The sequence below is a fragment of the Microbacterium oleivorans NBRC 103075 genome, assembly GCF_001552475.1.
Classification (GTDB): Bacteria; Actinomycetota; Actinomycetes; order Actinomycetales; family Microbacteriaceae; genus Microbacterium; species Microbacterium oleivorans.
Map to the genome: position 1 here is coordinate 1 of NZ_BCRG01000006.1, position 57,671 is coordinate 57,671.

General features: G+C 69.2%; 50 protein-coding genes (1 of these 50 running past the window's edge). 34 read left to right on the forward strand and 16 right to left on the reverse strand.

The features are described 5' to 3' along the window. The 4 genes from MO1_RS07670 to MO1_RS07685 form a co-directional block, all read left to right on the forward strand. Nucleotides 1–290, forward strand: a 290-nt coding sequence (locus tag MO1_RS07670; protein WP_157526388.1) for an SH3 domain-containing protein, incomplete at its 5' end; no start/stop codon positions are given. 103 nt (nt 291–393) lie between these two features. After that, on the forward strand, nt 394–1,290 hold the full coding sequence (locus tag MO1_RS07675; protein ID WP_235186130.1) for an ABC transporter permease: 897 nt from the start codon (nt 394–396) through the stop codon (nt 1,288–1,290). Then, a complete protein-coding gene (locus tag MO1_RS07680) occupies nt 1,290–2,030 on the forward strand; it encodes an ABC transporter ATP-binding protein (protein ID WP_036312718.1) in 741 nt (246 codons plus the stop codon). The genes MO1_RS07675 and MO1_RS07680 overlap by 1 nt, the downstream gene beginning before the upstream one ends. A gap of 27 nt (nt 2,031–2,057) precedes the next feature. Then, entirely contained in the window at nt 2,058–4,712 is a 2,655-nt protein-coding gene (locus MO1_RS07685) for a bifunctional glycosyltransferase/CDP-glycerol:glycerophosphate glycerophosphotransferase (protein WP_167542028.1), read from the forward strand. A 21-nt stretch (nt 4,713–4,733) separates the two neighbouring features. Here MO1_RS07685 and MO1_RS07690 read toward each other — a convergent pair whose 3' ends face one another. Next, entirely contained in the window at nt 4,734–6,131 is a 1,398-nt protein-coding gene (locus MO1_RS07690) for a bifunctional cytidylyltransferase/SDR family oxidoreductase (RefSeq protein ID WP_036312714.1), read from the reverse strand. 140 nt (nt 6,132–6,271) lie between these two features. Between MO1_RS07690 and MO1_RS07695 the strand changes: the two genes are divergently transcribed. Both MO1_RS07695 and MO1_RS07700 read left to right on the forward strand, forming a co-directional pair. Beyond that, nucleotides 6,272–7,726 (forward strand): glycosyltransferase family 2 protein, encoded by a 1,455-nt coding sequence (locus MO1_RS07695; protein ID WP_036312712.1) that lies wholly within the window; start codon nt 6,272–6,274, stop codon nt 7,724–7,726. A gap of 65 nt (nt 7,727–7,791) precedes the next feature. After that, entirely contained in the window at nt 7,792–8,907 is a 1,116-nt protein-coding gene (locus MO1_RS07700) for an acyltransferase family protein (RefSeq protein WP_052009487.1), read from the forward strand. Nucleotides 8,908–8,918: 11 nt separating this feature from the next. Here MO1_RS07700 and MO1_RS07705 read toward each other — a convergent pair whose 3' ends face one another. The 4 genes from MO1_RS07705 to MO1_RS07720 all read right to left on the reverse strand — a co-directional run bounded on the left by MO1_RS07705 (nt 8,919) and on the right by MO1_RS07720 (nt 16,800). Beyond that, nucleotides 8,919–11,216, reverse strand: a complete 2,298-nt coding sequence (locus MO1_RS07705; RefSeq protein WP_255209241.1) for a CDP-glycerol glycerophosphotransferase family protein — start codon at nt 11,214–11,216, stop codon at nt 8,919–8,921. Between the two features lie 112 nt (nt 11,217–11,328). Next, complete coding sequence (locus tag MO1_RS07710; RefSeq protein ID WP_060915706.1) at nt 11,329–13,971, reverse strand: bifunctional glycosyltransferase/CDP-glycerol:glycerophosphate glycerophosphotransferase; 2,643 nt, start codon at nt 13,969–13,971, stop codon at nt 11,329–11,331. A 157-nt stretch (nt 13,972–14,128) separates the two neighbouring features. Then, complete coding sequence (locus MO1_RS07715) at nt 14,129–15,403, reverse strand: O-antigen ligase family protein (protein WP_060915707.1); 1,275 nt, start codon at nt 15,401–15,403, stop codon at nt 14,129–14,131. Next, nucleotides 15,400–16,800 (reverse strand): O-antigen ligase family protein, encoded by a 1,401-nt coding sequence (locus MO1_RS07720; protein WP_036312706.1) that lies wholly within the window; start codon nt 16,798–16,800, stop codon nt 15,400–15,402. The genes MO1_RS07715 and MO1_RS07720 overlap by 4 nt, the downstream gene beginning before the upstream one ends. A 59-nt stretch (nt 16,801–16,859) precedes the next feature. Between MO1_RS07720 and manA the strand changes: the two genes are divergently transcribed. The 4 genes from manA to MO1_RS07740 all read left to right on the forward strand — a co-directional run bounded on the left by manA (nt 16,860) and on the right by MO1_RS07740 (nt 22,777). Beyond that, complete coding sequence (gene manA / locus MO1_RS07725) at nt 16,860–18,002, forward strand: mannose-6-phosphate isomerase, class I (protein ID WP_060915708.1); 1,143 nt, start codon at nt 16,860–16,862, stop codon at nt 18,000–18,002. 140 nt (nt 18,003–18,142) lie between these two features. Continuing rightward, complete coding sequence (locus tag MO1_RS07730) at nt 18,143–18,463, forward strand: WhiB family transcriptional regulator (RefSeq protein ID WP_076709487.1); 321 nt, start codon at nt 18,143–18,145, stop codon at nt 18,461–18,463. Nucleotides 18,464–18,530: 67 nt separating this feature from the next. Next, nucleotides 18,531–21,392, forward strand: a complete 2,862-nt coding sequence (locus tag MO1_RS07735; protein ID WP_060915709.1) for a glycosyltransferase family 2 protein — start codon at nt 18,531–18,533, stop codon at nt 21,390–21,392. Continuing rightward, entirely contained in the window at nt 21,389–22,777 is a 1,389-nt protein-coding gene (locus tag MO1_RS07740) for a DUF5719 family protein (protein WP_060915710.1), read from the forward strand. Before MO1_RS07735 ends, MO1_RS07740 begins: the two co-directional genes overlap by 4 nt. 9 nt (nt 22,778–22,786) lie before the next feature. Here the strand turns inward: MO1_RS07740 and MO1_RS07745 are convergent, their stop codons facing one another. Both MO1_RS07745 and MO1_RS07750 read right to left on the reverse strand, forming a co-directional pair. Further along, nucleotides 22,787–23,209 carry a metallopeptidase family protein gene (locus MO1_RS07745; protein ID WP_174520565.1) on the reverse strand — a complete coding sequence of 141 codons (423 nt, stop codon included), beginning with the start codon at nt 23,207–23,209 and terminating at the stop codon, nt 22,787–22,789. Between the two features lie 29 nt (nt 23,210–23,238). After that, a complete protein-coding gene (locus MO1_RS07750) occupies nt 23,239–23,856 on the reverse strand; it encodes a TetR/AcrR family transcriptional regulator (protein WP_060915711.1) in 618 nt (205 codons plus the stop codon). 52 nt (nt 23,857–23,908) lie between these two features. On the opposite strand from MO1_RS07750, the gene MO1_RS07755 reads away from it, so the two are divergent. The 12 genes from MO1_RS07755 to hpf all read left to right on the forward strand — a co-directional run bounded on the left by MO1_RS07755 (nt 23,909) and on the right by hpf (nt 36,151). Next, complete coding sequence (locus tag MO1_RS07755; RefSeq protein WP_060915751.1) at nt 23,909–24,517, forward strand: biotin transporter BioY; 609 nt, start codon at nt 23,909–23,911, stop codon at nt 24,515–24,517. Then, nucleotides 24,514–25,203, forward strand: a complete 690-nt coding sequence (locus MO1_RS07760; RefSeq protein ID WP_060915712.1) for an energy-coupling factor ABC transporter ATP-binding protein — start codon at nt 24,514–24,516, stop codon at nt 25,201–25,203. Before MO1_RS07755 ends, MO1_RS07760 begins: the two co-directional genes overlap by 4 nt. Continuing rightward, nucleotides 25,197–25,790, forward strand: coding sequence for an energy-coupling factor transporter transmembrane component T (locus tag MO1_RS07765; protein WP_060915713.1), 594 nt, complete (start codon nt 25,197–25,199; stop codon nt 25,788–25,790). The genes MO1_RS07760 and MO1_RS07765 overlap by 7 nt, the downstream gene beginning before the upstream one ends. A 51-nt stretch (nt 25,791–25,841) precedes the next feature. Next, nucleotides 25,842–26,048, forward strand: coding sequence for a DUF3499 family protein (locus tag MO1_RS07770; RefSeq protein WP_036313226.1), 207 nt, complete (start codon nt 25,842–25,844; stop codon nt 26,046–26,048). A 22-nt stretch (nt 26,049–26,070) separates the two neighbouring features. After that, a complete protein-coding gene (gene ahcY, locus MO1_RS07775; protein WP_060915714.1) occupies nt 26,071–27,528 on the forward strand; it encodes an adenosylhomocysteinase in 1,458 nt (485 codons plus the stop codon). 61 nt (nt 27,529–27,589) lie between these two features. Further along, nucleotides 27,590–28,024, forward strand: coding sequence for a Fur family transcriptional regulator (locus MO1_RS07780; RefSeq protein ID WP_060915715.1), 435 nt, complete (start codon nt 27,590–27,592; stop codon nt 28,022–28,024). Between the two features lie 44 nt (nt 28,025–28,068). After that, complete coding sequence (gene katG / locus MO1_RS07785) at nt 28,069–30,408, forward strand: catalase/peroxidase HPI (protein ID WP_060915716.1); 2,340 nt, start codon at nt 28,069–28,071, stop codon at nt 30,406–30,408. A 147-nt stretch (nt 30,409–30,555) separates the two neighbouring features. After that, nucleotides 30,556–31,236, forward strand: a complete 681-nt coding sequence (mtrA, locus tag MO1_RS07790) for an MtrAB system response regulator MtrA (protein ID WP_036312687.1) — start codon at nt 30,556–30,558, stop codon at nt 31,234–31,236. A gap of 19 nt (nt 31,237–31,255) precedes the next feature. Further along, on the forward strand, nt 31,256–32,935 hold the full coding sequence (gene mtrB / locus MO1_RS07795) for an MtrAB system histidine kinase MtrB (RefSeq protein WP_060915717.1): 1,680 nt from the start codon (nt 31,256–31,258) through the stop codon (nt 32,933–32,935). Next, a complete protein-coding gene (locus MO1_RS07800) occupies nt 32,932–34,605 on the forward strand; it encodes an LpqB family beta-propeller domain-containing protein (RefSeq protein WP_060915718.1) in 1,674 nt (557 codons plus the stop codon). Before mtrB ends, MO1_RS07800 begins: the two co-directional genes overlap by 4 nt. Before the next feature lie 94 nt (nt 34,606–34,699). After that, nucleotides 34,700–35,374 carry a ComF family protein gene (locus MO1_RS07805; protein WP_036312681.1) on the forward strand — a complete coding sequence of 225 codons (675 nt, stop codon included), beginning with the start codon at nt 34,700–34,702 and terminating at the stop codon, nt 35,372–35,374. Nucleotides 35,375–35,491: 117 nt separating this feature from the next. Next, the gene (gene hpf / locus MO1_RS07810; protein WP_060915719.1) at nt 35,492–36,151 is read left to right on the forward strand and encodes a ribosome hibernation-promoting factor, HPF/YfiA family; all 660 of its coding nucleotides are present in this window, start codon (nt 35,492–35,494) and stop codon (nt 36,149–36,151) included. A 64-nt stretch (nt 36,152–36,215) separates the two neighbouring features. Here hpf and MO1_RS07815 read toward each other — a convergent pair whose 3' ends face one another. Together MO1_RS07815 and MO1_RS07820 are read right to left on the reverse strand one after the other, a co-directional pair. After that, complete coding sequence (locus tag MO1_RS07815; protein ID WP_060915720.1) at nt 36,216–37,046, reverse strand: serine hydrolase domain-containing protein; 831 nt, start codon at nt 37,044–37,046, stop codon at nt 36,216–36,218. Then, nucleotides 37,046–38,374: a hypothetical protein gene (locus MO1_RS07820; RefSeq protein ID WP_036312676.1), complete on the reverse strand. Its 1,329-nt coding sequence runs from the start codon at nt 38,372–38,374 to the stop codon at nt 37,046–37,048. Before MO1_RS07820 ends, MO1_RS07815 begins: the two co-directional genes overlap by 1 nt. A gap of 177 nt (nt 38,375–38,551) precedes the next feature. Between MO1_RS07820 and secA the strand changes: the two genes are divergently transcribed. Both secA and MO1_RS07830 read left to right on the forward strand, forming a co-directional pair. Further along, nucleotides 38,552–41,335 carry a preprotein translocase subunit SecA gene (gene secA, locus MO1_RS07825; protein WP_036312674.1) on the forward strand — a complete coding sequence of 928 codons (2,784 nt, stop codon included), beginning with the start codon at nt 38,552–38,554 and terminating at the stop codon, nt 41,333–41,335. Nucleotides 41,336–41,408: 73 nt separating this feature from the next. Then, nucleotides 41,409–42,632 carry a pyridoxal phosphate-dependent aminotransferase gene (locus tag MO1_RS07830; RefSeq protein ID WP_060915721.1) on the forward strand — a complete coding sequence of 408 codons (1,224 nt, stop codon included), beginning with the start codon at nt 41,409–41,411 and terminating at the stop codon, nt 42,630–42,632. A 6-nt stretch (nt 42,633–42,638) separates the two neighbouring features. Here the strand turns inward: MO1_RS07830 and MO1_RS07835 are convergent, their stop codons facing one another. Beyond that, nucleotides 42,639–43,076: an Rv3235 family protein gene (locus MO1_RS07835; RefSeq protein ID WP_036312670.1), complete on the reverse strand. Its 438-nt coding sequence runs from the start codon at nt 43,074–43,076 to the stop codon at nt 42,639–42,641. A 140-nt stretch (nt 43,077–43,216) separates the two neighbouring features. Here MO1_RS07835 and MO1_RS07840 point away from each other — a divergent pair, with 140 nt between their 5' ends. Next, complete coding sequence (locus MO1_RS07840) at nt 43,217–43,810, forward strand: hypothetical protein (protein ID WP_036313223.1); 594 nt, start codon at nt 43,217–43,219, stop codon at nt 43,808–43,810. A gap of 14 nt (nt 43,811–43,824) precedes the next feature. On the opposite strand, the gene MO1_RS07845 is transcribed toward MO1_RS07840, so the two are convergent. After that, a complete protein-coding gene (locus MO1_RS07845) occupies nt 43,825–44,073 on the reverse strand; it encodes a helix-turn-helix domain-containing protein (protein ID WP_036312669.1) in 249 nt (82 codons plus the stop codon). A gap of 121 nt (nt 44,074–44,194) precedes the next feature. Between MO1_RS07845 and MO1_RS07850 the strand changes: the two genes are divergently transcribed. From MO1_RS07850 to MO1_RS07860, 3 genes are read left to right on the forward strand one after another with little or no spacing between them, the layout of a single operon-like run. Further along, entirely contained in the window at nt 44,195–44,824 is a 630-nt protein-coding gene (locus MO1_RS07850; RefSeq protein WP_036313221.1) for an SAF domain-containing protein, read from the forward strand. Next, nucleotides 44,821–46,059 carry a CpaE/TadZ family protein gene (locus tag MO1_RS07855; protein WP_060915722.1) on the forward strand — a complete coding sequence of 413 codons (1,239 nt, stop codon included), beginning with the start codon at nt 44,821–44,823 and terminating at the stop codon, nt 46,057–46,059. Before MO1_RS07850 ends, MO1_RS07855 begins: the two co-directional genes overlap by 4 nt. Nucleotides 46,060–46,106: 47 nt before the next feature. Then, a complete protein-coding gene (locus MO1_RS07860) occupies nt 46,107–47,600 on the forward strand; it encodes a sensor histidine kinase (protein ID WP_036312665.1) in 1,494 nt (497 codons plus the stop codon). An 18-nt stretch (nt 47,601–47,618) separates the two neighbouring features. Here the strand turns inward: MO1_RS07860 and MO1_RS07865 are convergent, their stop codons facing one another. Continuing rightward, nucleotides 47,619–47,867, reverse strand: a complete 249-nt coding sequence (locus MO1_RS07865; protein WP_036312663.1) for a WhiB family transcriptional regulator — start codon at nt 47,865–47,867, stop codon at nt 47,619–47,621. 209 nt (nt 47,868–48,076) lie between these two features. On the opposite strand from MO1_RS07865, the gene MO1_RS07870 reads away from it, so the two are divergent. Further along, nucleotides 48,077–48,484, forward strand: coding sequence for a hypothetical protein (locus MO1_RS07870; RefSeq protein WP_060915723.1), 408 nt, complete (start codon nt 48,077–48,079; stop codon nt 48,482–48,484). Here the strand turns inward: MO1_RS07870 and bcp are convergent, their stop codons facing one another. From bcp to aroA, 3 genes are read right to left on the reverse strand one after another with little or no spacing between them, the layout of a single operon-like run. Further along, a complete protein-coding gene (gene bcp, locus MO1_RS07875) occupies nt 48,485–48,949 on the reverse strand; it encodes a thioredoxin-dependent thiol peroxidase (protein ID WP_060915724.1) in 465 nt (154 codons plus the stop codon). A 22-nt stretch (nt 48,950–48,971) separates the two neighbouring features. After that, nucleotides 48,972–50,012, reverse strand: coding sequence for a ribosome small subunit-dependent GTPase A (gene rsgA / locus MO1_RS07880; RefSeq protein ID WP_060915725.1), 1,041 nt, complete (start codon nt 50,010–50,012; stop codon nt 48,972–48,974). Beyond that, entirely contained in the window at nt 50,009–51,322 is a 1,314-nt protein-coding gene (gene aroA / locus MO1_RS07885; protein WP_036312656.1) for a 3-phosphoshikimate 1-carboxyvinyltransferase, read from the reverse strand. The genes rsgA and aroA overlap by 4 nt, the downstream gene beginning before the upstream one ends. A 117-nt stretch (nt 51,323–51,439) precedes the next feature. On the opposite strand from aroA, the gene MO1_RS07890 reads away from it, so the two are divergent. From MO1_RS07890 to MO1_RS07910, 5 genes are all read left to right on the forward strand, one after another. Continuing rightward, the gene (locus MO1_RS07890; protein ID WP_052009485.1) at nt 51,440–52,000 is read left to right on the forward strand and encodes a hypothetical protein; all 561 of its coding nucleotides are present in this window, start codon (nt 51,440–51,442) and stop codon (nt 51,998–52,000) included. A 16-nt stretch (nt 52,001–52,016) separates the two neighbouring features. Further along, complete coding sequence (locus MO1_RS07895; protein ID WP_036312654.1) at nt 52,017–52,736, forward strand: response regulator; 720 nt, start codon at nt 52,017–52,019, stop codon at nt 52,734–52,736. After that, complete coding sequence (locus MO1_RS07900) at nt 52,733–53,617, forward strand: sensor histidine kinase (protein ID WP_036312652.1); 885 nt, start codon at nt 52,733–52,735, stop codon at nt 53,615–53,617. Before MO1_RS07895 ends, MO1_RS07900 begins: the two co-directional genes overlap by 4 nt. 92 nt (nt 53,618–53,709) lie before the next feature. Further along, nucleotides 53,710–54,363, forward strand: coding sequence for a sigma-70 family RNA polymerase sigma factor (locus tag MO1_RS07905; RefSeq protein ID WP_036312650.1), 654 nt, complete (start codon nt 53,710–53,712; stop codon nt 54,361–54,363). Beyond that, the gene (locus MO1_RS07910; RefSeq protein ID WP_036312648.1) at nt 54,360–54,605 is read left to right on the forward strand and encodes a zf-HC2 domain-containing protein; all 246 of its coding nucleotides are present in this window, start codon (nt 54,360–54,362) and stop codon (nt 54,603–54,605) included. The genes MO1_RS07905 and MO1_RS07910 overlap by 4 nt, the downstream gene beginning before the upstream one ends. A gap of 74 nt (nt 54,606–54,679) precedes the next feature. Here MO1_RS07910 and MO1_RS07915 read toward each other — a convergent pair whose 3' ends face one another. Further along, nucleotides 54,680–57,671, reverse strand: partial view of a multifunctional oxoglutarate decarboxylase/oxoglutarate dehydrogenase thiamine pyrophosphate-binding subunit/dihydrolipoyllysine-residue succinyltransferase subunit gene (locus MO1_RS07915; RefSeq protein ID WP_174520566.1) — the 3' portion only. It continues 716 nt past the right edge of the window; 2,992 of the gene's 3,708 nt are visible here — the last part of the coding sequence; its start codon lies off the right edge, out of view; it ends in the stop codon at nt 54,680–54,682.

Consider the following 57,671-nt stretch of genomic DNA (forward strand, 5'->3'; position numbering starts at 1 on the left):
GTGCGAAGGTCACCATCGTCGACTCGTTCTCGGGGTGGCGTGCGGTGACGTCGGGTACGGCGACGGGGTGGGTTCCGGCGGCATCCCTCACCACCGCCACGCCGGCCAAGACGACCACCAAGACCACGACGACGGCCGTCAACCTCCGGAGCGCGGCTTCGACCTCGAGCACCAAGATCACGACGTTGGCCGCCGGGACCAAGCTGACCGTCGTGTCGTCTCAGGGAATCTGGTTCAAAGTCACCGTCGGAACCCGCACCGGCTGGGTACACGGCGACTACCTGAAGTGACGGTGAGTCTCACCGGAAAGGTCGAGGTCGCCGTCCATTAGGATTGCGGGTGGCCTACCCGGTGGCGAAGACCCGGTGGCATCACGACACCGCGAGGAACTTTGTGACCCAGATCGATTACAGCGCCTTTGATACACCGGGGCGCGGCCGAGGCATCCTCGACGTATTCCGGTACCACTACCTGTTGCGCCTGCTCATCGGCAAGAGCACGTCTCTGCGGTACCGCAACTCGGTCCTCGGATGGTTCTGGTCCTACGTCCGGCCCACCGTCCAGTTCCTCGTCTACTACCTCGTCGTGGGTCAGATCCTCGGCCTGCACAGCAAGGTTCCCGCCTTCCCGCTGTACCTGTTCAGCGGGCTGGTCCTCGTCAACCTCTTCAACGACACCATGTCGGCGGCGACGAGTTCCATCGTCAGCAACAAGGCCCTCGTGCGGAAGATCTACTTGCCGCGGGAGCTCTTCCCGCTGGCGGCGATCATCGGGACGTTCACGCACTTCCTTCCTCAGCTCGCGGTGCTCATCGTGGTGAGCCTGCTCTTCGGGTGGCTGCCGTCGTTCGCGTCGGTCGGCCTCGCCCTTCTCGGCATCCTGCTCGTCGTGGCGTTCGTCATGGGCCTGGGCCTCTTCTTCTCCGCGATCAACGTCCGCTTCCGCGACGCCAGCAACATCGTCGACATCATCCGCACGATCGCGACGTGGTCCGTCCCCATCCTCTACACGTGGGAGATGGTCAAGAAGGTCACCACGACCCACCACGTGCCGTGGCTGTTCGACATCTACATGTCGAACCCGCTCGCGGTGGGAGTAGAGCTGTACCACCACGCCTTCTGGGGCTCGCTTCCGGTCGTCAACGACGCCGACCCGCGCCCGATCAACCTCGACTGGCCGCCTCAGTTCGAGTGGCACGTCGTCGCGGCGATCGGCGTCATCATCTTCTCGCTGGTCATCGGCCAGTTCGTCTTCCGGCGCTTCGAGCGCAGCTTCGCACAGGACCTGTGATGTCGACTTCAGTACAGACTCAGCCCCGCATCATCGTCGACCGTGTGTCGAAGTGGTTCAGCAAGCGCAGCACGCGTTCGATGAAGGATGCCTTCATTGCCGCCGTGCGCCGCCAGCCTGTGCGCTCCACGCAGTTCCATGCCCTGAAAGACGTGTCGTTCACGATCGGTGAGGGCGAGTCGGTCGCCGTCATGGGATTGAACGGGTCGGGTAAATCCACGACCCTCAAACTCGTCTCGGGCGTGCTCGAGCCGGATTCGGGACGCGTCCTGACGCGGGGGAAGGTCGCCGGTCTCATCGAGGTCGGGGCGGGGTTCCACCCCGACCTGACCGGACGCGAGAACGTCTTTCTGAACGCCGCCATCCTCGGCATGAGCGAGAAGGAGACGAAGGAGCGTTTCGACGAGATCGTCGCCTTCAGCGAGATCGGTGACTTCATCGATCAGGAGGTCAAGCACTACTCCTCCGGCATGTTCATGCGCCTGGCGTTCAGCGTCGCGATCCACGTCGAACTCGACGTGCTGCTGGTGGACGAGGTCCTCTCCGTCGGTGATGCGCCGTTCCGGGCCAAGTGCAACGCCAAGCTGAAGGAGCTCGCCGCGGCGGGCGTGACGATGATGGTCGTCAGCCACAGCAAGGGCCAGGTCAAGGAGCTCTGCACGCGCGGAATCGTGCTGCGCAAGGGTGACGTCATCTTCGACGGTCCCATCGCCGAAGCCCTCGAGATCCTTGAGTCCTGAGATCGTTCCGTCGAGGGAGGGCAGATGATGGCTACCATCTCCGTCGTGTCTCCCATGTACAACGTGGGCCGGTATCTCGACGAGTACTTCGACTCCCTGCTGCGCCAGACGTGCGGGTTCGATCGTCTCGAGGTGCTGCTGGTCGACGACGGGTCCCTCGACGACACAGCTGAGCGGGCTATGGCCTTCGCGGCCCGGCATCCGAATGTCACCTACCTCCGTAAGGAGAACGGCGGTCAGGCCTCAGCGCGCAACCTCGGCCTCGAGCACGCGACAGGGGAGTGGGTCACCTTCCCCGACCCCGACGACGTGCTCTCCCCGAACTACTTCGCCGACGTCCTCGAGCAGATCGAGTCGCCGGAGGCGGCGGGCGCGGCAATGTTCACCGCGCGGATGCTGCTCTGGCACGAAGCACGCTCGTCGAACCAGATCACCGACACCCACGCGCTCGCCTGGCGCTTCGCCGGGGGCACGCGCCTCGTCGACCTGACTGACGAGCCCCACATCGTGCAGGCGCACGTGACCACCGGATTCCTCCGCAGGGACGTCCTGATCGACAGCGGCATCCGGTTCCGCGAGGAGTTGCGGGTCCGTTTCGAAGACGGCAATCTCGTGACGCGGTACCTCATGCAGTTCGACGAGCCCGTCGTCGGGCTCGTCTCGACGAGTGAGTACCTGTATCGTCAGCGGGCGGACGCCTCCTCCACCATCCAGGCAGGTGTCGCCGATCCGCGGAAGTACACCGACACCGTGCGGTACGGCTACCTCGATGTCGTCGACGCCGCGAAGGGTCCGCTCCCACGGTGGGCGCAGAACCTGATGGTCTACGACCTGCTGTGGCTCTTCCGGAGCTCGCAGACCCCCGCCGTCCGGCGCGCACGATTCCCGGTGTCGATGCACGACGAGGTGGCTGACTTGCTTCCGCAGTGGCTCGCGCACATCGACGAGGAGACGCTGACGGAATGGTCCGTCATGCACGTGCCGAGCTGGATGACCGAAGCGCTCGTCCTCCTCAAGCGGGGCTCGGGACACACGGATCTCCACTTCGGAAGCATCGATGCCAAGCGCGGCCTCGTTTCGGTGGTCTACCGCTATCGGGGTGAGCGCCCTTCGGAGGTCGTCCGCGTGCGCGGCTCGGTCGTCGAACCGCGCTACGTCGCCGACGTCGGCCTGGAGTACCTCGGCCGCCGCATCGTATGGCAGCGCTACCTGTGGCTACCTGTCGAAACCGGCTTCACGGTCGAACTCGGCGGCGTGCAGGCTCACATCGACCTCCGCGCGAACGCGGGGCGATCCGAGGACGTGGATACCGGGGTGCTCTCGACACGCGCGGTCGCGGCTGCCGCACGTGCCGAACCGCAGGCGACCCTGCGAGGGCTCCGGCGTGTGCGCCGTCGCGGTGGGCTCATGCTCCGCGAGGCGAAGGCGATCCTGCGCGAGCGCCCGAGCGTGCTGGCGGCCGTACGACGGGCGGACATCGCGTGGCGGTCGATGTCGCGCGGACTGTCTCGCGAGTTCGCCGGCGCCTGGGTGTTCATCGACCGCGACGTCGACGCGAATGACAGCGCCGAGATCCTCTACCGCTGGGTGCAGCGGGAACGGCCCGAGATCAACTCGTGGTTCGTCCTCAGACGGGAGTCCTCGGACTGGCCCCGGCTCGAGGCGGAGGGGTTCCGCCTCGTGGCTTACGGCACTGCACGATTCGCCGCACTCATGATGGCGGCCGAGCACGTGGCATCCAGTCACGCCGACAGGTTCATCACCGATCCTCTCCCGAAGCGCTTCGGACGCAAACCCTGGAACTTCACGTTCCTCCAGCACGGCGTCATCAAGGGCGACATCTCGGGCTGGCTGAATCCCAAGCGCATCTCGACGTTCGTCACGTCGACGGAGGACGAATACGACTACATTTCGGGTCCCTCGCCCTTCCGGTTCGGCCCGAAAGAAGTGCGGTTGACGGGCTTGCCCCGGTTTGACGCCCTGCTCGCTCAGGATGCCGCCGTCTCTGACGACGACCGCGACATCGTCCTCGTCATGCCGACCTGGCGCGACTACCTCGTCGGTGCGATGGTCTCCTCGTCGCGGGATCGGGCGGGTCTCGACGACTTCCTCGAGACCCGGTACGCGCGGGCTCTCCGCGACTTCTTGATCGACCCCGCGCTCCAGGACGCCGTCACGCGCCGGGGGATGCGGGTGGTCTTCATGCCGCATCCCAATATGCGCGTCTACCTCGATCGTTTCGATCTTCCGAGCACGGTGCAGGTCGTCTCTTACGACGATGTCGACGTCCGCGAGATGATCGCTCGCGCACGGGTACTCGTGACCGACTACTCCTCGGTCGCCTTCAACATGGCCTACGTGCAGCGCCCCGTGGTCTATTTCCAGTTCGACCGCGACGACTACTACACGGGACACACGGAACGGCCCGGGTACTTCGCGTACGAGACGCACGGCTTCGGTCCGATCGTCGAGACCGCGGCGGAAGCCGCGCAGTCGGTCGAGGATGCCCTGAGTGGTCATGTCGACGCGCAGTTCCGGGCGAGGATGGAACGGACCTTCCCCGTCCGCGACGGCCAGAACTCCCGTCGTGTCTTCGAGGCCATGGTCGAGTCCCGCACAATGCGCTCGCTCAGCGAACGCTCGACGGCCGCGCCGCCGGACCGATGGGCGGACCTGGCCTGACCTGGGGTCGGGTCTGACGGCTCAGCGGAGGTTCTTCATCTCCGACACCTGGACCGTCACGATCTGGCCGGTGAGCTCCGATCCGAGGATGCCGACGGTCACCTTCGCGACGTCTTCGGCGTCCAGGAGGGATCCCTCGGGCTCGGACCCGAACGCGGCGGTCCGCATCGGGGTCGCCGTGCGCTGCGGGTTGATGCAGTTGATGCGCACGCCGTCTTCCGCCCATTCCTCCGCCAGGGCCTGCGTGAGGTTGACGACACCGGCCTTGGTGGCCGAGTAAGCGGCGTAGCCGGAGCGTCCCCGCGTGTACGAGCTGGAGGTGAAGAGGACGACCTGACCGCCGTGACGGGCGAGGTGCGGGTAGGCCTCGCGGGCGATGACGGCGGGAGCCAGCAGGTTCGTCTCGATCGTGTGCTCGAGGTCTTCCTGCGAGGTCTCGACGAGTGGCCCGATGCGGAGGACGCCCGCCGTCACGATGACGGCATCGATCCGCGACATCTTCTGCGCGGCCTCCGTCAAGGCGTCGCCCACCTGGAACGCGGAGCGGACATCCGTGCCGGTCGAGGTGCGGCTGAACTCCATGACGTTCGCGCCCTGCGCGCGGGCCAGTTCGACGATGCTCGCGCCGATCCCGTAGCTGCCACCGAACACGACGATTCCTGCACCGCTCAAGTCGGGGAGTTCGCGGACGAGCCGTTCCATCGACAGGCTCGCCGACTGGAGCTGGAAGAGCTTGTCGGCGATGTGGACATCGATGGGCTCGGTCACCTTCATGTTCTCCGGCGTGCCCTCGACGACGAAGATCGGGACTTCGGGGAGGTACGTGAAGACGACGCCGCAGTCGTCCGTCGCGCGGAACGCCGGGTCGCCCTCGGCGAGCTCGTACGCCCGTCGGATGGTGGCGAGGCGGAACGCCTGGGGGGTCTGGCCGCGACGGAGGCGCGACCGGTCCGGGATGCCGGTGATGAGACTCGCCTCGTCGACCTCGATGATCGTGTCGGCAGAGGGGATGGCGGTGTCGACGGCGTCGTACGTGTCGAGCGCCTGCACGCAGTCGCGGATGATGCGCGCGTCGATGAAGGGGCGGACCGCGTCGTGGAAGAGGATCTTGGTGTCATCGCCGTCGAGGACGGAGATCGCGAGCTTCGTCGTGTCATTGCGCGTCGCCCCGCCGGGGAGGATGCGACTCAGCTTGCCGAAGCGGCCGCTCTCGATGAGATGGTCCAGCTCGCTGATCGACTCGGCGTTCATCATGACGATGATCTCGTCGATGTCCTCGCTCGCTTCGAGCGCTTCGAGCGTGTGCTCGACGATCGCTTTCCCCGCGATCTTGAGCAGTTGTTTGGGGATGCCGAGGCCCACGCGGACCCCGATGCCGCCGGCCAGGACGACGGCGACGGTTCGGCTCAGAGTGGGCATGGTGCTCCTCGGGTGGGGACGGTTCATCCTATCCGGAGCCCTCGCGACGGCCCGTTCGGCGCCCCGCGCGGCGGCCCGGCCGCGGGGGGCGGAAAGTCCGCGTCGTAAGCTAACGGGATGCGGCGACAGGGGAGGGTCTCGTGCTGAGCATCACGGCGGTCATCCCGCTCTACAGCGTCGAGCCGTACCTTCCGGACCTGCTGCGGTCGTTGGAGGCGCAGGCTCCCGGGCGCTACGACCTCGACCTTGTGTTCATCGACGACGGCTCGCCGGACGCGTCGGGCGACATCGTCGAACGCTGGCTGTCGTCTTCCCGGTTCCCCGGCCAGCTGATCCGGCAGGACAACGCCGGGGTGAGCGCTGCGCGCAATCGCGGGATGGACGCCGCCTCCGGCGATTGGGTGACGTTCCCCGATTCCGACGACCTCTTGGCCGACGACTACTTCGCCGCCGTCGCGCGGTTCCTCGGCGATCACGCGGATCGCATCGACGTCGCGTCCACCCGCCTCCTCCGACTCCGCGAGCCCCGGCCCGAGCCAGAGGATGTTCACGCCCTGAGCTTCCGCTTCGCCGGAGGCGACCGGGTCGTGCCGATGGTCGAGTACCCCGACTTCTTCCAGCTCAACGTCGCTTCGGCGTTCTTCCGACTCGCGGACCTCCGGCGCGCGGGCGCCCGGTTCCGGACCGGCCTCCACGCCTCGGAGGACGCCCTCTTCGTCGCGGAGTACCTGCTCGGTGTCGCCTCGCCGAGGCTCGGGCTCGTGGCATCCGCTTCGTACATCTATCGGCGTCGTGCGGCCCGTGACTCGGCGGTCGATGCGTTCCGCACCGATCCGCGGGCGTACTACGAGAGGTTCATCGACGGCTACGAGCCGTTGATGAGCGGATGCGGCGACCGCGGCGTCCCCGAGTGGCTCCAGTCGATGTTCCTGTACGAATGCCAGTGGCTGCTCCCCGTCCAGCTGACGCCCGACGGGCGTGCCGAGGTGCTCGACGAGGCGCAGCGTGAGACGACCCTGCGCGCGCTCGGCGGCTGCGCACAGCACGTCAGCGAGGCTCGGCTCTTCGAGTACGACGCCACCGCGCTGCCACTTGAGAGCCGCCTGCTCCTGCAGGTGCTCGCGAACCGCCCCCTCCCGCCTTGGGTGGGTTCGTACGCGACGCCCGGCCGCGGGGCCGTCCGCCTGATGACCCCCGTGGCCGCGGGCGCGGACGTGCGCCTCGTCGGCGCGGACGGTGAGACCCTGGTCCCCTCCGACGCCCGGTTCACCACGCCCGACTACTTCGGTCAGGACGTACTCCAGGTGCACCACGCCGAGGTCGACCGGATGCCGCGGAGCGTCGAGGTGGACGGTCGACCTCGCCCGATCGTCCGCCGCCGCGGTGCGGAGCAGATCGCGGAGACGACCGACCGGCACCGGCGTCGCGTCACAGGGTCGTGGGGGATCCCCGGCCGCCAGCGCGACGTCCGGGTGTGGAAGCCCGTGGCGGGGCCCGACGCAGCCCTCGGCCCTCGGGTCCGTGGCCTGATGCGAGTGGCCCTCCGGCTGGTGAAGCGCCTCGTCCGCGCGGGGCTGGTTCGCCGCGCTCGGTGACGAAGTCGCCGCCGACCCGGTCGTCGCTCAGGCTCACTGCCGGTGAGCAGCTAACATGACCACTCGTGCTTCCTGTTGCCCCGGCTGTCGACGTCGCCCCTCGCCCGCGCCTTCAACTGCTCGATCTTCTGCGGTTCGGCGCGGCCCTCGCCGTCGTCATGTACCACTACACGGCTCGCCGCCACACCCAGTGGGAAGCACCCACGATCGAGACGTTCCCCTTCGTCTCCCAGTTCAGCGCCTATGGCTTCATGGGAGTGCAGCTGTTCTTCCTCATCAGCGGCTTCGTCATCCTGATGTCGGTCGAAGGACGCTCGGTCGGCGAGTTCGTCGCGGCACGCATCTCGCGTCTGTTCCCGGCGTACTGGGCGGCGGTCATCCTCACCGCGATCCTGATCGAGTTCATCGCGGGCGACCAGCTCGGTAAGAGCGTGACGCTCGTCCAGGTGCTCACCAACCTGACGATGCTGCAGCAGTGGACGGGCGTGCCGCACGTCGACGGGGTGTACTGGACCCTCGCCGTCGAGCTGTTGTTCTACGTCTTGATCGGCATCTTCATGAGCACGAAGCTGACGGTCGAGAAGATCACGTGGCTGGCATTCCTGTGGCCGCTGGCGGCGCTGATCGCCGACCGATCGAACATGCAGTTCCTCGCAACCTTCCTGTCGCCGGCTTATGCCCCGCTCTTCGCCGCGGGGATGATGCTGTACGTCATCTACTCGCGCGGGTCGAATCTGCTCCGGTGGATGCTGGTGGTCGGCAACGGCATCCTGGGCACCCAACAGACGATCATGTACGACGTCGCCAACGCGGAGCGGCTCACGGGTGTCGACCTGAAGGAGCCGGTGGCCGTCGCCATCATGATCCTCATCTTCGCTTCGGTGGCACTCGTCACTCTGTCGCCGCTGCAGTCCCGCGGACTGGCCTGGATGACGTATCTCGGCGCGCTGACCTATCCGCTTTACCTCGTCCACGAGCTGTGGGGCTGGTGGGTCATCGGACAGTTGAGCCCCTACCTGAACGAGTGGGTCGTGCTCGTGCTTGCCATCGCCTTCGTGCTGCTGCTCGCCGCAGCCATCGAGAGGTGGGTCGAGCGTCGATCCCGCCGGTGGTTGCGGACGCAGGTGCTGCGCTCCTTCCCCCGTGCCGAGCGGGCTCCGGCAGCGGCCGCGGCCCGCTGAGCGTCGCTCGCTCAGCCGAGACGGTCGGCGATGAGGTCCGCGATCGCGTCGGCGCAGGGCGTCGCACCGGCCACCGGGGTCGGGTCGCCAGGGATCTGAACCCACCGCTTCGCGAACCGTCGCGCGTCGGCGGGTGAGGCATCCTTCCGTCCGACGGCCTCGGCGAGGTGGTCCACCGTGGCGACGATCGGGCCGGGGAGGTCGCGTCGGTAGTCCAGGTAGAAGTCGCGCGATGCGAGGTAGGCGTCGAGGTCGGGCGTGAGGAAGTACGTCGGGATCTCGAGGACCGCGGCCTCGTACAGCGCCGAGGAGTAGTCGGTGATGAACACATCCGCTACGGCCAGCATTTCCTGCGTGGAGAAGTCGCCGCCGGTGTCGACATCAGGACCGAAGTCGCCGTGCATGAGCGGGTGCAGTTTCACCACGGTGTGGACGCCCTGCATCCTCAGCGCCTCCGTGAGTGCGCGCACATCCACCGCGACGGTGCCGTCGAGACGGAAGGTGGGTGCGAAGACAGCGATCCGCTGACCCGCGAGGTGAGGCAGCGTGGCGAGGATCCGCTCCCGCGTCCGGGCTCGGCGGTCGGGGTCGCGGAGGCGGTCCACGCGGGGGAGCGGCGCCACCCGCACCCGGTCGGGGGGAGTTCCGAACGCCTCGGCGAACGCGGGGCGGCAGTCCTCGGCGCTCGTCAGGACGATGTCGTATCCCTGGTGCATCCGCATGGCGTCGGCGAGGCGGCGGTCGCGTCCCTCCTCCAAGCCCAGGATGCTCAACCCGAACTTCTTGAAGGCACCGAGCGCGTGCCACATCTGGATGACGGTCAGCTCGTCCCGGTGAGGGAGGACGCTGGCGACGATCGAGTACGTGTCGATGACGAGGACCCGCGCCGTGGCGACGTGGTACAGCTGGCGCAGCAGGTGAAGGCCGTATCCGATCTTCCGCAGGATGCCGGGTGGCACCATCCGGACCAGCATCACGACCCGGACGGCTGGGTCGCGTGTCGTGAGAGCGGCGGCGAGGTCGGTGAAGTCGTCGGGGACCACGGGATGCTCGCGGCTGACCATGACGACCTTCCGCTGCACCGGGAGGAGCTTCAGAGGCGCATACGCGACGCTGAGGATCAGACGGGCGAGTCGAGCCGCAGCGACCCGCAGCCCCATCGCACCGCGGGCGCGCGTGGGTTCCACCGACCCCGGTGCGACCGTGCCTTCATCGACCACGACGCGGTCGGGGGAAGCGAGCAGCATGCGCTCGACGATTCGAGACGTGGACTCCCCGTCGAGGGCGTCGCAGAACTCGTCCAGGAACGCCTCCAGGGCCGGCTCGTCCACCTCCGCGGTGCGCAGCGCCGACGCCAGCCCTCCGGGATCCCGGACAACAGGACCGATCGCGTAAGACTCGAAGGGGCGATAGAACGACCTCGACCCCGCGTAGTCGTCGAGATCCGGGACGAACAAGACGATGGGGCGACGCAGAAGCGCGAACTCGAAGATCGAGGAGGAGTAGTCGGTCACCAGGACGTCCGTCGCCATGAGCAGATCGTTCATCTCCTCGGCGCCGCCGTCGAGGATGTGAGCGGGAAGAGGCGGAGCGGACTTCGCGGCGAACGGATGCTGCCGCACGACGATCCGGAAACCGTCGCCGAGCTCGTGCGCGATGGCCCCCCAGTCGGCCGACTCCTCGGGGCGGGCACTCCGCTGTCCGTTACCGCGGAACGTGGGTGCGTAGAGCACCAGCCGTTCCCCGTCGCGGATGCCGAGGCGGGCGCGCACGCGCTGGCGTGTCGTCGCCACGTTCTCGGGGTCGAAGAAGGCGTCCGTCCGGGGCACGCCGAGCGCCTGGACGCGGGACAGGTCGATCCCGAACGCCTCCGCATAGTCGGCCCGCACCGCCTCGGAGCTGACCGGAACGTGCGTGTAGTTGCGGTGGATGTCGCTGCCGGGGACGGGGCCGCCCGGGAGCCCCGCACGGCTGTGCCCGACCTGCTTGAACGCGCCGGCAGCATGCCAGATCTGCACCAGGCGCGCGCCGCGACGGATCGGCAACGGGTAGATGATCGGATAGAAGTCGTCGACCACGATCGTGCCGCTCGTCGCGAGCAGCCAGGGCAGGCGGATGACATCTCGCACCGGCCGCCGCGCGGTGAGGCTCGGCTTGAACACACCGGCCACCTGCGCCTCCGGCATCCGTCGGAGGAGTTCGTCGCGGACGAAACCCATGTTCCCCGTGTAGCCGACGTGGGAGTCGGAGAGGAAGAGGAACCGGTCGGAGCGGATCCGAGTGATCCTGCGCAGGATCCGGTAGGGCAACGCGACGGGTTGCGCGCGTATCCAACGGAGCAACCGACTCGTCCGGAGGAGTTCGCGCACGAGCTTTCACCGCTTTCGGAGGGGATCCCTCCAGTCTACGTGGCTTGCCTGATCACCCCAGGGGGGCGATGGCCTCGAACGCACGCTCGGAATTCTTTCCGTCCCGATCGATGAAGAACGCGGTCGCCCGGTCGGCGTAGTGAGCCACCGACTCCGGCGTCAGTACGGCGGCGCGGATGGCGTCCGCCGCCTCGTCTGCTTCCTCGGTCAGTGGGCCGAACCCGTTCCGCTCGTAATCGAAGTACCCGGCGCGGTGCGGGTGCTCGTCGAAGAACTGCGCCGCGTCGAACTGGAAGTAGACGACGGGGGTCTCGATGTACGCGGCCTCGAAGGCGAGCGACGAGTAGTCGGTCACCAACACCCGGGCCCGTGCGATCACCGACTGGATGTCGTTGTCGCGATAGCGGAAGACCTCGATGCCGGCAGGGACGCCGAGACGGTCGAGATGCGGCTCCAGGCTGGGGTGTGGCACGAATCCGATGCGGCAACCCTGGCCGGCCAAGCCGGGATCACTCGCGAGCTGTGCGAGGAGCTTGCGCCACTGCGTGGCGTACACGGTGTCGTCGAAGTCGTCGATGAGCCCGCGCATCGTGCCCTTGTTCGTGATCGAGGTCATCAGATACTCGCGCCACGTGGGCATCACGAGGACGAGGTTTCGATCGGCGGCCGGCAGAGCGGCAGCCTTCGCCGCGAGCGCGTCATGGCGCGGGAAGCCGGTCAGGGTGACCTCGCGGTTCGTGAACGTGTAGGGCGTTCCGTCGTTCACGAAACCGTCGAACTCGGCCTGTCCCGTCGTGAGGAGCAGGCGGATGGGCTTCCGGTTCAACCAGCGCGAGATGTCGTCCTTCGTCACGCCGTGCTGCAGGAACACGAACTGCCAGTCGCGCTTGCGCAGGAGCTTCGTGCTCCAGGGCTGCAGGACGTAGTGATCCACGTGCGAGGAGATGAGGAACTTCGCGTGGTGCATCAGCATGAAGTGCTCGGTGGAGCCGTAGTCCACGAGATGAAAGCCCTCGTCGCGCAGTCGCGCCCAGTCGGAGCTCGACTTCCGGAGCACGTAGAACGCGTTCACATCTGGGCGGTTGCGCAGCACCCACCGGTGGAGGTGTTCGGCATTGTCCTGCGCCTGGACGTCGCGGTCCATGAAAACCCACGCGTTCGCGAACCGCGAGCGCGCGGCAGGGGATGCCGCCGCACGCCGCGCCGCGGCTGCCCACGGCCGACGCGCCGACACCGATTCGCCGCGGACGATGCGCCCGACCTGGGCGACGCGCTTGCGGAGGCGTGCAGGGAGCAGATCTTTCGTCGCCTTGTTGGGTGCCGCGGGGGGCGCGGGCAAACGCTGGGCGCGAGCGGGGAGACCCAGGCGGGCACGGAGGCTCTCGTTGGTGACCGCGAGTTCGTGGTTGCCGGGCGCGTTGTAGCGGATCTCCGCCCGCTGCCCGTCGAGGCGTACGGTGAGCCCCTCGCGCGGCTCGATCCAAAGGATCCGCTCGTGCAGGACGTCATGGCCGAAGTAGACGATGGAACGGTCCTTGGCGTACGCCGGCGCGATGGCCTCACCACCGACTGTGAGGACCTCCTCGGGTCGACCTCCCGCGAAGTAGTACTTGATCAGGACCTGGCGGTTCCTTTTGTCTGCCCGCCACAGGTGCACGGGCGACAGCGGCAGGCTGTGCCCGCCGATCGACATGAGGACCGCCCGCAACTGCGGCGAGAGCGGGGTGATCCGGTACGCCGCAATGACCTCGGGATCGATGAGGCTCAGGACGCGTCGCACGGTCTCCAGGAAGCGGTCCTTCACGTCCTGGGGGATCCACCGGGTCGGGCTGTGGATCTGCGCGTCGTAGTGGAAGTACCAGTAGATGTCGTAGAGGACCGTGTTCTGCAGCCAGACGGGCACGCCGCCCCGCATCCGGACCGCGTCCTCCATCGGCGCCAGCCACCCGAACTCGGGCACGTCGATGTACTTCTCGACGCGCTGCCAACTGGTCGTGGTCAGCGAGGTCGTCGCGGTGCGACGGCGGTAGAGGTAGCGCGCCTCCGGGACGACGAGCACGGTGGGGTCGTCGAAGGTGAGCAGGTACCGGGCGATGAACGCGGCATCCTCGAAGTTCGGACGGATGCGGTGGTCCCAGTGGATGTCGGCTGTCAGGACGTCTTCGCGTCGGAGGAAGGACGTCGCGGCCGACAGTTTGATCAGCTGGGGGTCGTCGCGGAGGGAGACGATGCGTCGGCCTGCGGAGAACTGCTTCTTCAGCGGGTGGGCGTCGCGCCGGGTGAGCAGCGTGTCGTCGGTGTAGATCAGGCGGGTGGAGACGATCGTCGGGACGACGTCGGTTTCTTTGGCGGACTGCAGAGCGTCGCGCACCGATCGGAGGTAGCCGGGCTCCAGAACGTCATCGGGGTCGGCATAGGTGATCCACGTGCCGCCGGCGTGCAGGGTTCCGGACTCGCGAGCGGCCGCGACACCCTGGTTCTCCTGAGCGACCACGACGGTGTTCGCGTCGCGGGTCGCGGCCCACTCCTCGACGATCCGCCGCGAGTCATCCGGCGACCCGTCATCGACGAAGACGATCTCCGCGTCGGCGAGGTCGTCGCCCTGCGCGTCGAGACTGGCGAGGAATGCGGGCAGATACGGCTCGACCTTGTACATCGCGACGATGATCGAGAAGAGTGCTGTGCCGTCCGTCATTATGGTTCCCATCGCTGATCATCGGCGGGAGCCGCGGCCTGCCGACGCGCGAACCGCGAGCCTCTGGCGGGTCAGCGCCCATCGCTCCGCCGTCACGGCACTGAGCGGATCCGCAGAGCCCCCGCCCACAACTATAACCGGGTGACGAAACCGCGTTTCAGCCGTCGACGCGCTCCGACAGGACGCGGCGCCACCCTCGCACCTTCGACGCGCTGACGCTGCAGACGACGAGGAGGAACCATCCGAACCCGCCGAGGAGGGCGCTCGTCACGACCGAGTCCGCCAGGACGACGATGAGGACGAGGGGTGTCCACGTATAGATGGTCGAGCGCTTCTCGGTCGCGGTCATCCATGCTCGTGCGAGCGCGAGCCCTGCCAGGAGGGCGAGCAGCGCGACGCCCACGGCCCCCGCCTGCAGGAGAACATCGACCCATGCATTGAGGGCGGATCCGTGGTCACGACCGGTGATGATGCGGATGTACGAGTACGGCGACATGTACTCGGGCCAGGTGCCCACCCAGCCCCACCCCTGCACCGGTCGCGTCTGTGCGAGGTCGATGGCGGCGTTCCAGAGGCGGGAGCGGGCGAGGAAGTCCGGTTCCGCGTTGAGCCAGTGCACGAGGGGGCGGCGAAAGACGTAGGCGAGCAGGAGAGCGACGAGGACGGCGCCCCCGATGCTCCGCTGGAGTGTGGATCGTGCCCGCAGCGGTGCGCGTCGCACGAGGGCGAGGGTGGCGGTCGCGAGCCCGGCGATGACGGCCATCACGAGGACGATCGGAGAGTCGGTGAACACACCGAGCACGGCGGCGAGGCTGACGGAGAAGATCGACACCCCAGGGGCGACGGAGCGGGTGCGCCACTCGACGAGGAAGGTGATGAGCGCGATCATCGTCACCACGCCGAGCACGGTTCGTGTGCCGAACACGCCCTGGATAGGCCCGCCGACGGCGAGGTTGCCGCCGATCCCGAGGAAGGGGATCGGAGTGTCGATCAGGATGCCGCTGAGGATCTCGAGGCCGAGCGACACCGACAGCAGGAACCGCAGGACGTCGCCAGTGGCGCGGACGGTCTGGATGGTGTCGCGGAACTGGGCGACGACGACCGCGAGGAACGTCGGGACGGCGAGCTGGAGCCAGCCCGCGAGGGTCTCGGAGGCGGAGGGGCCCCACAGGAGCGAGGCCAGCAGCCAGACGAGGAGGAGGGCCAACGTCGTCGGCATGATCTCCACGAGCCTCAGCTCGCGCCGTCGCGCGACGAGCATGCCGGCGCCGATCACGCACAGCGCCGTGGTGATGGCGCCGAGGCCGGCATCGCCCGTCAGCTGGCGGATGGCGTGCGTCGCGAACAGAGCGCCGATCGTCGCCGTGGCGAACGCGGCAGCGAGGTCACTCGACTGGAGGAAGTCGACGACGCGCGCCAGGCGGGGGTTCATCGTTCGACGGGCCTGTCGCCTTGTTCGCCGAGGAGGCGCTCTTCGGACGGCCCTCGACCCACGAGCGGTGCCTGCTTGATCTTGAAAGCGAACAGGATCAGCAGGAACCATCCCCAATTCAAGAGGGGCGTCGACTCGGCCAGACCCTGAACGAGCAGGATGGCTCCCGTGAGAGTGGGCAGGAGAGTCAGGGCGGTGTACGGGCGGTCGGAGACGAGATCCCACCGCGGACGGTCGACCGCGAAGAACCACGACCGCCACACGAACGCGACGTAGGCGGCCGCCATGAGGACGATGCCGACGGCGCCGAGCTGCAGGAAGACATCGACCCACATGTTGTGGGCCTGCATCACGGTCTGGCCGTGGTCGACGATCCAGCGATCGAACGCGGGCTCGGTGGGGATCCACGGCGTCGAGAAACCCCAGCCGATCACGGGGTGCTCGACCGCGCGCTCCAGCACCTTCTGCCAGATCGATTCGCGCCCGGTGAGGTCGCTCGAGCGGCCGAGGGCGGTGAAGATCCGGTCGCGCAGCAGCCACGCGGCCAGGAGGCCGCCGATCGCGACGACGGCGTAGAGCAGGTAGTACCGCGTGCGTTCGCCGGCGCGCTTGGTCGTTCGCATGACGAGCACGGTAATGAGGACGACGACCACCGCGACGGCGGAGAGGGTGGCGGTCGCCGACCCCGCTCGCACGAAGAGGAAGGCGGCGAGGAGAGTCCACAGGACGAGAACGGGCCGACGGGGAGCCTGCGATGCGATCCGGATCGCGAAGACCACGATCGCGAGGAGTGCGACATAGGCGAGGGCGTTGGAGTTGCCGAAGATCCCCTGGATGCGCCCGCCGTCGAAAAGGTTGTCGCGCGACCACAGCACAATCGGGTCGTCGACCGGACCGTCGGGACGCACGAAGTGCGGCAGGACCGGCCCATCCCAGACGAAGCTCACCCAGAGTTCGAACAGGATCGACAGCGACAGCATCCATTTGAGAGCGGATGCCAGGGCTCGCACGACCTCGCGCCACGTCAGGACGGCACCCACGAAGAGTGCGGCGACCGTGGTGACGATGAGGAAGGCAACGGTCAGGAGGGTCGCGTCCAGCCAGTGCGTCCACAGCGTCGACGCGACGGCCCACACGAGATACGTCAGCGCGTACCAGGGAAGCCGCGGCCACTGCACCCGGGGTCGGATCACCAGCCAGAGGACCACCGACACGAGGAAGCTCACGACGCCGATGGCAGCGGAGATCGGCACGTCGAATGCGAGCGGCAGTGCCGTTCCCGACAGTGTGATCACCAGGAGGACGATGCACCATCCGCGCAGCAGGATGTGGCTCGTCCGCTCGCGCGGCGGGGCGGCCGGCGGCGCCGAGACCGGGTGCGAGGAGTGGACGGCCATGGTGACAGAAGGGTATCGCGCGAGCCCGGGCGCTCTGCCCCACGCCGTAGGCTGATCGCGTGCTGGAGACGCTCTCGAACGCCCCCCGTGACTACGCCTGGGGATCGCCCACCGCCATTCCCGCTCTGCAGGGCAGGGCCCCCACCGGTGTCCCCGAGGCGGAGGTCTGGTTCGGCGACCACCCGGGGAGCCCGGCGGTCCTCGGCGACGGACGCTCGCTCGTCGCTGCCCGGACCGACTCAGGGAAGGCCCCGCTGCCGTTCCTCTTGAAGATCCTTGCCGCCTCCTCGTCGCTGTCGATCCAGGCGCATCCCGACCTCGCGCAGGCGCGGGCCGGCTTCGCACGGGAGGAGGCCGCCGGCATCCCTCGAGACGCCGCGGAGCGCATCTACCGCGACGACAACCACAAGCCGGAGATCATCGTCGCCCTCAGCGACCGCTTCCGTGCTCTGGTGGGGCTGCGGCGCGTCGAGGACACGCTGAGTCTGCTCTCAGGCTTCGGCGACGCTGCCGGGGTCCTCCGGCTCCGCGATGCTCTCACCGTGGCGGCTCCTGCTGACGCGCTCCGGAGCGTGATCGAGGAAGTCCTGAGCGGCCAGGCGGACGACATCGTCTCGGCGGTGGCGTCGGCGCTGACGGATGCCGAGAGCCCGGGCTTCGCGGAGGAGATCGATGTCCTCCGGGCGATCGTCCGGGACTTCCCGGGGGATGCCGGGATCGTCGTGGCGCTCCTCATGAACCTCGTCGTCTTGCGAGCGGGCGAGGCCGTCTTCGCCCCAGCGGGTGTCCTCCACGCCTACCAGGACGGCCTCGGCGTCGAGCTCATGGCCGCCAGTGACAACGTCCTGCGCGGCGGGCTGACCCCGAAGCACATCGACGTCGCCGAGCTCATGACCATCGTCGACACCGAACCCGGCAACGCGCCGCTCGTGATCCCGGTCGCCGACGGAGCGGGGGAGACGTTCGACGCGGACGTGCCCGACTTCGTGCTGACGCGCTACGCGACGACGAGCGGGCCGGTGTCGGTCACGCTCGACGGTCCCGCCATCGTCCTCGCCGCCGACGGAGCGGTCACCGTCTCCGCGGGCGATCGCCGCATCGACCTCACGCCGGGAACAGCCGCGTACGCCGACGACGAATCGTCTCTCGTGCTCGGAGGGTCCGGGGTCGTGTATCTCGCCCGACCGGGTCGCCGGGGCTGACCCGGCGACACGCCGGGAGCTTCAAGAAGATTCAATGGCGGGTTGAGGGTTTACGATCTGCGACTTGACCGGAGCGAATCACACGGGTGTAATTAGGCATCGGCCGCACAGTGGCCAGTGTCTACAGGTGGGAGAGCAAGATGACGGGTTACCGTTCCGGCGTTCCCGAGAATTGGTTCGTCGATCCCGTCAACCTCGGGGTCCCCGGTGTCCGCCGGCGAATCGACACCGACGAGGACACAGCTCTCGCATGGCAGGCAGACGCACTCTGTGCGCAAACCGATCCCGAGGCGTTCTTCCCTGAGAAGGGTGGATCGACGCGCGATGCGAAGCGCATCTGCACGACGTGCGACGTTCGTGGCGAATGCCTCGAGTACGCGCTGCAGAACGATGAGCGCTTCGGTATCTGGGGCGGTCTCAGCGAGCGCGAGCGTCGCAAGCTGAAGCGTCGCGCTTCCTGACGCGGATCCGCGCCACCCCGTCCGTCCTCCCCGCGACGGTCGGGTCGCGACCTAGGCTGACCTGGTCATGCCCGCCCGAGTACACGCGATCCTCGTCGTCCGCCCCCACGGACGAGGCCCCACGGATCTCCATCTGAGCCGCACGTTGCGCGCGCTCGCCGCCCAGACGCGGCGCGCCGATGTGCTCACGGTCGTGCTCTGCGGACCGGACGAGAAGCTGAAGAAGCTCGCGTCCGAGTCGGGAGCAGAAGCCGTCATCGTGGCGGGACGCGGCACCGGCTTCGCCGATGCCCTCCGCCTCGCCAGTCGTCGGATCACCGGGGACGCGGTCTGGCTCCTGGCGCAAGACACCGCCCCGGCCCCCGACGCGCTCGCGCGCCTCGCCGGTGCGCTCGAGACGGCGCCGTCCGTCGCTCTCGCCGCGCCGAAGCTCGTCTCGTGGGACGACGCGAGCCGGATCGTCTCACTCGGCGTCACGATGACTCACACCGGACGCACGGTCGGCCTCGCCGACGGGGAGCTCGATCAGGGCCAGCACGACACCGGTGAAGATGTCCTGGGTTCGGACATCCGGGGCGTGCTCGTCCGCTCCCAGGTGTGGAGCGCGCTGGCCGGCGTGGACCCCGGCCTGGCCGGCGCGGACGAAGGCCTCGACCTCGGCATCCGTGCCCGCCTGGCTGGCGGACGCGTCGCGCTCGCGCCGACGGCCCTCGTCGCCGTGGCCGGCGACGGCGTCGCGGGCGCCCCCGAGGGGCGCTCGGCGGGCGCGCGCGGTCGGCGTCTGTACGCCGAACGCAAGGCGCAGCTCCACCGCCGCCTCGTCTACGCCCCCGCGGCCGCGGTGCCGTTCCACTGGCTCGCCCTCCTCCCGCTCGCGCTCTGGCGAACGCTGGGTCACCTCGTGGCGAAGAACCCCGGACGGATCGGCCCCGAGTGGGCCGCTTCCTTCTCCGTACTCATCGGGCTCGCGGCCGTCGTCCGTGCCCGCCGCACGATCCGCCGCAACCGCACGGCATCCTGGCTGTCGCTCGCGCAGCTGCGCATCGGCCGGCGCGACCTGCGGGAACGACTCGAAGACGAAGCGGATGCCGCGGCGACCCCGCGCGAGGACCTGCGATTCTTCAGCGGGGGCGGCGCCTGGGTGGTGCTCGGCGCACTCGCGACGTCGATGCTCTCGTTCGGGGCGCTCCTGGCCTGGCCGGTGCTCGGCGGCGGCGGACTCGCGCCGTTGCGCAGCGGCATCGTCGCGTTGTGGACGGATGCCGCCTACGGTCCGCGCGCGCTCGGATGGGACACGATCGGCCCTGCGGACCCGTTCGCCTCGGTCGTGGCGATGATCGGCTCGCTGAGCCCGCTCGCCCCCTCGCGCGCCCTCGTGATCCTGTGGCTGCTCGCGCTTCCTCTCGCCGCTCTCGGCGGATGGTTCGCCGCGACGCGCGTCACGCAGCGCTCCGTCCTCCGGTGCGCCGCCGCGTTCGCCTGGGCGGTCGCGCCGATGTTCCTCGTGGCTCTCGTCGAGGGGCGCCCGACGGCCGTCATCCTCCATGTGGCGCTGCCCTGGCTGATCTACACGGCGACCGCGGCGCGGCGCTCGTGGAGCAGTGCGGGGCTGGCCTCGATCATCCTCGTCATCGTGCTGGCGTGCGCGCCCTCATTGGCGCCCGCGCTTCTCGTCCTGTGGCTCGTCGCGCTGATCCTCGTGACGTCGTCCCGGCGCGGACGCGGTGCGGGTCGCATCGCGTGGCTCATCATCCCTGCGATCGCGATCTTCCTTCCGCTCGGGTGGTACCACCTCACGGTCGGCGACCCGCTGGCGGTCTTCGCCGATCCGGGTCGGCCGCTCGCCGTGGGGGGAAACCCCGAGGGCCTCCTCCCGAAGGTCCTGTTCGCGTTCGGATACCCGTCCACGGACGGCGCCGGGTGGACCCAGTTCCTCGGCGAGGACGGCCGTGCCTGGTGGGTCGCCGCCTTCACCGCCCCGGTGCTTCTCCTTGCGCTTCTCGGTCCCGTCCTCGGGCGCCTGATCCCGGCATCCGTCGCCCTCGGCGCCGCCGTGCTGGGTGTGGTGACGGCGGTCCTCGGTTCCGGAATCGCCCTGACGGCCGGCATGTCGGGACCGGTCGCGATCTGGCCGGGCACTGCTCTTTCGCTGGCCTGGGCTGGTCTCATCCTCGCGGCCGTCACGGGTCTGGATGGGCTCCGCCGGGTGGACGCGCTCGTGCCCGTCGCGGCATCCCTCGTCATCGCCTTCCTCGCCGTCGGCGCTGTTCCCGCCCTCACGGCTGTCGTGCGCGGCGAGTCCGCGCTGACCGACGGGCCTTCGAGCACCCTGCCCGCCTACGTGCAGACCGCGGGCAGTGAGGGAGAACGCGACGGTGAGCAGACCGCCACGCTCGTCCTCACGGTGCAACCGGATGCCGCCTACTCGGCCGCCGTCGTCTGGGGCGCGAGCGAGACCCTCGGTGGGCAGACGACGCTGCAGTCCACGCGTCCCGAACTCACCTCCGGAGACCGCGAGCTCGCACACGTGACCGCCGACCTCGTCTCGACCGCGACGGGCGACGTCGTCGCCGACCTCGCGCGGCACGGCATCGCCTACGTCCTCCTCGAGCAGGCGCCCCGCGAGAGCGATCTCGCCCGTGCCGGCCGGCTCGGGGCGCAGAACCTCTTGAACCAGCGGGCGGACCTCGTGAGCGTCGGTCAGACGGCGCGCGGCGTCCTCTGGAGCGTCAAAGGGACGATCGCCGAGCGCACCGTCGACGACGCGTCCGGTCCGCACTCCTTCCGCGTCGCGCTCCTCCAGCTCGGCGTGATCGCGGTCGCACTCCTCCTCGCGGTGCCGACGCGGGCGAGCCTTCGCGCCGGACGACGCCACCCCCGCATCATCGGCGAACGCGATGCCGTCGTCGGAGAGAAGGGCGGGTCATGACCACCGCACGCCGGATCCGCCGCGGTGTCGGCGCGGCCGTCAGTCTCCTCATCGTCGCGGGGACCTTCCTCATCGTGACGATGCCGGTGCCGACGGTCGAGCGATCGACTCTGTCGACGACGACGCGGCCGGAGCCGGCGACATCCGTCCTGTCCTGCGCCGGGCCGCTCGTCGCGGCGGGGCGGGATGTCGACGACGTCGCGGCACTCCAGATCGCCGCCACACAGAGCGTCGTGTCGGGGACGGCCGCCGGCTCCCCGGAGGCGACTGCGGGTGAGATCGCCTCGGCTGTGCCGGACGGCCCGCCCATCGCGACCTTCGCCGCTGAGCCCGTGGATCGCATGCGCACCGACGTGGCCGCAGCCGGATCGTCGCGTGTCGCCGCGGAGGACCTGGCCGGCTTCGCGGCCTCCGCCTGCACGCCGCCGGCCATGGAGACGTGGCTGTCGGCCGGAAGCGGCCTGACCGGCGCGTCCGACCTCGTGGTGCTCGCCAACCCGGGCGACGTGGCGGCACGCGTCGACCTGACGGTCTTCGGCTCGCAGGGCCGGGAGACTCCGGACGCCGGTGCGAACATCCTGATTCCGCCGGGAGAGCAGCGCATCGTCCCCCTCGCCTCTCTCGCTCTCGGTGAGACGAGTCCCGTCGTTCTGGTCTCCGCGACGCAAGCGCCCGTGCAGGCTGTCCTCCAATCGACGCTCACCCGGACCCTGGTCCCCGTCGGCGTCGACCAGGGCGGCGCCACGGGTCTGCCTCGGGCGCAGCAGACGATCCCCGCCTTTTCCGCCGTCGGCGGCGGAGACGAGCCGACCAACACGATGGTGCGGCTGCTCGCGCCGTCCGACGACACGACCGCGGCCATCACGGTGACCCCCGTCGGGGGGGCGTCGACGGCCGCCTCGTTCTCCGATCTCGCTCTGACAGCCGGGGTCCCGATCGAGGTCGACCTCAACACGCTCCCCGAGGGCAGGTACCGCGTCGAGGTCGACGCCGGTGCTCCCGTCGTCGCCTCCGTTCACACCTCGACAGGAGCGGATGCCGGGTCGGACTTCGCCTGGTACGGCACGGCCGACGACATCCGGGTGCCGAGCCTGCTCGCCGTCGCCGACGGCCCGGCGCCCCAGCTGGCTCTGGTGAACCCCGGCGGCAAGGAAGTAGCCGCTGTCCTGACCGACGGCGCGGGTGCCGGCGAGCCGCGCGAAGTCCGCGTGCCCGCCAGCGGGTCGGTCTCGGTGGACCTGCGGGCCGGCGAGCTCTACCGCCTCGATCCCGCCGGCGGAACGCTCCGCGCAGGCATCACCTTCACCGCCCCCGACGCGATCGCGGGATACGCGGTCGTCCCCGCTGATGCGGCGGCGGCTCCTGTGGTGGTCCGCCCGCGCTGACGCCGTCGCTCAGAAGCGGAAGCGGTCTGGCCCGAGGTCCCAGGGATCGCGGTCGAGGTATTCGGCGGCGGCGCGGAACACGCAGCTCTCGATCATCATCCGTCGGTGCAGGTCGTCGTTGTGGTGGAGCCTCGCGAGCCGCTCGATCGGCAGGCGGAACAGGATGATGCGCTTCTGTTCGCTCTGGACGTCCCACCGGGGGATGCCGTCGTCGTCCGCCGCCTCCGGCATCCAGCCGATGTCGAACCGCACCTCGCGAAGCTCCGGCCACGCGCTCCGGAGGAACTCGACGGCCGTCGTGACCGTCAGGTCGAACTTCTCGGCGCGCGTCTCGATTGCAGGAAGGGGCGGTCGGACGACGGAGCTGCGGTCCAGGCGACCGTGTCGGCCATGCCGGTCCGGGCGGGCCGCAGCGCGGACGCGGCGCCTCACGGATCCACCTTGCTCAGCATGACGCCATCCTAGGCGCCGCGGGCGACGGCGACGCCGTCGGCGGACCGCGCGATCCCCGCTGCGATGAGGCCGAGGGCCGCAGCGAAGCCGTCGTCGTCGGTGCCCTCGACGGAGGCCGCCGTGAGCGACACCGCGGGGGCGGCGGCGCCCCAGGCATCCGCTGATCGGCGCTGCTGTTCGTGGAACGTGAATCCGACCACGTAGTGCGTGACCGCGTCGGCGATGACGCGCGCAGCGGCGGAGTCGCCCAGCGCATCGTGGACGGGCGAGGGTGCGAGGCCGAGTGCGAGCGTGCTCGAGACGACCTCGGCGCCGTCGCGGTGGGCGAGCAGTCGGTCGTGGAGGCGGTGGCCGAGGGTAACGGCGGCTCCGGCCAGGTCGACAGGGTCTCCCGGCCGCAGCACGACCGGTGCGAGGATGCGTCCGCTGACGGCGGCGAGGAGCTCCTGCTTGCTCGCGACGTGCCAATACAGAGCACTGGGCTGGACTCCGAGTTCGTCGGCGAGCCGGCGCATCGACAGATCGGGAAGGCCGACGCCATCGAGGAGGCGGAGGGCGGCGTCGACGACATCGTCCTTGGTCCGGCGAGGCGCGCGGGCGGGCGGGTTTGGATCGCGCGGAGACATGACGCTAGCCTACCTGAACACCGTTCACGTGAACGGTGTTCAGGAGGATGGCATGACCCCCAGTACCCCCCGTCTCGACACGACGGATCTCGCTCGCGCGGCAGTCTTCGCCGGCCTCATCGCCGTGCTCGGCCTGCCGGGCTCGTTCTCCGTCTTCGGCGGCGTCCCGATCACCGCGCAGACCCTGGGCGTCATGCTCGCCGGTGCCGTCCTCGGCCCGGTCGTCGGAGCGGTCTCGGTCGGCACACTCCTCGCGCTGGTGGCGATCGGGCTCCCGCTTCTCGCGGGCGGCCGTGGGGGAGCGGGTGTGTTCGTCGGGCCGACCGCGGGCTATCTGATCGGCTGGCTCGTCGGAGTCGTGGTCGTCGGGCTGATCGTGCACCTCGGCGGGCGGCGGCCGGTGTGGTGGCGAACCTTCGCCGGTGTCCTGCTCGGCGGTGTCGTGGTCGTCTACGCCTGCGGCATCCCGCTGCAGAGCCTCATCATGCGCATCGGCGTCGAGCAGGCCCTCGTCGCGAACCTCGCCTTCCTCCCGGGCGACCTCGTCAAGGCCGTCATCGCCACCGTCGTCGTCGGCGCGCTCGTCCGCGGCTACCCGCGAGCCTTCCGCCGCACGTGGGCGCCGCGCATCCCTGCCCGTGAGGCGGCCTCGGTCCGGTGACGAGCGCGCTCCGACTCGCCGGGGTGTCGGTGCGCCTGGCCGACGCCGACATTCTTCACGAGATCGACCTCGCGCTCGACGCCCGCACGGTCGCGGTCATCGGCGACAACGGATCGGGCAAGTCGACCCTCGCCCGGCTCATCGGTGGACTCGTGCGGCCGACCCGGGGTCACGTCGAGGTGTTCGGTCTGGACGCGGTGAAGGATGCCGCGGCTCTCCGTCGTCGCGTCGCGATTGTCTTCAGCAATCCCGACGCCCAGATCATCATGCCGACCGTCTCGGAGGATGTTGCCTTCTCGCTGCGCGCCGACCGCCTGCCCCGCGCCGATCGCGATGCCCGGGTCGTCGGAGCTCTCGAAAGATTCGGGCTCACGGACCTCGCCGACCGGCCGGCCTACGAGTTGTCGGGTGGGCAGAAGCAACTCCTCGCGCTGTGCGGCGCCTTCATCCGGCAGCCTGATCTCGTCATCGCGGACGAGCCGACGGCTTTCCTCGACGGACGCAACGCCCACCTCGTCTCCGGGCATCTGCTCGCCGACACCGGGCATCGACTGCTGGTGGTGACCCACGACCTCGCTCTCGCCGCGCGCTGCGATGTCGCTGTACGGATGCACGAGGGGCGCGTCGTGCAGGTGGGGGAGGCGACCGGCGTCGTCGATGCCCACGCAGCGAGTTGGCGATGCTGACGCTGTACCGTTCCGGCACCGGTCCCTGGCATCGGATGCCGGCGGGCCCGAAGACGCTCCTGCTCCTGCTCCTGGCCCTCGGGGTTTCTCTGCTGCCCGCTTCGTGGCCGGCCGCCGCGATCGCCGCGGCAGTCTGCCTGGCCTGCTACGTCGTCCCCGGTGTGGGATTCCGCGAGCTCGGCCGTCAGGTGTGGGGGCTTCGCTGGCTCGTCGTGGTGGCCTTCGGCATCCCGTGCATCTTCCTCGGGGTCGAGGCCGCGACCGTCGGCACGGTACGTATCGTGGTCGCCGTCGTCCTCGCTGGCCTCCTCTCCCTGACGACGCCCGTCGCGGCCCTGCTGGACGTCGTCGAGCGGGCGCTCCGTCCGCTGCGGGTCATCGGAGTGGATGCCACTCGCGTCGCACTCCTGCTCGTCGTCGCCCTCGGCACCGTCCCGACGCTGACGCGGCTCGCGCGCGAGGTGCGCGTCGCCCAGCGGGCGCGGGGAGCGCGCGGCATCCGGGTCTTCGTCGTACCGTTCGTCGTTCTGGCCCTCCGTCACGCGGATGATCTCGGCGACGCGCTGAGTGCCCGCGGCGTCCGCTGAGACCGGCGCGGCATCCGGTCGGCGCGGACGGGCGGGGATAGCGTGATCTCGATGCTCGAGAGACTGTGCTCCAAAGTGGGTTGCGCCCGTGAGGCCGTAACGACCCTGACCTACGACTACGGCGACCAGATGGCCGTCCTCGGTCCCCTCGGCGCGGGCAACGACCCCCACGCCCATGATCTCTGCGCCATCCACACGGGCCGCATGTCCGTCCCGAAGGGGTGGGTCGTCGTCCGTCACGAGACGCTCCGCGTCTGATCCTGCGTGGCAGGATGGGCCCGTGCCCACTCCCGTGAAGACCATCGAACACGTCGTCGCCGACCTCTCGCTCGCTGAAGCCGGTCGCCACCAGATCCGCCTCGCCGAGAACGAGATGCCGGGTCTCATGGCCCTTCGCGAGGAGTACGGCGCGTCACAGCCCCTCGCCGGTGCGCGCATCGCGGGCTCGCTCCACATGACCGTCCAGACGGCCGTCCTCATCGAGACGCTGGTCGCCCTCGGCGCGCAGGTGCGCTGGGCGAGCTGCAACATCTTCTCCACCCAGGACGAAGCCGCCGCGGCCGTTGTCGTCGGACCTCACGGCACCGTCGCCGAGCCCGCCGGTGTACCGGTGTTCGCCTTCAAGGGCGAGACGCTCGAGCAGTACTGGGAGCTCGCCGACCGCATCTTCGACTGGTCCGACGAGGGTTTCGACGGACCGAACCTCATCCTCGACGACGGTGGCGACGCGACCCTCCTCGTCCACAAGGGCGTCGAGTTCGAGGCCGCCGGTGCCGTGCCGGATGCCGCGCACACCGACTCGGCCGAGTACCGCATCGTGCTCGACACCCTCCGCGCGAGCCTCGCGCGCGACCCGCAGCGCTTCACCCGCCTCGCGGCGGGTCTCCTCGGCGTCACCGAGGAGACCACGACGGGCGTCCACCGCCTGTACGAACTGCACGCGGCCGGGAAGCTCCTCTTCCCCGGCATCAACGTCAACGATTCGGTCACCAAGTCGAAGTTCGACAACAAGTACGGCATCCGTCACTCCCTCCCCGACGGCATCAACCGCGCGACCGACGTGCTCATCGGTGGCAAGGTCGCCTTCATCGTCGGGTACGGCGACGTGGGCAAGGGGGCGGCGGAGGCTCTTCGCGGCCAGGGCGCACGCGTCATCGTCAGCGAGGTCGACCCGATCTGCGCTCTCCAGGCGGCGATGGACGGATACCAGGTCGCCCGGCTCGAGGACGTCGCCGACCAGGTCGACATCATCATCACGGGTACGGGCAACACCCGCGTCGTGACGGTCGACCATCTCGTCTCCCTCAAGCACCTCGCGATCGTCGGCAACGTCGGTCACTTCGACGACGAGATCGACATGGCCGCGCTCGAGGCGCTGCCTGGTGTCGAGAAGATCGAGATCAAGCCGCAGGTGCACGAATACCGTCTGCCGACAGGACGCAGCATCCTCGTTCTCTCCGAGGGACGCCTGCTGAACCTCGGCAATGCGACGGGACACCCTTCGTTCGTCATGAGCGCTTCGTTCACGAACCAGGTGCTCGCGCAGATCGAGCTGTTCACGAAGGTCGACGAGTACCCGACCGGGGTGTACGTGCTGCCCAAGGCGCTCGATGAGAAGGTCGCGCGCCTGCACCTGCCCGCACTCGGGGTTCAGCTGACGCAGCTCACCGATGAGCAGGCGTCGTACATCGGCGTGCCCGTCGAGGGTCCGTACAAGCTCGACCACTACCGGTACTGACGTCGACACGCCCGGCTGGATTTTCTTTTGATCAGATCAAAAGAGCGCGTAGGCTGAAGGTATGACCGATCTCGCCGCAGACCCCGCCGTCGCGCTCCGCGACGCGGGACTGCGGGTGACGGAATCGCGGCTCGCGGTGCTCACCGCCCTCGCCGCCCACCCTCACTCGAGCGCGGACGCCGTGTTCGCCGAGGTGGCCGGTGCGCTGCCGAAGGCGAGCCGGCAGTCGGTCTACAACGCCCTCAACGACTTCGCGGATGCCGCGCTCGTCCGCCGCATCGAGCCCGCCGGTCAGCCCATGCTCTTCGAGCTGCGCGTCGACGACAATCATCACCACCTGGTGTGCACCGGGTGCGGTCTCGTCCAAGACGTCGACTGCGCCGTGGGCGCCGCCCCGTGCCTCCACCCGGCCGACGATCACGGCTTCCGGATCGCCTCGGCCGAAGTGACCTATTGGGGTCTCTGTGGCGCGTGCGCCGCCGAGGCCGCCGCCTGACCTCCTCCACCTCACCTCTCATCCACCCGAACGGAAGGATCACCATGAGCGACCGTGACCCCCAGGCCCAGCCCCTCGGCGCCGACGCCACCGACGTCGACCAGGCTGTCACCCCCATCGACACCCCGGTCGACGAGCGCGGCGACGGTGAGACGCGTCCCCGCGAGAACACCGCTGACGGATGCCCCGTCATCCACTCCGCTCCCGGCGCCGACCGGGCCAACCACGGCGGCCAGCCGCATCCCACCGTCGGCACCGCCAACCAGGTGTGGTGGCCCAACCAGTTGAACCTCCGCATCCTCAAGAAGAACCCGGCCGTGGGAAACCCCGTCGGTGAGGACTTCGACTACAAGGCGGCCTTCGAGGCCCTCGACCTCGCCGCTGTGAAGGCCGACATCGCGGAGGTTCTCACCACCTCGCAGGACTGGTGGCCCGCCGACTTCGGCAACTACGGCCCGCTCATGATCCGCATGGCCTGGCACTCCGCCGGCACCTACCGCGCGACCGACGGTCGCGGCGGTGGCGGCACCGGCCAGCAGCGCTTCGCGCCTCTCAACAGCTGGCCCGACAACGTCAACCTCGACAAGGCGCGGCGTCTGCTCTGGCCCGTCAAGAAGAAGTACGGCCAGTCCCTCTCGTGGGGCGACCTCATGATCCTCGCCGGCAACGTCGCGCTCGAGACCATGGGCTTCTCCACCTTCGGCTTCGGCGGCGGCCGCCCCGACGTCTGGGAGCCGGACGACGACGTGTACTGGGGCCCCGAGACCACGTGGCTCGCGGACGAGCGCTACAGCGGCGACCGCAACCTCGAGAAGCCGCTCGCCGCGGTACAGATGGGTCTCATCTACGTGAACCCCGAGGGCCCGAACGGTGAGCCCGACCCGCTGAAGTCGGCCCGCGACATCCGCGAGACCTTCGGCCGCATGGGCATGGACGACGAGGAGACCGTCGCGCTCATCGCCGGTGGTCACACCTTCGGCAAGACCCACGGCGCCGCGCCCGACACGAACGTCGAGGCGAACCCCGAGGCCGCAGGCATCGAGGAGCAGGGCCTCGGTTGGAAGAACAACCACGGCACGGGCAAGGGCGACGACACGATCACGTCGGGCCTCGAGGTCACCTGGACCTACCACCCGACCCGCTGGGACAACGAGTTCTTCCACATCCTCTACGCCTACGAGTGGGAGCTCATGAAGAGCCCCGGTGGCGGCCACCAGTGGCGTCCCATCAACGGTGCCGGCGCCGACATGGTGCCGCTGGCGCACTCCGACGGTCGTCGCGAGCCGCGGATGCTGACGAGCGACATCGCCCTCCGCACCGACCCGGCCTACGACGCGGTTTCGCGTCGCTTCAAGGACGACCCCGTCGCGTTCGGTGACGCGTTCGCCCGCGCCTGGTTCAAGCTGACCCACCGCGACATGGGCCCCGTCGTCCGCTACCTCGGCCCCGAGGTGCCGCAGGAGGAGCTCATCTGGCAGGACCCGGTGCCCGCCGTCGACCACGAACTGATCGACGACGCGGATGCCGCACTCCTCAAGGAGCGCATCTTCGCCACCGGCCTCACCGTCTCGCAGCTGGTCTCGACGACCTGGGCGGCGGCATCCACCTTCCGCGGCAGCGACAAGCGCGGCGGCGTCAACGGCGCCCGCATCCGCCTCGCGCCGCAGAAGGACTGGGAAGTCAACAACCCGGCTCAGCTGCAGACCGTTCTCGCCGCACTCGAAGACGTGAAGGCCGCGTTCGACGCGGAGCAGACCGCCGGCAAGAAGGTCTCGCTCGCCGACCTCATCGTGCTCGCGGGAAACACGGGCGTCGAGAAGGCCGCGAAGGATGCCGGGGTCGAGGCCACCGTGCCGTTCCACCCGGGCCGCACCGACGCGTCGCAGGAGCAGACCGACGAGCTGTCGTTCGGCTACCTCGAGCCGGCCGCCGACGGGTTCCGCAACTACTACGGCCAGAACGCGGTCCTTCCCGCGGAGCACCACCTCATCGACAAGGCGAACCTGCTGACGCTGAGTGCTCCCGAGACCACCGTCCTCGTCGGTGGCCTGCGTGCCCTCGGCGCGAACTGGGACGGCTCGACCTACGGCGTGTTCACCGACCGTCCGGGTGTCCTCACGAACGACGTGTTCGTGAAGCTGCTGGACCTCGGCGCGACGTGGAAGCCGCTCGACCCCGGATCGCACGCCTTCCGCGGCACGGCGGCGGACGGTTCCGAGATCGGTGTCGGCACTCGTGTCGACCTCGTCTTCAGCGCGAACTCGGAGCTCCGCGCCGTCGCCGAGGTCTACGCCTCCGACGACGCCGGCGAGAAGTTCGTCCGCGACTTCGTCGCCGCCTGGACGAAGGTCACGGAGCTCGACCGGTTCGACCTGCACGCCTGATCAGCAGCGGTTCCACGACGCACGGCCCCTCCTTTCCCGGAGGGGCCGTGCGTCGTCCGGGCGCGAGCGGGCGCACGTCAGTTACTGTGGACTCACCCGTGGGCGGGGCACCCGCATCCGCCATCCCTGAAGGACGACATCGGCTCTATGACATCGCGCATCCTGGTGGTCGACGACGACACCGCTCTCGCAGAGATGATCGGCATCGTCCTGCGCACCGAAGGCTTCGACGTCGCCTTCTGCGCGGACGGGGCTGCGGCGGTGGATGCGTGGCGCGACGAGCGGCCCGACCTCATCCTGCTCGATCTCATGCTGCCCGGAATGGATGGCATCGAGGTCTGCAATCGCGTCCGGGCCGAATCGGGTGTCCCGATCATCATGCTCACGGCGCGCACCGACACCGCTGACGTCGTGCGGGGACTCGAGTCCGGCGCGGACGACTACATCGTCAAGCCGTTCAACCCCAAGGAACTCGTCGCACGCATCCGCACGCGCTTGCGGCCGACGACCGAGGCGCGATCGGAGAACCTGCGGATCGGCGACCTGAGCGTCGACGTCGCGGCCCACGAGGTGCGGCGCGCCGACGGCGTCATCGCTCTCACCCCCCTCGAGTTCGAGCTCCTCGTCGCCCTCGCCTCCAAGCCGCAGCAGGTCTTCACCCGCGAGATGCTGCTCGAGCAGGTCTGGGGCTACCACTACAAGGCCGACACGCGTCTCGTGAACGTCCACGTCCAGCGCCTGCGGGCGAAGGTCGAGCGCGACCCGGACAACCCCCAGATCGTGACGACCGTGCGCGGTGTGGGTTACCGCGCCGGCGCCGCGGTGTGACCGGCCGGAGCATCCGCTCGTGTCGGTGACCGCCCGCACCGGCACGCACACCGTCGTGCCGCCGTGGCGCGACTGGCGGTCGTGGCAACGCCGTATCCGGTTCCTGTGGCGTCGGTCCCTCCGCTTCCGCACCCTCTCGGTGACGCTGACCCTCACGGCCTTGACGATCCTCGTCGCCCTCGTCTGGATGTCGCTCGCGATCCTCACCGACCTGTACGAGTCCCGCGCCGAGCAGGTGCAGGATGCCGCGCAGCGAGCGACGCAAGCCGCCCAGAGCACGTTCGACGCGGCCGTCGTCGACAGCGACGAGGTCGCCCTGCAGGTGCTCATGGACGAGGTCCGCCGGGAGATCCTCTCGCGTCAGGCGGGGACGACGATGCTCGCGGTGTTCCGCATCAACGACGAGCCGTCCGCGATCGCACCGCAGAACTTCGAGGCCGGCGGCCTCGAGGAGTCGATGATCTCGCCCGAGCTCCGCGAGAGCGTCCGCCTGACGGGGGACCGGCAGTGGTGGCAGTCCATCGGGCTTCCCGAAGCCGACGGCGGCGAGACACCGGGGATCATCGTCGGGCAACAGCTGAACGTTCCCGAGGCGGGGGCGTACGAGGTCTACTTCGCCTACGACCTCGGATCGGAAGCGCAGACCCTCCAGTTCGTGCAGGTCACCCTGTGGGTCGTCGGTGCGGCGCTCCTGGTCCTCATCGGCGGCATCTCGCTCTTCGTCCTGCGGTCGGTGACCGTGCCCATCGCCCAAGCCGCCGAGACGAGTGCGAAGCTCGCCGCCGGAGACCTCGCGGTCCGACTCCCGGTGAGAGGTGAGGACGAATTCGCGACCCTGGGGCGATCCTTCAACGCGATGGCCGACAGCATCGAGGGGCAGATCAAGGAGCTCGCGGAGCTGTCGCTCGTGCAGCAGCGATTCGTCTCCGACGTCTCGCACGAACTCCGGACGCCGTTGACGACCATCCGTCTCGCGGCCGACATGATCAACGATCAGCGCGACGACTTCGACCCCTCGACATCGCGTGCGGCCGAGCTGCTGCATGCGCAGGTGCAGAGGTTCGAGGTGCTCCTGGCCGACCTGCTCGAGATCAGCCGCTACGACGCCGGATCGGTGCAGCTCGAGCTCGAGCCGACGAGTCTCGCGCACCTCGCGGAGGACACGATCGAGTCGATGGCCCAGCTCGCCGAACAGCACGGCAGCGATGTGCGCCTGGTCGCTCCCGGCGGGTACTCGCCGGTCGAGATGGATCCCCGCCGCATCCGCCGCATCGTCCGCAACCTGCTGGGCAATGCCATCGAGCACGGCGAGGGCCGTCCCATCGTGGTGACCGTCGACAGTGACCAGCGTGCGGTCGCCCTCGGGGTGCGCGACTTCGGGCTCGGGATGAGCGCAGCCGACGCCGAGCGGGTGTTCGACCGCTTCTGGCGCGCCGATCCGTCGCGTCGCCGGACGATCGGCGGGACGGGGCTGGGTCTTTCCATCGCCCTCGGTGACGCCAAGCTGCACGGCGGCACGCTCGAGGTCTGGTCGGAGCTCGGCGGCGGCAGCAACTTCGTCCTGACCCTGCCGCGCCGCGCGGGGGAGCACCTCTCCGGCGGATCGCCGATCGAGCTCGACGCCGGCGGCGACGCAGCGCTGGGCGACCTCGGCCTCACCCAGCCGATCACCCTGCCGCAGCGCGAGGAGACACCATGACCGTCCGTCGCGCTCTCGCCACCTCCGTCGCGGCGATCCTCGTTTTCGTCCTCACGGCGTGCGCCGGTCTTCCGACCGGGGGCCCCGTTCACGTCGGCAAGGCGATCGACGAGGTCGAGGGGCCGCCCGACTTCTCCTACGTACCCGATGGGCCGGTGGAGGATGCCACGCCCCAGCAGATCGTCGAGGGTTTCATCGCGGCGGGCTCCGGTCCGCGCGGCAACTGGGAGGTCGCTCAGGAGTTCCTCACGACCCAGTTCCGCCAGAAGTGGCAGCCGCAGGCGAACGTCACGGTCTACCGGCCGGGCGAGAGCGCGATCTCCGCGCCCAGCGACGATGAGATCGTCTTCACCGTCGAGCCGGTGGCGACCGTCGACGCGGCGGGCTCGTACGAGCCGGCCGAGGGCGGACGCATCCCCATCACTTTCTCCCTCGCGAAGGAGCGCGGGCAGTGGCGGATCGCCCAGGGCCCCGACGGCATCGTCCTCGATGCGAATCGCTTCGGCTCGGTCTTCCAGAGCTACGACCTCTCCTACTTCGACCGAGCGTGGCGGACGCTCGTCCCCGACGTCCGCTGGTTCCCGTCGACGAATCCCGCCACCCGCATCACCGCGGCTCTGGTGTCGGGCTCGCCGAGCCCGTGGCTCGCCGGCTCGGTCCGCACGGCCTTCACCGGGGAGGTGACGCTCACCCAGCCGTCCGTGCCGGTCGAGTCCGGCATCGCGCAGATTTCGTTCGATCCCTCGATCCGCGACCTCAGCCGCGAAACGCTCGCGCGCATGAAGGCACAGCTCGAGGCGAGTCTGGCGGGTGCCGGCATCCTCGACGTCCAGATGCTCGTCGGCGACGAGCCGCTCGACGTGACCGCTCGCACCACGCGCTCCACCGCGGTCGACGTACGTCCGCTCGTGCTCCAGAACGGCAAGTTCGGCTTCCTCTCGGGGAGCGACGTCGAAGACGTGCCCGGGTTCGCGAAGGCTCTCGACGGACTGGAGCCGCAAGCGGTCGAGATGGATGCCGCCCGCACGACGGCAGCAGTCCGCACCCGTCCCGGCGCCGTCTATCGCGTGACGGCCGACGGCACCCGCGTCGGGCTCGATACGCGCGCGAGGCTGACGGCGCCCACGATCGACACCTACGGCTACATCTGGACGGTCCCGCGTGACAAGCCGGGAGCGATCGTGGCCTACGGACCCGACGGCAATGCCCAGAACATCCCCTCGGGATGGGTCGGGGCGTCCGAGGTGACGGCGATGCGCGTGTCGCGCGACGGGGCACGAGTCGCGGCGCTCATTCGCGCGGGCGGTCAGTCGGCGTTGTGGGTGGCGGGCATCATCCGAGACGAGAACGGCATGCCCACCTCGCTCGGTCAGCCGCAGGTCGTGGCGACCCTCGGTGGCCCCGGTGTCGACCTCACCTGGATCGACGGCGCGACCCTCGCGCTCGTCTTCGTCGACGGCAAGCAGCGCATCGTGCGCGAGCAGACCATCGGGGGTCTGGGTACCGAGGTACGTGGTCCCGACGGCATCATCGCGATCGCGGGGGGGAACCAGAGCGGCAGCGTCCGCCTCCTGACCGACGATGGCAGTCTCTACGTGCAGCGGGGGTCGTGGCAGGTCCTGGCGTCCGACGTGAGCGTGCTGGCGGTGCAGCAGGGCCTCCCCGGCTGATCCCGCCTCCTCCCCAGGCGCCTCGTCTCCTCGCGGTACCCCCGACGTGCCGTGCAGCGGCCTGCCGCCGCGCACGGCACCGCAGGATGAGCGGATGCCGGTTCCCGCTGCCTTCTCCCTGCCGCCGCACGCGCGACGCGCCATCGAGGAGGCACTCGCCGTGGTGTTCCCCGTGTCGTGCGCAGGATGCGATCTGGCGGACCGGGACCTGTGCGACCGCTGCCGGGGAAAGCTGCGCGCGTCCGTGCACGTCCGCCGCCTTTCCCGTGGGCTCGAGGTGCGGAGTGCCCTCGTGTTCGACGACGTGGCGGCGCGCGTCATCCGCTCGTTCAAGGAGGACGGGAGGACGGGCCTTGCACGCCCCCTCGGGATCGCGCTCCGCGCCGCCTGGCCGACGGGAGTCGATGCGGTCCCCGTTCCCGTTCCCGCCAGTCGGGCATCGCTGCGACGCCGCGGCTACGCCCCCGTCGTGCTCGCCGCGCGCCGAGCAGGCTGGCGGCCCTTCCCGCTCCTCAGCGTCGCGCGCGCGACGGCGGACCAGCGCGCGTTGACCCGCGACGAACGAGCCGAGAACCTCGCGGGCGCCATGCGGGTGAACCCTCGAGCGGCGGGAAGACTCGGAGGCCGCGGCGTCGTCCTGGTGGACGACGTGGTCACGACCGGAGCGACCCTCGAGGAGGCGGCGCGGGCGCTGCGGGCCGACGGGATCATCGTCGCCGGTGCCGTCACGATCGCCGCGACCCCGCGACGGCACGCCTCAGGAGCCTGAGAGCGTATTCATCGTGATCCGGTCGTGACACAGCGCAGGTGCGGCACTACGGTGGGGGGACACAAGGCGAACCACGGTCCGCCCTTGACCGGGTGGACCGGAACAAGGAGGTCAGGGATGGAAATCAACATCGTCGGTGTGGGCGTCAGCGTCAGCGATCGTTTCCGCACAGTCGTCGAAGAGAAGTCCGCCCGAATCGAGCACCTTGCCCCTCGGGCCCAGCGGCTCGACATCAAGGTCACGCACCGCACCTACCACAACGGCGGGCGCGAGGATGAGACCGTCGAGGTCACCCTCACCGGCAAGGGTCCTCTCGTCCGAGCCGAGGCCGTGGACGGCGACAAGTTCGCCGCTCTCGATCTCGCGATCAACAAGCTCGCCGAGCAGATCCGCCGTGCCAAGGAGAAGCGCGTCGACCTGCGCAACCACCCCCGCGGCGCCAAGCTCGAAAAGGGCACCGGCACGCTGCAGGGCATCGACGTGCAGCCTGCCTCCGTCGACGTCATCCGTGCCGTTGCGACCGGCGAGGTGCCGATCGTGACCGGTGCCGAGGACGAAGATGATTACACCCCGGTGGTCATCCGCACCAAGCGTTTCGACCCCGAGTGGATGACCGTGGAAGACGCCGTCGACCGGATGGAACTCGTCGGCCACGACTTCTTCCTGTTCATCGACGCCCGCTCCGATCAGCCGAGCGTCGTCTACCGCCGCAAGGGCTGGGACTACGGTGTGATCTCGCTCACGACGACCGCCGCACCCGCGGAGCTCGCCTCCTGATCCTCTGACACGACGAAGGGCGGATGCCGCACGGCATCCGCCCTTCGTCGTTGTCCCGCCCCGCTCAGCGTGCTGCGAGGGCGTCGAGGACACCGTCGCTGAAGGGCGGCCAGGCCTCCGCCGCCCACGGGCCGAAGGGACGGTCGGTCAGAGCGACGAGCGCGGCCCCGGCGCGCGGGTCGACCCAGAGGAACGTCCCGGACTGGCCGAAGTGGCCGAACGTGTCGGGGGAGTTGCGGGAGCCCGTCCAATGCGGACTCTTCGTGCCGCGGATCTCGAGACCGAGGCCCCAGTCGTTCTCGCGTTGCTGTCCGAAACCGGGGAGCACGCCGCGACGACCCGGGAAGGAGACCCCGGTCGCCCGCGCCAGCGTCGCCGGGTCGAGTAGCTGAGGCTCCTGCAGCTCCCTCGCGAAGCGCGCCAGATCGGCGGTCGAGGACGAGCCGCCCGCCGCAGCGGAGTCGCCGATCGACGTCGACGCCATCCCGAGCGGGGCGAACACCGCTTCATGCGCATAGGCGTCGAAGGCGATGCCCGTCTCCGATTCGAGCAGGTCGGCGAGGACCTCGAATCCCGTGTTGGAGTACAGGCGGCGCTCGCCGGGAGCGGCGCGGAGCGCGGGCGTCGAGAAGTCGTAGCCCGCAGTGTGTGCCAGGAGGTGTTCCATGGTCGCTCCGGGGGGACCAGCGGGCTGGTCGAGCGCGAGCGCACCCTCCTCGACCGCGACCAGCGCCGCATAGGCGCTGAGGAGCTTGGTGACTGACGCGAGACGGTAGACGTGATCCTGATCGCCGGTGGATGCCGCGACCCGCCCGTCCGCCGTGATGACGGCGGCGGAGGCATGCGGCACGCCCCAGTCCTGCGAGGCGGCGAGCGCCTCGGCGAGCGTGGACATCAGTCGAACATGCCGTCGAGGAGGCCGCCGATCACGAGGCCACCGAGCAGACCGCCGGCGAGGTTGCCGCCGCCCATGCCGCCGCCCATGCCCCCGCGGCCGCCGAACCCGCCGTTGCCCCAGTCGTCGGGACGCGAGGAGTCGATGTCCCGCTGGGCGAGCTGCAGGGCTTCGCCGGCGAGGTGTGCCGCGCGCCGTGCGAGACCCATGGCCTCATCGCGATCGTCCTCGTCGATCGCGCCGGCGAACCGCATCAGATCGCCGCGGACGCGCTCGGCCTCGGCGAGTCGAGTGCGGGCGTCGGCTCCGATCCATCCGCGGTGGCCGGAGATGACGCTTCGCGCGACCCCGATCTGCCGGTCGGCGTCGTCGATGGCGTGGCGGACGTGGTCTTCGGTGGGCACCGGGCGGGCGGCGCGCTCGCGCGCCTTGTCGACCGCGGCATCCAGAGCGGCGTTCGCGGCGCGCAGGCGCGTGAGCTCGGCGAACGGGTCGGGCTTGCTGCCGGCCGGCGTCAACGATTCCAGAGCGGCTTCGAGGTTCGCGGCGGCCGACGCGACGGCCGGAGTCGAGAGCAGAGGCTGGGCGACGATCAGGTCGTCCCTCGAATCGTCGACGATGGCCGCCAGCGTGGACTCCGCTCGCAGCGCCTCGATCTCGAAGGTGTCGACCGCCTCGACGAGGGTGCCCGCCCGCCGGGAGGCTTCGATCGCGGTCTCGAGGGCGAGATTCGCCTGCTCGCGCTGGCCCGCGTCGCGGCGGCGTTCCGACACCTCGGAGCTGTGCTCGGCGAAGTCGAGGAGCTGGGCTGCCTCCGCGGCGTTGCCGAGGACCGTCCGCATCGCGGCATCCGAGTACCGGGTCGAGAGCCGCTCGAGGCTCGTGGTCAGCGCCGGAAGGCGTTCGCGGAGCTTGGCGACGTCGGTGCGGATGCCGGCGATGATCTCGGGGGCACGGCGTGCGCGGGCGATGGCCTCCGCGAGGGACTCGGTGCGGTCGTCGAGGAGGTCTTCGGCCCACTCGCACAGCTGCACGATGCGTGCGTTGCGGGTACGGAGCTCCTCGGGGGTGTCGGGGATCTCGTCGTGGTTGAGCTGGTGCAGCTGAAACGCCTCACCCAGGTGGGTGCGAACGGAATCGAGCGCGTCGCGGAGGTCTTTCGTCGCCTCGCGTCCCAGCTCGATCTCGGCGTAGGCGAGCTCGTCGTCGGTCACCCGGATCCGCTCGTCGGCGGACACGAGGGCCGCCCCTGCCTTCCGGCTGAGTTCGGCATCCTGTGCCTCGATCTCCGCGTCCTCGCGCTTTCGCCTACCCCAGAAACCCGCCATGCGCCGATCTTACGGGCCGGTGGATGCCGCCGGTCGACTCCGGGCGGGGATGCCGAGCGTCTCCAGCAACCTCGTAGGTCACAGGCGGATAACATGGCGGTATATGTCTGCGCGTCCTGCGCACCGGCACCCCGACATCGCTCGTCGGGGTGGCGAATCGACAGATGGAGATCCTCCGTGGCGAACCCCCTCGAGAAACTGCTTCGTGCCGGCGAAGGCCGCGTTCTGCGCAGGCTGCAGCAGGTCGTGAAGGCCGTGTCGGCCCTCGAAGAGGACTATGCGCACCTGACCGACGAGGAGCTGCGCGGCGAGACCGCCGAGCTTCGCGCCCGTCATGAGGCCGGTGAGACCCTCGACAAGCTCATGCCGGAGGCGTTCGCCGCGGTCCGCGAGGCGGCCAGCCGTACCCTCGGCCAGCGCCCGTACGACGTCCAGGTCATGGGAGGCGCCGCCCTCCACCTCGGCAACATCGCCGAAATGAAGACGGGCGAGGGCAAGACCCTGACGGCGGCTCTGCCGGCCTACCTCAACGCGATCGCCGGTAAGGGCGTCCACGTCATCACGGTCAACGACTACCTCGCGTCGTACCAGTCCGAGCTCATGGGTCGTGTCTTCCGAGCTCTCGGCATGACGACGGGAACCGTCGTCTCGGGCCAGAACCCAGAGGTGCGCCGCCAGCAGTACGAGGCCGACATCACCTACGGCACGAACAACGAGTTCGGCTTCGACTACCTGCGCGACAACATGGCCTGGCGCAGCGAGGACCTCGTCCAGCGCGGTCACTTCTTCTGCATCGTCGACGAGGTCGACTCGATCCTCATCGATGAGGCCCGCACGCCCCTCATCATCTCGGGTCCGTCGTCGGGCGAGGCGAACCGCTGGTTCACCGAGTTCGCGAAGATCGCGCGCACCCTCGAAGCGGGCGTGGACTTCGAGGTCGACGAGAAGAAGCGCACGATCGGTGTGCTCGAGCCCGGTATCGAGAAGGTCGAGGACTACCTCGGCATCGACAACCTGTACGAGTCGGCGAACACCCCGCTCATCTCCTTCCTCAACAACTCCATCAAGGCGCTCGCGCTGTTCAAGCGAGACACCGACTACGTCGTGATGAACGGCGAGGTCATGATCGTGGACGAGCACACGGGCCGCATCCTGGTCGGTCGTCGCTACAACGAGGGCATCCACCAGGCGATCGAGGCCAAGGAGGGCGTCGCGGTCAAGGCCGAGAACCAAACCCTCGCCACCGTGACCCTGCAGAACTACTTCCGTCTCTACGACAAGCTCGCGGGCATGACGGGTACCGCCGAGACCGAAGCGGCCGAGTTCATGTCGACGTACAAGCTCGGCGTGGTCCCCATCCCCACCAACAAGCCGATGATCCGCAAGGATCAGTCCGACCTCGTCTACAAGAACGAGCAGGCGAAGTTCGCGCAGGTGGTGGAGGACATCGCTGAGCGCCACGAGTCCGGTCAGCCGGTCCTGGTGGGAACGGTCAGCGTCGAGAAGAGCGAGTACCTGTCGAAGCTCCTCGCGAAGAAGGGCATCAAGCACGAAGTCCTGAACGCGAAGAACCACGCTCGTGAAGCTGAGATCGTCGCCCGGGCCGGTCGGTACGGTGCCGTGACCGTCGCGACCAACATGGCGGGTCGTGGAACCGACATCATGCTCGGCGGCAACGCCGAGTTCCTCGCGGTCTCCGAGATGAAGGCGAAGGGACTCGACCCCGTCGAGACGCCCGACGAGTACGAAGCCGCGTGGGAAGAGGTCTACGCGGCCGTCAAGGAGAAGGTGCAGGAGGAGGCGGACCGCGTCGTCACGGCGGGCGGTCTGTACGTCCTCGGCACCGAGCGCCACGAATCCCGTCGCATCGACAACCAGCTGCGCGGTCGTTCAGGCCGTCAGGGCGACCCCGGCGAGAGCCGCTTCTACCTGTCGCTGACCGATGACCTCATGCGCCTGTTCCAGTCGGGCGCGGCCGAGGCGATCCTGGCACGTACGAACTTCCCCGACGACGTCGCGATCGAGTCGACGATGGTCTCGCGTGCGATCAAGAGCGCGCAGTCCCAGGTCGAGGCGCGCAACGCCGAGATCCGCAAGAACGTCCTCAAGTACGACGACGTCCTCAACCGCCAGCGCGAGGCCATCTACGCCGACCGGCGTCAGATGCTCGAAGGCGATGACCTCTCGTCGCGAGTCGAGCACTTCATCGAGGACGCCATCGGCGCGATCATCGACGAGCACACCGGCTCCGGGCACAACGAGAGCTGGGACTTCGACGCCATGTGGACCGAGCTGAAGACCCTCTACCCTGTGGGCGTCACGATCGACGAGGTCGTTGCCGAAAGCGGGAACAAGGGCAAGGTCACGCCTGAACTGCTCAAGCGCGAACTGCTCTCGGACGCCAAGATCGCTTACCGCTCGCGTGAGGAGAAGCTCGGCGAGGCCGCGACACGTGAGCTCGAACGCCGCGTCGTGCTGCAGGTCCTCGACCGTCGCTGGCGCGACCACCTCTACGAAATGGACTACCTCAAGGACGGCATCGGCCTGCGCGCCATGGCGCAGCGCGACCCGCTCATCGAGTATCAGCGCGAGGGGTACCAGATGTTCCAGTCGATGATGGCGCAGATCAAGGAGGAATCCGTCGGCTTCCTCTTCAATCTCGAGGTCGAGGTTCGTCAGACCGAGGGCGGCGACATCGAAGCCAAGGGTCTCGCGTCGCCCGAGATCGACGTGCAGAAGCTCCAGTACACGGCGCCTAACGACGCCGGCGAGGTCGAGGTCCGCAACGAGCGCGGCCAGGTTCAGCAGGCGGCGACCAGTAAGGCCCGTCAGCGCGAGGCCGAGCAGGAAGCTCCCGCCGACGCGCCCCGGGGTGCGTTCGGGCAGCAGGTGGATGCCGGCTCCGCACCGGCTGACGCGGGCAACCGCGCGCAGCGACGGGCGTCCGGCAAGAAGAAGTGACGCTGGGGCGACGGGTGCTCAGCCGGTCCACCGACCGCGTATTGGCCCCGTCGGCCCCCGCTATTCTGAACCGATGACCCCGCGCATCCTCGACCAGTCATCCAAGCTCAAGGACGTCCTCTACGAGATCCGCGGGGCCGCCCTGGTCGAGGCCGACCGGCTGGAGGACGAGGGTCACACGATCCTCAAGCTCAACACCGGCAACCCGGCTGTCTTCGGGTTCCAGGCGCCGTTCCAGATCGTGCGCGACATGATCGAAGCGGTCCCGCAGGCGCACGGCTATTCCGACTCACGCGGCATCATGTCCGCGCGCCGCGCGATCGTCTCGCGGTATGAGGAGGAGCCCGGCTTCCCCAAGTTCGACCCGGACGACGTCTACCTCGGAAACGGGGTGTCCGAGCTCATCACGATGACGATGCAGGCCCTCCTCGATGAAGGCGACGAGGTCCTGATCCCCGCGCCGGACTACCCGCTCTGGACGGCGATGACGAGCCTGGCCGGGGGCACACCGGTGCATTATCTCGCCGACAGCGAGAACGGTTGGCAGCCTGACCTCGACGACATCCGTGCGAAGGTGACACCGCAGACCAAGGCGATCGTCGTCATCAACCCGAACAATCCGACGGGCGCCGTCTACACGTGCGAGATCCTGCAGGGGATCGTCGAGATCGCGCGTGAGCACGATCTGCTTCTGCTGTCCGACGAGATCTACGATCGCATCCTCTTCGACGACGCCCAGCACATCCCGCTCGCGACCCTCGCACCCGACCTGCTGTGCCTCACCTACAACGGCCTGTCGAAGACCTACCGGGTGGCCGGTTACCGGTCGGGGTGGATGGTCATCACGGGCCCGAAGAAGCACGCCGCGGGCTTCCTGGAGGGCATCCAGCTCCTCGCGTCGACCCGACTCTGCCCGAACGTCCCGGCCCAGTTCGCGGTCCAGGCGGCCCTGTCGGGCGTGCAGTCCATCGATGCGCTCATCGCGCCCACGGGGCGTCTTCGCGAACAGCGGGATGCCGCGTGGGAGGGCCTGACGGCGATCCCCGGAATCAGCTGCGTCAAGCCGCAAGGCGCCCTGTACGCGTTCCCCCGGCTGGACCCCGAGGTCTACGACATCCACGACGACGCGAAGTTCGTCTACGACTTCCTCGTCGCCGAGCACGTTCTCCTGGTGCAGGGGACGGGGTTCAACTGGCCGACTCCCGATCACTTCCGCATCGTCACCCTGCCCGAGGCGCGCGTGCTCACCGAAGCGATCGAACGGCTGGGCAACTTCCTCGCGTCCTACCGGCAGTAGTCCGACTCAGAGGAGGGCGAGGGACGTCGCACGCCAGCGACCGTCCCAGCCCTCGAGCCTCATCGCGACCGCACGGGTGCGAACCGGCCCGCTGACGACGACGACCGCTTCGAGCACCCCGTCCGCGGGGTCGCAAGTGCGTTCCGTCAGGATGCGGTGTGCCGGGCGGACCGCCGCGACACCGCGCGCGCTCCGCGCCCGGGCCGACAGGTTTGCCCGAGTGACGAGCGCGCGGTAGGCATCCTCACCGAGCCACCTCGCGAGCTGGTCCACATCGCGGACTCCCGCGAGGACCTCCAGGACTCCGATCGTGAGGTTCTTCACGAGGGGCAGGGGGTCGGGGAGGTCGCTCGAGGGGGTGCGTTGCGGTGCGAAATACTCCGCTACCTCCAGGGAACTCCCCGAGCGCGGGATGCGGCGGTCTTCGTAGGCGGCGAGGGCCATGTCGATTCCTCTCGGGCGACAGGTGTCTGCGGGGCGGTGAACGGCATGAGTACAGCACACGCCCGCGAGGCGGTGGATGAGAATACTCCAACCTGTGGATAAAGGCGGCGGTCGGTGTGCGAATCGCCTACCCTCGCCTCGTGCGCTGGGATCGATTCTTCGAGGACCTCGAAGACCAACTGGACTCCGAATGGGAGGCGGAGCGTGCGGCGCTCGACACCGAGGCGGAACGGTTGCGCCTGGCGCGCCTCTCCCTCTTCGAGCGCCTCAGCGCGTTGACCGATTCGGTCGAGGGGCCGCTCCTCGTCGAACTCTCCTCCGGAGCGGCGGTGACGGGCGTGCCGATCGCGGTGGGGCCGGACTGGCTCGCGGTCGATGACGGTGCTGCTCGTGGCGCGCTCCTCGTCCCCCTGGCGGCCGTGGTCGCGCTCGGTCCGTCACACGCCGATGTGCTCCGCAGCGCGCGAGGAGGAACGACCAGTCGACTCCGCGAGCGGATGACGCTCGGGTTCGTCCTCCGCGATCTCGCGCGCCGTCGCGTACCGGTGACGCTGCACACCGTGGACGGCCGAGAGCACAGCGGCACGATCGACCGGGCGGCATCCGATCACCTGGATCTCGCGCTCCACGACCGCGGGGCGCCGCGGCGCGCCGACCTCGTGGCGGGGCATCGCCTCGTCCTCTTCAGTGCGCTCGCCGGCGTGCGGCTGGAATCGCCCGCCGCGCTCGCGTGAGGCGCGGGCGAGTCCTACTCTCCGCCGCGGCGGCCGCGGCCCCAGAGCTCGGGGAAGCTGGCGGCGTTCGACTCGCGCCAGAGTGCGTGCAGGCGCGCGTCTTCGGCCTGGTCGTCGAGGTAGTCCTCGACGCTCGCCGCCTCGATCCGCCACGACGCGGGGGAGCCCAGGCGCGCGCCCCTCAGGCGGCCGTCGAGTACGAGGGCGACGATTTCGTCGACCTCCAGCTGCAGCATCTCCGCAACCTGGGCGGGCGTCAGCATTCGCGCAGGCATTCCTTCGGGCATGAGGCCATTATGGGGCCGACGGGCGCTCGTATCCGGAGCCCGGACGGCTTGTGGATAATCCCCGCCACCGCGGGTGCGGCTCAGCCACCATGACGTCATGACCACTCCCGACACCGTCCGGCCGGCGCCCCGCGCGTTCTGGGCCGACGCGCGGTTCCTGCTGGGTATCGCGCTCATCATCGCCTCCGTCGCCGGCGTCTGGCTCGTCGTCGCCTCCGCACGCCAGACCGCCCCCGTCTTCGCTGCGGCGCGCACGATCGTCCCCGGACAGACGGTGACGGCGGACGACCTGAGAGTGGTCGACGTCGCCCTCGGTCCCACGGGCGAGACCTACGTGTCGCCGGCCTCGCTCGAGCCCGGCGTCATCGCGACCCGGACGGTCTTCGAGGGTGAGCTGCTGCCACAGGCAGCGGTGGACGAGGCGGACGCGGCGACGACGACGAGCGTGGTCATCCGCACCGCGGGGGAGGTCTCCGCGGCGATCTCGCCGGGATCGGTCGTGGAGGTGTGGGCGGCGCCGGCGGAGGGCGGAGGAGAGTTCGGTGAGCCTCGCATCCTGGTGCCCTCCGCGACCGTCGTCACCGTGACACGTGACGACGCCGTCGTGTCGGGGAAGGATGTCTCGCTCGAGATCGTCATCCCGCGCGCCGACGTCGCGGCGACGCTCGCCGCACTCGCCGACGAGTCGAGCCTGTCCGTCGTGCCGGTCGCGGGGAAGGCGCAATGAGGGTCGTCGTCGCCGTCGACGGGCGACGGGGCCAGGACCTCGCCGTGCGTCTGCGAGACGAGGAAGCCGATGTCCGGGCGGTGGTCGCAGCTTGCGCCCCCGCGAGTGCCGCGCTGGATGCGATGTCCACCCCAGAGGCAGCCGAGCTCCTGGCCGAGCTGGCGCGCGCCGACCTCCTGATCGTCGACGGCCGTCCGGCGGCGCTGACCGCCGAGGTGGTGGCCGCCTGCGACCGGATGTCCGTCAGGATCGTGCCGTTGTGTGCGCGAAGCTCGGACCGGCGCCTTGCCGCATCGCTCGGTCTGTCCCCGCACGAACCCGACGCGTCCGCTGCGGAACTGCTGGCCGCTCCCGTCTCGACCCGGCACGTCGAGTCGAGCCGGGGCCGTGTCATCACCGTGTGGGGTGCGCACGGCGCGCCGGGGCGGACCACGCTCGCGATCGAGGTGGCGTGCGCGCTGTCCACCGCGACGAACAGGGTCGCACTCGTCGATGCGGATTCGCATGCGCCGTCGATCGCCTTGGCGATCGGGTTGGCCGACGAGGGCCCCGGCTTCGCCGCCGCCTGTCGTCAGGCCGAACGAGGTGCACTGACGGTCGCGGAGCTCAGCCGGATCGCGTCGACACTCGGTGAGGTCGATGTCCTCACGGGCCTCAACCGCCCCGGACGGTGGCCCGAACTCTCCCACCCGCGCGTGGTGTCCGCGCTCGACGCATGCCGAGGGTGGGCCGACGACACCGTCGTCGACGTCGCGTCGCCGCTGGAGCGCGACGAGGAGATCGTCAGTGATCTGATCGACGGTCCCCGCCGGAACGCCGCCACGCTCGCGGCGCTCGAGGCGGCTGACACGATCCTGGCGGTCGTCGCCGCCGACCCCGTCGGCGTCGCACGGTTCGTCCGCGCGTGGCCGGATCTCCGCGCCGCGGCCGGCGCGACACCGGTCCGGGTGGTGGTCAACAAGGTGCGTGCGGCTGCGCTGGGCGTCGACGCGCGCGGTCAGGTCCGCCGGACGCTCGAGAGGTACACCGGCGCGACGGACGTCGCTTTCGTGCCGTGGGATGCCCGGGGAACGGATGCCGCGATGCTCGCCGCCCGCCCCATCACCCACGTTGCACCGCGCTCGGCGGTGCCGACCGCGGTGCGACGCCTCGTCGCGGAGTCCCTCGCACCGCGCGCCGCCGCTGAGCCGACCGCCACGCGCCAGGCCCGTCGTCGGCTGGCGCGGACGGCCTAGCAGCCGGACACCGGAAGCGCTCGGACGGGAGGATCTAGGGTGGAGGCGTGTCCACGCTCAGCGACCTCGTCTACGCCCAAGGCCGTTCCACCGCGGAGGACGTCGAATGGCTCCACCGTCTCGCCGGCGACGGCCAGTTGCTCGCCGACCTCGCCTTCGCCGACATCGTCGTCTGGGTGCCGACTGCGGATGACTCGTTCATCGCCGTCGCGCACACTCGGCCGAGCGGCGCGGCGACCCTCTTCTACCGTGACATCGTCGGCGACGCCGTCCGCCCGCAGTGGCGGACTCAGGTCAAGGACGCGTTCACGCAGGTGCGCATGGTCGATTCGGCCTCCCCGGACTGGTTCGAGGAGACCCCCACGCGGGTCCGCGCCGTCCCGATCGTCCGTGAGCGCGCGGCGGGGGGTCGTGAGACCCGGGTGATCGGGGTGGTGACCCGCCACACGAATCTGGGCGAGGCGCGCACGCCGTCCCGTCAGCAGATCACCTTCAACGACTGCGCCGACGATCTGTTCGGCATGATCGCGTCCGCTGACTTCCCGGACCTCACCGCGCCGACGTCGCCTCGTCGTGGCGCACCGCGCGCGTCGGACGGCCTCATCCGGCTCGACGTCGACGGCATCACGACCTTCGCGAGCCCGAACGCGCTGTCGGCGTTCAATCGGCTGGGATTCGACGACGAGCTCGAGGGCGAATCGCTCATGCAGGTCGCGACGACGATCATGCCGGCATCCCGTCAGTTCGACGAGTCGCTTCCGATCGTGATGGCCGGCCGCGCGCCGTGGCGCGCTGACGTCGAGGCGCGAGGGGTGACGGTGTCGCTGCGGACGATCCCGCTCCGGGAGAACGGCAATCGGATCGGTGCCATCGTCCTCTGCCGCGACGTCAGCGAGATTCGCCACCAGGAGCAGGAACTCATCACGAAGGATGCGACGATCCGAGAGATCCATCATCGCGTCAAGAACAATCTGCAGACGGTCGCCTCGCTGCTACGCATCCAGGCCCGCCGCACGCACTCCGACGAGGGCCGCGATGCGCTGACACAGGCGATGCGACGTGTGAGCGCCATCGCGGTGGTCCACGACACCCTCTCCGAAGGACTCATGCAGAGCGTCGACTTCGACGACGTCTTCGAAAGGGTCCTGAAGCTCGTCGCCGAAGTCGCAGCGGCCCCGAACACGCGGGCACGGACCGTCAAGACCGGCACCTTCGGAACTCTGCCGAGCGAATACGCGACGCCCCTCGCCCTCGCACTGACCGAGCTCGTCACCAACGCGGTCGAGCACGGTCTGGCCGACAAGGAAGGGGAGGTCGAGATCATCGCCGAGCGCGACGAAGACCGGCTCGCCGTCCGCGTCCGCGACACGGGTGTCGGCCTGCCCGAGGGGCAGGTGGGACGGGGACTCGGCACTCAGATCGTGCGCACGCTCATCCAGGGCGAGCTCAGCGGAACCATCGACTGGCACACCCTCATGGGCAGCGGAACCGAGGTCACGATCGAGATCCCGATGCGGTACATCGAGCGCGCGCGGGCCTGAGACCCGCGCGCGGCGGTGTCAGGACGCGCGTCGGGCGCGTGCGGCGCGGCGCTTCAGAGCGCGGCGCTCGTCCTCGGAGAGGCCGCCCCAGACGCCCGAGTCCTGGCCGGTCTCGAGGGCGTACTGCAGGCAGAGCTCGGTGACGGTGCACCGGGCGCAGACGGACTTCGCCTTCTCGATCTGGTCGACGGCGGGCCCGGTGTTCCCCACGGGGAAGAACAGTTCGGGGTCGACGGTCAGGCAGGCGGATTTGTCGCGCCAATCCATAGCGGTGCTCCTAAAGGGGGGATCGGAAGTCGGGATGCGACGCCGGGCGACGTCGACTAACCTGGGTGGTGTGCGAGCAGACGCTCGCCCCACGCCGCTGTGGGAGCACACTTGCCCGTCAATATTCCCATGCCCGGGCATGTGAATCAAGGGTTAACGGAGTATTTCGGCGCCTCGCCGTGCCCCGGCGGCCAGGAGGAGCGATCATCGTGCGGACCACCCGTGTCGAGCGCATGGCGGCGGGATGGCTCGCCCTCGAAGCTACCGGCGTCCTCGCCCTCGCCGTCTGGGAAATCATCGCCCTCGTCCGCGGCGACAGCGGCAGCGCCGCGAGCTCGATCGCCCTCCTCGCGCTGACGGTTATCGGTGCGGCCGCGCTCGCAGGTTTCGCCGTCGCGGTCTGGCGGGGAGCGTCGGCGGGCCGTTCCGGCGGCATCGTGGCGCAACTGCTCGTGCTGTCGATTGCGCTCGGAACGCTCACGGGCGAAGGTGCGGACATCCGTCTCGCCGCAACGATCGCGGTTCCCGCCATCGTCGGCGTCATCCTGCTCATCGCCGCGGCGCGCGTCGCCGGTCGGCGTGCCAGGGGGGCAGCCGACGCGGCCGACGAGGTCTGATCAGACGCCGAGGAGCGTCCGGATTCGGGCGACGTGCCCCGTCGCCTTCACGTTGTACAGTGCGTGCGCGAGGGTGCCGTCCTCGTCGATCACGAACGTCGAGCGGATGACGCCCTCGACGACCTTGCCGTAGTTCATCTTCTCGCCCCACGCGCCGTATGCCTCGTGCACGGAGTGGTCCGGGTCGCTCAGCAGGTCGTAGGGGAGGCCGTCGCGTTCGCGGAACTCCCGAAGCTTGCCCGGGTCATCCCGCGAGATGCCGACGACGGTGTACCCCGCGGACTGCAGCGGAGCCACGCTGTCGCGGAAGTCGCAGGCTTCGGTCGTGCAACCCGGCGTCATGGCGGCGGGGTAGAAGAAGGCGATGAGACGCCGTCCGCGGAAATCGGCGAGCGAAACGCTCGCGCCGTCCTGGTCGACAAGGGTGAAATCGGGTGCGGGGGCTCCGGTGTTCAGTCGCGGCATCCGACCATCTTAGGCGTCGGGATCAGGTGGCGAATGTCGCCAGCAGCCGCTGGAGGGAGTCGAGACGCGCCGCTCCCCGCTCGCCCAATCTGCCCTCGGCGACGGCCTCGGCGATGGCGCAGTCGGGAGCATCGGGCAGGTGGGTGCATCCGCGGGGGCACTCCTCCGCGACGGCCGCCAGATCGGTGTACGCCCGGAGAATGTTGGCCGGGTCGACATGACCGAGGCCGAAGGATCGGACGCCCGGGGTGTCGATGACCCAGCCGCGTCCGCCGTCGCCGGCGTAGCGCAGGGAAACCGCAGAACTCGACGTGTGACGGCCGCGACCGGTCACCACGTTGACATGGCCGATGGCGCGGGCGGCGTCGGGTACCAGCGCGTTCACGAGAGTGGACTTGCCGACGCCGGAGTGTCCGACGAAGACCGTCGAGTGTCCCGCGAGACGTTCGCCGATGGGCCCGACGGGCATGGTCTCCAGGCCGCTCGTGAACACCTCGAGGTCGTCCAGACCCTCGAAGTGGGCGAGGAACGCGGTGGGATCGGCGAGGTCGGTCTTGGTGACGACGAGCATCGGGTGCATGCCGGCATCCAACGCGGCGATCAGATAGCGGTCCACGAGTCGCGGGCGTGGCTCGGGATCGGCCGCGGCCACGACGATCAGGAGCTGGTCGGCGTTGGCGACGATGATCCGCTCGACATGATCGGTGTCGTCGGCGCTCCGGCGGAGCAGAGAGCTGCGCTCCTCGATGCCGACGATGCGCGCGAGCGTGCCGTCGTCCCCGGTCCGGTCTCCCACGACGCGAGCGCGGTCGCCGTTGACGATCGGCTGCTTGCGGAGCTCCCGGGCGCGGGACGCGAGGATCTGGCGCTCGTCGGGCCCGTCCTCGTCGATGAGGACGGTGTAGCGGCCACGATCGACGCCGAGCACGCGCGCGATCTGCGCGTCGGCGTGCGCAGGCCGGCGCTTCGTGCGCGGACGATTCGCCTTCGGGTTGGGCCGCATGCGGATGTCGGCCTCGTCGAACTCGAGGTCGTCATCGTCATCGTCGGTAAGCCAGCTCACGCGAGCATGTCCGCCCAGAGCTGGGGGAACTCCGGCATGGTCTTGGCGGTCGTGCCGATGTCGTCGACGACGACACCCGGCACCCTCAGCCCGATGACGGCGCCTGCGGTGGCGATGCGGTGGTCGTGGTGAGCGCGCCAGATGCCGCCTTGTAGCGGCCTCGGGACGACGTGGATGCCGTCCTCCCGCTCTTCGGCCTCGCCGCCGAGCGCGCGGAGGTTGTCGACGAGAGCGGCGATCCGATCGGTCTCGTGCCCGCGGATGTGACCGATGCCGTGGAACGTCGTCGGTGCATCTGCGAATGCCGCGAGGGCGAACAGCGTCGGAGTCAGCTCACTCGCGGCGGACAGATCGAGGTCGACACCGGCGATCCGCTCTCCTGCGGTCACGGTGAGGGCTCCGGCCCGGCGCGACGCGTGCGCGCCCATGACCGGCAGGATGTCGGCGAGCAGAGCGCCGGGCTGAGTCGAATGAGCGGGCCACCCGGGGACGGTCACCGATCCACCGGTGAGCACTGCCGCGGCCAGGAAGGGTGCGGCGTTGGACAGGTCCGGCTCGATCGCCACGTCTTTGCCGCGGACGCCGCCCGCGGGGACGACCCATTCGTTCGGGGTCGGATGCTCGACGTGGACACCCCGACGGGCGAGAGCCTCGATCGTCATCTCGATGTGCGGCAGGCTCGGGAGACGCTCGCCCTCGTGGATGAGTCGGAGGCCGACGTCGAAGCGGGCCGCCGCCAGGAGGAGACCGGAGACGAACTGACTCGACTGGCTCGCGTCGATCGTCACTTCACCGCCCCGGATGTGGCCGTGGCCGCGGACGTCGAATGGCAGGGACCAGCTGCCCCCGTCATCGATGTCGGCTCCGACCTCTCGGAGAGCCTGGATCATCGCCCCCATCGGGCGATGCAGAGCGGTCGGATGCGCCGTCACGTGGACGTCTCCGACGGCGAGGCCGGCGAGGGGGGACACGAACCGCATCACGGTGCCGGCCTGGCCGCAGTCGATCGTCGTGTCTCCCGCGAAGGTGGACGGCGGGGTGACCTCGAGGTCGGGACCGAAGGGCGAATCGCCGGGGACGCGCTCGATGGAGACTCCCAGAGCGCCCAGCGCATCGATCATTCGGGCGGAATCGTCGGAGTGGAGCGCCCCGGTCAGCAGGCTCGGGCCGTCGGCGATCGCAGCGAGAACGAGCTCGCGGTTCGTCAGCGATTTCGACCCGGGCACCGACACCCGGGCGTGCACGGGCTCGCTCGGCGTGGGAGCCGGCCACGACGCGGCGGGGGACGGGGAGAAGGGGGCGTCGCTCATCGCCTCCAGCCTACTGAACAGGGCGACACGACCGATGTCGGGGTTTCGTCGGCGATGTCGCTGATCTGCGACAGCGCCGAGACAGCGCCGCGACATCCACCCTCTAGCGTGATTGCCATGGAACAGATCTCTCGCACCGGCATCCGATCCGCGCTTCTCGGAGCCGCCCTTCTCGCTCCGCTTCTGTTCGCAGGATGTTCCGTGGCCGTCACCGATCCCGCCGCGCGCGCATCATCTCCTGCGCCGTCCTCGTCGAGCGAGGCGCCGGACAGCACACCGCCGGCTTCGGAGGCGTCGCCCGCGCCGCAGGCGGAGCCGAGCGCGGTGGTCGACGCTCAGACCAAGGAGAAGCTCGACCGGACACGCCTGCGCGAACTCGTCACGCAGAACCTCACCTGCACCGACGGGTCCGCCACGGTGGGGCGCGACCTCGACGGGATGATCGTGGAGTTCACCGGCAACTGCAAGGAGGTGACGATCCTCGCCAGCGCGGGCGTCGTCCTTCTTCCCGACGTCGGCCTCCTGAGCATCAAGGGCGACGCGGAGAACGTCGTGGTGGCCTCGGCAGAGAAGATCGTCTTCGACAAGAGCGCCGACATCAACCTCGTGGGCTGGGAGAGCGGGACGCCCGCGATCGACTACGCCGGCACCGCGAACGTGACGACGCCCGTCTCCTGATCGCTACGATCCGGGTATGTCCTCCGATGCGGCACCCCGGCTGCTCCTCGTCGATGACGAGCAGTCGATCACCGAGAGCCTCGCACCGTTTCTGAGTCGGAGCGGGTTCGACGTCGACGTCGCCGCGGACGGCGCGGAGGCGTTGCGGGTCATCGCGTCGCGGCATCCCGACATCGTCGTGAGCGACGTCGTCATGCCGGTGGTCGACGGTCGCGAGCTGCTCCGCCGGCTCCGACGCGCGGGTGACGCGACACCCGTCATCCTGCTCACCCACGTCGGCGAGTCCGGGGAGCGGTCCGCCGCTCTGGACGAGGGCGCTGATGACTACCTGAACAAGCCGTTCGACCCCCAGGAGCTCGTCTCCCGCACGAGAGCGGTCCTGCGGCGGGTTGCGACGGGCGCAGGAGGTCTCGTCTCATCGGAGGTCGTCGAGGCGGACGGGGTGCGGCTCGACCGGCCCGCCCGCCGGGTGTGGCGGGACGGCGTGGAGGTCTCGCTCACACCGAAGGCGTTCCAGCTGCTCGAGTTCCTGATGACGCGGCCGGGCGAGGCTCATGCGCGCGAGCGACTCCTCAGCGTCGTGTGGGGGTTCGACTTCGCCGCGCACACGCGCGCCGTCGACAACCGTGTCGCCGAACTGCGTTCCGCGCTGGGGGATGATGCGTCCTCGCCCACGTACATAGAGACCGTGCCGGGGGTCGGCTACCGGTTCACCCGATCGGTGCGCCGCGCGTGAGCAGGCGCCGGGTCGTCGTGGCCGCGCTTCCGACGGCGGCATTGCTGGTCCTCGCGATCGTCGCCTTCGCACTCGATCAGCGGACGGTCGTGGTGTCGACGCCACTCGGCACCGTCATCCTCGTCGTCGCCGTGGTCGTCGCCGCTGTGACGGTGATCGCGCTCACGTGGCGAGCCCACATCCGGCGGACTGCGCTGCGCGCGCACGAGGAGACGAGGCGTTCCGCCGCCGTCGAGCACCGCCGGTTCCTCGACCGTCTGGACCACGAGCTGAAGAACCCCATCACCGCCATCCGCGCGGCCGTCGCAGTCAGCGACGCATCGACGCCGCAGCTCACGGCCATCGATGCGCAGACCACGCGCATGGCGCGACTCGTCGGCGACCTCCGCAAGCTCGGTGAGCTCCAGACCGCTCCGATGGAGCGCGTCGCCGTCGACCTGAGCGACGTCGTCACCGACGCGGCCGCCACCATCGGTGAGGCACAGGGGCGCGACATCCGTGTCACGCTCCCGTCCGCTCCGTGGCCGCTGCCGACGGTGGTGGGGGATCCGGATCTGCTCTTCACCGCCGTCCACAACGTCGTGTCGAATGCGGTCAAGTACTCCGAGCCCGGCGACACCGTCGAGGTCCGCGGCATCGAGCGGGCCGGCCGCGTCGTGATCGAGGTCGCGGACACGGGCCGCGGCATCCCGGCAGCAGACGTCCCGTCGGTGCTCGACGAGCTCGCGCGGGGTGCCAACGCGCGCGACCGGCTCGGCAGCGGCCTGGGGCTCGCCCTCGTCCGGACGATCGTCGAACGCCACGGCGGTTCGGTGTCGGTCGACTCCCACGAGGGACGCGGCACTCGGGTCAGCATCGAGATCCCCGTCGTCACGTCGTGAGACGAGGATCCGGAGAAAGCTGGGAATAGGCCCAGCCCCGGCCTCGTTGGACCCTCATGTCGACGACATTCAGGCCAGTGGAGAGGAGCGCGATGACCGCCGTATTGGAAGCGCCCGAGCTCGCCGAATGGGCAGACGTAGACTTGCGGGCGATGAACGATCAGGCGGTCGAAGACCCGCGTACCCAGTTCGAGGAGCAGGCGCTCCCCTTCATGGACCAGCTTTACGCGGCGGCGATGCGGATGACCCGCAACCCCGCTGACGCGTCGGACCTGGTGCAGGAGACATTCGTCAAGGCGTTCGCCGCCTGGGCGTCCTTCACCCAGGGCACCAACCTCAAGGCGTGGCTCTACCGCATTCTGACGAACACGTACATCAACACGTACCGGAAGAAGCAGCGCGAGCCGTACCAGGGCACGATCGACGATCTCGAGGACTGGCAGCTCGGGGGAGCGGAATCGACGACGGCGTCCTCGGCGCGGTCAGCCGAAGCCGAGGCGATCGACCACATGCCTGCATCCGTCGTCAAGGATGCGCTGCAGTCCCTTCCGGAAGACTTCCGACTGGCCGTGTACCTCGCGGACGTCGAAGGGTTCGCGTATCAGGAGATCGCGGACATCATGAAAACCCCCATCGGCACGGTCATGAGCCGTCTGCATCGAGGCAGACGACAGCTCCGCGACCTGCTGTCCGACTACGCGAAAGAGCGCGGCATCGATGTGCCCGCCACGAGGAGTGCGAAATGACCGATTGCGGTTGCGACAAGGCCCAGAAGGACCTCGAAGAGTACCTGCGCAACGAGATCTGCAACACCCGCCACGCGGACATCACCGAGCACCTCGAGAACTGCGCCGAGTGCCGTGACGAAGCCCTCGTCGCGACGACGCTGACGGCCGTGGTCGCTCGTGCCTGCAAGGAAGCCGCTCCCGAGGATCTTCGCGACCAGGTTCTCGCACGTTTGCGCACGGAGCAGGCCACCCACCACTGACCTCTCGCTGACGAGCAGGAGAGACAGAGAAGAGGCCCCGCCGAAGCGGGGCCTCTTCTCTGTCCGGCATCCGATCAGAAGCCGAGCGCCTGCTCCATGATCTCCGCGTGCTGGCGAGCATGAACCTTCGGCGAGCCGGTGGCGGTGGATGCCGCCGAGGCCCGGGAGGTCCGTGTGATCGTACGGCCCTTGAGGTGCTTCTCGACCTCGAGCGCGATGAACGGCCAGGCGCCCTGGTTGGCGGGCTCCTCCTGGACCCAGAACAGCTCCGCATTGGGGTAGCTGTCGAGGACCGCGTTCAGCTGGTCGACCGGCGCCGGGTAGTACTGCTCCAGGCGGACCAGGGCGACCTTCTCGTTGGGCTTCTTCTCGAGCTCGGCGGCCAGATCCCAGTGGATCTTGCCGGCGTGCAGCAGCACCCGGGTGACGGCGCCGCGGTCGAGCGAACGCTCGTCGTCGAGCACGGGCTCGAATCGGCCCTCGAGGAAGTCCTCCACCGGGCTCGTCGCGTTCCGCAGTCGCAGCATGGCCTTCGGGGTGAAGACGATGAGCGGACGGCGCGGACGCGCGTAGGCCTGGCGGCGGAGCAGATGGAAGTACGACGCGGGCGTCGAGGGGCGCGCGACGGTCATGTTGTCCTGCGCGCACATCTGCAGGTAGCGCTCGATGCGGGCCGACGAGTGGTCCGGTCCCTGTCCCTCGTAGCCGTGGGGGAGCAGGAGCACAACGCCCGACTGCTGCGCCCACTTCTGCTCGGCCGACGAGATGAACTCGTCGATGACCGACTGCGCGCCGTTGGCGAAGTCGCCGAACTGCGCTTCCCAGAGCGTCAGCGTGTCGGCGCGCTCGACCGAGTAGCCGTACTCGAACGCCATCGCCGCGTATTCGCTCAGGAGCGAGTCGTAGACGTAGAACCGGCCCTGGTTGTCGCTGAGGTTCGCCAGCGGCAGCCACTCCTGGCCGTTCGCGCGATCATGCATGACGGCATGGCGCGTCACGAACGTGCCACGGCGGACGTCCTGTCCGGCTAGTCGTACGTTCGAGCCCTCCGCGAGGAGGGAGCCGAAGGCGAGCAGTTCTCCGAAGCCCCAGTCGATCTTGCCGTTGCGGCTCATGTCGTGGCGCTTGTCGAGCAGCTGCTGCAGCTTCGTGTGCACCGTGAAGCCCTCAGGCTTGTTCACGAACGCGTCACCGATGCGCTCGATAACGTCACGGCTGACGGCGGTCGAGTCAGGTTCGCCGACTGCGGGCTCGGCTGCGTTGTCGGGGGCGACCACGGGAGAGGTCCCGGTCTGTGCGGCGTGGATCTCCGCGAAGGCGATCTCGAGGCGGTTCTGGAAGTCCTGCTTCGCGGTGTCGTACTCCTCCTCGGTGATGTCGCCACGACCGACGAGGGCCTCGGTGTAGAGCTTGCGAACCGAGCGCTTCGCCTCGATGAGGTTCGTCATCAGCGGCTGCGTCATCGAGGGGTCGTCGCCCTCGTTGTGGCCGCGACGGCGGTAGCAGACGAGGTCGATGACGACATCGCGGTTGAACTCCTGGCGGTACCGGAAGGCGAGCTCCGCGACGTGGACGACGGCTTCGGGATCGTCGCCGTTCACGTGGAAGATCGGGGCCTGGATCGTCTTGGCGACGTCGGTCGCATAGATCGAGGTGCGCGCGTCGAGCGGGAGGGTCGTGAAGCCGACCTGGTTGTTGACGACCACGTGCACGGTGCCGCCGGTGCGATAGCCGCGCAGGCGCGACATCTGCAGCGTCTCCATCACGACGCCCTGGCCGGCGAAGGCCGCGTCGCCGTGGACGAGGATCGGCAGCCACGAGAACGACCCGATGGGGAGGCGATCCTGCTTGGCGCGGACGATGCCCTCGAGGACGCCATCGACGGTCTCCAGGTGCGAGGGGTTCGCCGCCAGGTAGACGGGGAGTTCCTCGCCACCGTCGGCGACGAAGGTGCCCTGCGTGCCGAGGTGGTACTTGACGTCACCCGAACCGCTCTTGGATCCGACGGCGACGGAGCCCTCGAACTCGCGGAAGAGCTGGCTGTACGTCTTGCCGGCGACGTTGGTGAGGACGTTGAGGCGACCACGGTGCGCCATGGCGATCGCGGCCCCGTCGAGACCCTCGGCCGCAGCACCCTGCAGGATCTGGTCGAGGAGCGGGACGAGGGACTCGCCGCCCTCGAGGCTGAAGCGCTTCTGACCGACGAACTTCGTCTGCAGGAAGGTCTCGAATGCCTCGGCCTCGTTCAGCTTGCCGAGGACGCGCAGCTGCTCGTCGTGCCCGGGCTTCTGGTACTTGATCTCGAGGTTGTCCTGGAACCACTTGCGCTGGGTCGGGTCCTGGATGTGCATGTACTCGACACCGACGGTGCGGCAGTACGAGTCGCGGAGGATGCCCAGGATGTCGCGGAGCTTCATCGTGCGCTTGCCGCCGAAGCCGTTCGTGACGAACTCGCGGTCGAGGTCCCAGAAGGTCAGCCCGTGGTTCTCGATCTCGAGGTCGGGGTGCGTGCGCTGAACGTACTCGAGGGGATCGATGTCGGCCATCATGTGACCGCGGACGCGGTAGGAGTTGATGAGCTCCTGCACGCGCGCCGTCTTGTCGACGCGCTCGGCGATGTCGACCTTGATGTCGCTCGACCAACGGATGGGCGAGTACGGGATGCGGAGGGCCGCGAAGATGTCGTCGTAGAAGCCGTCCTGGCCGATGAGCAGCTGGTGCACGATCTTGAGGAACTCGCCCGAGCCGGCACCCTGGATGACGCGGTGGTCGTAGGTGCTCGTGAGCGTGATGGTCTTACCGATGCCGAGCTCGCCGAGGGTCTTCTCGCTGGCTCCCTGGAACTCAGCCGGGTAGTCGAGGGCGCCGGCACCGATGATGCAGCCCTGGCCCTTCATGAGGCGGGGGACGGAGTGCACCGTGCCGATGCCGCCCGGGTTCGTGAGGGAGACCGTCGTGCCCTGGAAGTCGGCGGCGGTCAGCTTGTTCTTACGCGCGCGCTGGACGAGATCCTCGTAGGCCAGCAGGTACTCGTTGAATGTGAGGGTCTCCGCCTGCTTGATGCTG

Excerpts from the sequence above, each read along its gene's own strand:
- MO1_RS07680 (WP_036312718.1), top strand. The coding sequence starts at position 1,290 with ATGTCGACTTCAGTACAGACTCAGCCCCGCATCATCGTCGACCGTGTG.
- MO1_RS07685 (WP_167542028.1), top strand. The coding sequence starts at position 2,058 with ATGGCTACCATCTCCGTCGTGTCTCCCATGTACAACGTGGGCCGGTAT.
- MO1_RS07690 (WP_036312714.1), bottom strand. The coding sequence starts at position 6,131 with ATGCCCACTCTGAGCCGAACCGTCGCCGTCGTCCTGGCCGGCGGCATC.
- MO1_RS07710 (WP_060915706.1), bottom strand. The coding sequence starts at position 13,971 with ATGACGGACGGCACAGCACTCTTCTCGATCATCGTCGCGATGTACAAG.
- MO1_RS07715 (WP_060915707.1), bottom strand. The coding sequence starts at position 15,403 with ATGAACCCCCGCCTGGCGCGCGTCGTCGACTTCCTCCAGTCGAGTGAC.
- MO1_RS07720 (WP_036312706.1), bottom strand. The coding sequence starts at position 16,800 with ATGGCCGTCCACTCCTCGCACCCGGTCTCGGCGCCGCCGGCCGCCCCG.
- MO1_RS07730 (WP_076709487.1), top strand. The coding sequence starts at position 18,143 with ATGACGGGTTACCGTTCCGGCGTTCCCGAGAATTGGTTCGTCGATCCC.
- MO1_RS07735 (WP_060915709.1), top strand. The coding sequence starts at position 18,531 with ATGCCCGCCCGAGTACACGCGATCCTCGTCGTCCGCCCCCACGGACGA.
- MO1_RS07740 (WP_060915710.1), top strand. The coding sequence starts at position 21,389 with ATGACCACCGCACGCCGGATCCGCCGCGGTGTCGGCGCGGCCGTCAGT.
- MO1_RS07750 (WP_060915711.1), bottom strand. The coding sequence starts at position 23,856 with ATGTCTCCGCGCGATCCAAACCCGCCCGCCCGCGCGCCTCGCCGGACC.
- MO1_RS07755 (WP_060915751.1), top strand. The coding sequence starts at position 23,909 with ATGACCCCCAGTACCCCCCGTCTCGACACGACGGATCTCGCTCGCGCG.
- MO1_RS07765 (WP_060915713.1), top strand. The coding sequence starts at position 25,197 with ATGCTGACGCTGTACCGTTCCGGCACCGGTCCCTGGCATCGGATGCCG.
- MO1_RS07770 (WP_036313226.1), top strand. The coding sequence starts at position 25,842 with ATGCTCGAGAGACTGTGCTCCAAAGTGGGTTGCGCCCGTGAGGCCGTA.
- MO1_RS07780 (WP_060915715.1), top strand. The coding sequence starts at position 27,590 with ATGACCGATCTCGCCGCAGACCCCGCCGTCGCGCTCCGCGACGCGGGA.
- katG (WP_060915716.1), top strand. The coding sequence starts at position 28,069 with ATGAGCGACCGTGACCCCCAGGCCCAGCCCCTCGGCGCCGACGCCACC.
- mtrA (WP_036312687.1), top strand. The coding sequence starts at position 30,556 with ATGACATCGCGCATCCTGGTGGTCGACGACGACACCGCTCTCGCAGAG.
- MO1_RS07800 (WP_060915718.1), top strand. The coding sequence starts at position 32,932 with ATGACCGTCCGTCGCGCTCTCGCCACCTCCGTCGCGGCGATCCTCGTT.
- MO1_RS07805 (WP_036312681.1), top strand. The coding sequence starts at position 34,700 with ATGCCGGTTCCCGCTGCCTTCTCCCTGCCGCCGCACGCGCGACGCGCC.
- hpf (WP_060915719.1), top strand. The coding sequence starts at position 35,492 with ATGGAAATCAACATCGTCGGTGTGGGCGTCAGCGTCAGCGATCGTTTC.
- MO1_RS07815 (WP_060915720.1), bottom strand. The coding sequence starts at position 37,046 with ATGTCCACGCTCGCCGAGGCGCTCGCCGCCTCGCAGGACTGGGGCGTG.
- MO1_RS07820 (WP_036312676.1), bottom strand. The coding sequence starts at position 38,374 with ATGGCGGGTTTCTGGGGTAGGCGAAAGCGCGAGGACGCGGAGATCGAG.
- MO1_RS07830 (WP_060915721.1), top strand. The coding sequence starts at position 41,409 with ATGACCCCGCGCATCCTCGACCAGTCATCCAAGCTCAAGGACGTCCTC.
- MO1_RS07835 (WP_036312670.1), bottom strand. The coding sequence starts at position 43,076 with ATGGCCCTCGCCGCCTACGAAGACCGCCGCATCCCGCGCTCGGGGAGT.
- MO1_RS07845 (WP_036312669.1), bottom strand. The coding sequence starts at position 44,073 with ATGCTGACGCCCGCCCAGGTTGCGGAGATGCTGCAGCTGGAGGTCGAC.
- MO1_RS07850 (WP_036313221.1), top strand. The coding sequence starts at position 44,195 with ATGACCACTCCCGACACCGTCCGGCCGGCGCCCCGCGCGTTCTGGGCC.
- MO1_RS07855 (WP_060915722.1), top strand. The coding sequence starts at position 44,821 with ATGAGGGTCGTCGTCGCCGTCGACGGGCGACGGGGCCAGGACCTCGCC.
- MO1_RS07865 (WP_036312663.1), bottom strand. The coding sequence starts at position 47,867 with ATGGATTGGCGCGACAAATCCGCCTGCCTGACCGTCGACCCCGAACTG.
- bcp (WP_060915724.1), bottom strand. The coding sequence starts at position 48,949 with ATGCCGCGACTGAACACCGGAGCCCCCGCACCCGATTTCACCCTTGTC.
- aroA (WP_036312656.1), bottom strand. The coding sequence starts at position 51,322 with ATGAGCGACGCCCCCTTCTCCCCGTCCCCCGCCGCGTCGTGGCCGGCT.
- MO1_RS07890 (WP_052009485.1), top strand. The coding sequence starts at position 51,440 with ATGGAACAGATCTCTCGCACCGGCATCCGATCCGCGCTTCTCGGAGCC.
- MO1_RS07895 (WP_036312654.1), top strand. The coding sequence starts at position 52,017 with ATGTCCTCCGATGCGGCACCCCGGCTGCTCCTCGTCGATGACGAGCAG.
- MO1_RS07905 (WP_036312650.1), top strand. The coding sequence starts at position 53,710 with ATGACCGCCGTATTGGAAGCGCCCGAGCTCGCCGAATGGGCAGACGTA.
- MO1_RS07910 (WP_036312648.1), top strand. The coding sequence starts at position 54,360 with ATGACCGATTGCGGTTGCGACAAGGCCCAGAAGGACCTCGAAGAGTAC.